At 66.7% G+C, this 57,671-nt stretch carries 41 protein-coding genes and 1 riboswitch (2 of these 42 running past the window's edge); of the genes, 19 read left to right on the forward strand and 22 right to left on the reverse strand.

Annotated elements, in window-relative coordinates:
• The 5 genes from ACZLIB_RS18980 to thiC form a co-directional block, all read right to left on the reverse strand.
• Positions 1–2,308, reverse strand: partial view of a TonB-dependent receptor gene (locus tag ACZLIB_RS18980; RefSeq protein ID WP_478468416.1) — the 5' portion only. Its footprint begins 551 nt before the window's first position; the window shows 2,308 of its 2,859 coding nt (coding positions 1–2,308); it begins with the start codon at positions 2,306–2,308; its stop codon lies off the left edge, out of view.
• A 49-nt stretch (positions 2,309–2,357) separates the two neighbouring features.
• Positions 2,358–3,257, reverse strand: coding sequence for a helix-turn-helix transcriptional regulator (locus tag ACZLIB_RS18985; RefSeq protein WP_032128400.1), 900 nt, complete (start codon positions 3,255–3,257; stop codon positions 2,358–2,360).
• A 115-nt stretch (positions 3,258–3,372) separates the two neighbouring features.
• Positions 3,373–5,697, reverse strand: coding sequence for a winged helix-turn-helix domain-containing protein (locus tag ACZLIB_RS18990; RefSeq protein ID WP_478468418.1), 2,325 nt, complete (start codon positions 5,695–5,697; stop codon positions 3,373–3,375).
• Between the two features lie 260 nt (positions 5,698–5,957).
• Positions 5,958–6,629 carry an ion channel gene (locus ACZLIB_RS18995; RefSeq protein WP_032128402.1) on the reverse strand — a complete coding sequence of 224 codons (672 nt, stop codon included), beginning with the start codon at positions 6,627–6,629 and terminating at the stop codon, positions 5,958–5,960.
• Positions 6,630–6,767: 138 nt separating this feature from the next.
• The gene (gene thiC, locus ACZLIB_RS19000; protein ID WP_032128403.1) at positions 6,768–8,612 is read right to left on the reverse strand and encodes a phosphomethylpyrimidine synthase ThiC; all 1,845 of its coding nucleotides are present in this window, start codon (positions 8,610–8,612) and stop codon (positions 6,768–6,770) included.
• Between the two features lie 82 nt (positions 8,613–8,694).
• A riboswitch (TPP riboswitch) is annotated at positions 8,695–8,796 on the reverse strand.
• A gap of 245 nt (positions 8,797–9,041) precedes the next feature.
• Here thiC and ACZLIB_RS19005 point away from each other — a divergent pair.
• Positions 9,042–10,619 carry a BCCT family transporter gene (locus ACZLIB_RS19005; protein WP_049400562.1) on the forward strand — a complete coding sequence of 526 codons (1,578 nt, stop codon included), beginning with the start codon at positions 9,042–9,044 and terminating at the stop codon, positions 10,617–10,619.
• A 558-nt stretch (positions 10,620–11,177) separates the two neighbouring features.
• Here ACZLIB_RS19005 and ggt read toward each other — a convergent pair.
• A complete protein-coding gene (gene ggt, locus ACZLIB_RS19010; RefSeq protein WP_458075254.1) occupies positions 11,178–12,971 on the reverse strand; it encodes a gamma-glutamyltransferase in 1,794 nt (597 codons plus the stop codon).
• A 613-nt stretch (positions 12,972–13,584) separates the two neighbouring features.
• Here ggt and ilvC point away from each other — a divergent pair.
• The 9 genes from ilvC (at position 13,585) to leuB (ending at position 23,239) form a co-directional block, all read left to right on the forward strand.
• Positions 13,585–14,559 carry a ketol-acid reductoisomerase gene (gene ilvC / locus ACZLIB_RS19015; protein ID WP_032130453.1) on the forward strand — a complete coding sequence of 325 codons (975 nt, stop codon included), beginning with the start codon at positions 13,585–13,587 and terminating at the stop codon, positions 14,557–14,559.
• A 39-nt stretch (positions 14,560–14,598) separates the two neighbouring features.
• The gene (ilvG, locus tag ACZLIB_RS19020; protein ID WP_478468420.1) at positions 14,599–16,335 is read left to right on the forward strand and encodes an acetolactate synthase 2 catalytic subunit; all 1,737 of its coding nucleotides are present in this window, start codon (positions 14,599–14,601) and stop codon (positions 16,333–16,335) included.
• Positions 16,319–16,570, forward strand: a complete 252-nt coding sequence (locus ACZLIB_RS19025; RefSeq protein WP_014038403.1) for an ACT domain-containing protein — start codon at positions 16,319–16,321, stop codon at positions 16,568–16,570. The genes ilvG and ACZLIB_RS19025 overlap by 17 nt, the downstream gene beginning before the upstream one ends.
• 96 nt (positions 16,571–16,666) lie before the next feature.
• On the forward strand, positions 16,667–17,758 hold the full coding sequence (locus ACZLIB_RS19030) for a threonine dehydratase (protein WP_478468422.1): 1,092 nt from the start codon (positions 16,667–16,669) through the stop codon (positions 17,756–17,758).
• Positions 17,755–19,341, forward strand: a complete 1,587-nt coding sequence (locus tag ACZLIB_RS19035) for a 2-isopropylmalate synthase (RefSeq protein ID WP_032130450.1) — start codon at positions 17,755–17,757, stop codon at positions 19,339–19,341. The genes ACZLIB_RS19030 and ACZLIB_RS19035 overlap by 4 nt, the downstream gene beginning before the upstream one ends.
• A gap of 10 nt (positions 19,342–19,351) precedes the next feature.
• On the forward strand, positions 19,352–20,131 hold the full coding sequence (locus tag ACZLIB_RS19040; RefSeq protein WP_478468423.1) for a class I SAM-dependent methyltransferase: 780 nt from the start codon (positions 19,352–19,354) through the stop codon (positions 20,129–20,131).
• 60 nt (positions 20,132–20,191) lie between these two features.
• Positions 20,192–21,610 (forward strand): 3-isopropylmalate dehydratase large subunit, encoded by a 1,419-nt coding sequence (gene leuC / locus ACZLIB_RS19045; protein ID WP_478468424.1) that lies wholly within the window; start codon positions 20,192–20,194, stop codon positions 21,608–21,610.
• Positions 21,610–22,188, forward strand: a complete 579-nt coding sequence (gene leuD / locus ACZLIB_RS19050) for a 3-isopropylmalate dehydratase small subunit (protein WP_006390726.1) — start codon at positions 21,610–21,612, stop codon at positions 22,186–22,188. Before leuC ends, leuD begins: the two co-directional genes overlap by 1 nt.
• On the forward strand, positions 22,178–23,239 hold the full coding sequence (gene leuB / locus ACZLIB_RS19055; protein WP_478468425.1) for a 3-isopropylmalate dehydrogenase: 1,062 nt from the start codon (positions 22,178–22,180) through the stop codon (positions 23,237–23,239). The genes leuD and leuB overlap by 11 nt, the downstream gene beginning before the upstream one ends.
• 48 nt (positions 23,240–23,287) lie before the next feature.
• Here leuB and ACZLIB_RS19060 read toward each other — a convergent pair whose 3' ends face one another.
• Positions 23,288–24,289, reverse strand: a complete 1,002-nt coding sequence (locus ACZLIB_RS19060) for a hypothetical protein (protein ID WP_478468426.1) — start codon at positions 24,287–24,289, stop codon at positions 23,288–23,290.
• 147 nt (positions 24,290–24,436) lie between these two features.
• Positions 24,437–25,210, reverse strand: coding sequence for an SDR family oxidoreductase (locus ACZLIB_RS19065; RefSeq protein ID WP_478468428.1), 774 nt, complete (start codon positions 25,208–25,210; stop codon positions 24,437–24,439).
• A 117-nt stretch (positions 25,211–25,327) separates the two neighbouring features.
• On the opposite strand from ACZLIB_RS19065, the gene ACZLIB_RS19070 reads away from it, so the two are divergent.
• Positions 25,328–26,233 (forward strand): LysR family transcriptional regulator, encoded by a 906-nt coding sequence (locus ACZLIB_RS19070; protein WP_478468430.1) that lies wholly within the window; start codon positions 25,328–25,330, stop codon positions 26,231–26,233.
• Positions 26,234–26,739: 506 nt separating this feature from the next.
• Here ACZLIB_RS19070 and ACZLIB_RS19075 read toward each other — a convergent pair.
• Positions 26,740–29,901, reverse strand: coding sequence for an efflux RND transporter permease subunit (locus ACZLIB_RS19075; protein ID WP_478468431.1), 3,162 nt, complete (start codon positions 29,899–29,901; stop codon positions 26,740–26,742).
• 4 nt (positions 29,902–29,905) lie between these two features.
• Positions 29,906–31,036, reverse strand: coding sequence for an efflux RND transporter periplasmic adaptor subunit (locus ACZLIB_RS19080; protein ID WP_032129094.1), 1,131 nt, complete (start codon positions 31,034–31,036; stop codon positions 29,906–29,908).
• A 119-nt stretch (positions 31,037–31,155) separates the two neighbouring features.
• On the opposite strand from ACZLIB_RS19080, the gene ACZLIB_RS19085 reads away from it, so the two are divergent.
• From ACZLIB_RS19085 to ACZLIB_RS19095, 3 genes are all read left to right on the forward strand, one after another.
• Positions 31,156–31,836: a TetR/AcrR family transcriptional regulator gene (locus tag ACZLIB_RS19085; RefSeq protein ID WP_049398377.1), complete on the forward strand. Its 681-nt coding sequence runs from the start codon at positions 31,156–31,158 to the stop codon at positions 31,834–31,836.
• Positions 31,837–31,972: 136 nt separating this feature from the next.
• On the forward strand, positions 31,973–32,620 hold the full coding sequence (locus ACZLIB_RS19090; RefSeq protein ID WP_049398378.1) for a protein-L-isoaspartate O-methyltransferase family protein: 648 nt from the start codon (positions 31,973–31,975) through the stop codon (positions 32,618–32,620).
• 16 nt (positions 32,621–32,636) lie between these two features.
• Positions 32,637–33,995: a TolC family outer membrane protein gene (locus ACZLIB_RS19095; RefSeq protein ID WP_049398379.1), complete on the forward strand. Its 1,359-nt coding sequence runs from the start codon at positions 32,637–32,639 to the stop codon at positions 33,993–33,995.
• Between the two features lie 100 nt (positions 33,996–34,095).
• Here the strand turns inward: ACZLIB_RS19095 and ACZLIB_RS19100 are convergent, their stop codons facing one another.
• Both ACZLIB_RS19100 and waaA read right to left on the reverse strand, forming a co-directional pair.
• A complete protein-coding gene (locus ACZLIB_RS19100) occupies positions 34,096–35,310 on the reverse strand; it encodes an APC family permease (RefSeq protein WP_478468432.1) in 1,215 nt (404 codons plus the stop codon).
• 229 nt (positions 35,311–35,539) lie between these two features.
• Entirely contained in the window at positions 35,540–36,838 is a 1,299-nt protein-coding gene (gene waaA / locus ACZLIB_RS19105) for a lipid IV(A) 3-deoxy-D-manno-octulosonic acid transferase (RefSeq protein ID WP_049398381.1), read from the reverse strand.
• A gap of 60 nt (positions 36,839–36,898) precedes the next feature.
• Between waaA and ACZLIB_RS19110 the strand changes: the two genes are divergently transcribed.
• Entirely contained in the window at positions 36,899–37,816 is a 918-nt protein-coding gene (locus ACZLIB_RS19110; protein ID WP_049398382.1) for an LpxL/LpxP family Kdo(2)-lipid IV(A) lauroyl/palmitoleoyl acyltransferase, read from the forward strand.
• 77 nt (positions 37,817–37,893) lie between these two features.
• On the opposite strand, the gene ACZLIB_RS19115 is transcribed toward ACZLIB_RS19110, so the two are convergent.
• The 4 genes from ACZLIB_RS19115 to ACZLIB_RS19130 form a co-directional block, all read right to left on the reverse strand.
• Positions 37,894–38,412 (reverse strand): REP-associated tyrosine transposase, encoded by a 519-nt coding sequence (locus ACZLIB_RS19115; RefSeq protein WP_478468433.1) that lies wholly within the window; start codon positions 38,410–38,412, stop codon positions 37,894–37,896.
• Positions 38,413–38,615: 203 nt separating this feature from the next.
• The gene (locus tag ACZLIB_RS19120) at positions 38,616–39,947 is read right to left on the reverse strand and encodes an O-antigen ligase family protein (protein WP_049460789.1); all 1,332 of its coding nucleotides are present in this window, start codon (positions 39,945–39,947) and stop codon (positions 38,616–38,618) included.
• A complete protein-coding gene (locus tag ACZLIB_RS19125; RefSeq protein ID WP_049398385.1) occupies positions 39,928–41,043 on the reverse strand; it encodes a glycosyltransferase in 1,116 nt (371 codons plus the stop codon). The genes ACZLIB_RS19120 and ACZLIB_RS19125 overlap by 20 nt, the downstream gene beginning before the upstream one ends.
• Before the next feature lie 15 nt (positions 41,044–41,058).
• Positions 41,059–41,256: a zinc-finger domain-containing protein gene (locus ACZLIB_RS19130; protein ID WP_005410967.1), complete on the reverse strand. Its 198-nt coding sequence runs from the start codon at positions 41,254–41,256 to the stop codon at positions 41,059–41,061.
• 421 nt (positions 41,257–41,677) lie between these two features.
• Between ACZLIB_RS19130 and ACZLIB_RS19135 the strand changes: the two genes are divergently transcribed.
• Positions 41,678–45,022: a GH92 family glycosyl hydrolase gene (locus tag ACZLIB_RS19135; protein ID WP_478468434.1), complete on the forward strand. Its 3,345-nt coding sequence runs from the start codon at positions 41,678–41,680 to the stop codon at positions 45,020–45,022.
• Positions 45,019–45,762 (forward strand): basic secretory protein-like protein, encoded by a 744-nt coding sequence (locus ACZLIB_RS19140; RefSeq protein WP_478468435.1) that lies wholly within the window; start codon positions 45,019–45,021, stop codon positions 45,760–45,762. Before ACZLIB_RS19135 ends, ACZLIB_RS19140 begins: the two co-directional genes overlap by 4 nt.
• 59 nt (positions 45,763–45,821) lie before the next feature.
• Here the strand turns inward: ACZLIB_RS19140 and ACZLIB_RS19145 are convergent, their stop codons facing one another.
• The 3 genes from ACZLIB_RS19145 to ACZLIB_RS19155 form a co-directional block, all read right to left on the reverse strand.
• Entirely contained in the window at positions 45,822–46,766 is a 945-nt protein-coding gene (locus tag ACZLIB_RS19145; protein WP_478469944.1) for an IS481 family transposase, read from the reverse strand.
• Positions 46,767–47,314: 548 nt separating this feature from the next.
• A complete protein-coding gene (locus ACZLIB_RS19150) occupies positions 47,315–49,606 on the reverse strand; it encodes an NADP-dependent malic enzyme (RefSeq protein WP_032129106.1) in 2,292 nt (763 codons plus the stop codon).
• Between the two features lie 230 nt (positions 49,607–49,836).
• Complete coding sequence (locus ACZLIB_RS19155; protein WP_032129107.1) at positions 49,837–51,180, reverse strand: dicarboxylate/amino acid:cation symporter; 1,344 nt, start codon at positions 51,178–51,180, stop codon at positions 49,837–49,839.
• Between the two features lie 332 nt (positions 51,181–51,512).
• On the opposite strand from ACZLIB_RS19155, the gene ACZLIB_RS19160 reads away from it, so the two are divergent.
• Positions 51,513–52,682 carry an OprO/OprP family phosphate-selective porin gene (locus tag ACZLIB_RS19160; RefSeq protein ID WP_071228137.1) on the forward strand — a complete coding sequence of 390 codons (1,170 nt, stop codon included), beginning with the start codon at positions 51,513–51,515 and terminating at the stop codon, positions 52,680–52,682.
• A 66-nt stretch (positions 52,683–52,748) separates the two neighbouring features.
• Complete coding sequence (locus ACZLIB_RS19165; RefSeq protein WP_458075264.1) at positions 52,749–55,391, forward strand: hybrid sensor histidine kinase/response regulator; 2,643 nt, start codon at positions 52,749–52,751, stop codon at positions 55,389–55,391.
• A gap of 519 nt (positions 55,392–55,910) precedes the next feature.
• On the opposite strand, the gene ACZLIB_RS19170 is transcribed toward ACZLIB_RS19165, so the two are convergent.
• The 3 genes in view from ACZLIB_RS19170 to ACZLIB_RS19180 are tightly spaced (at most 28 nt apart) and all read right to left on the reverse strand, a layout consistent with a single transcriptional unit that may run on beyond the window.
• On the reverse strand, positions 55,911–56,561 hold the full coding sequence (locus tag ACZLIB_RS19170; protein ID WP_061479578.1) for a response regulator: 651 nt from the start codon (positions 56,559–56,561) through the stop codon (positions 55,911–55,913).
• A 28-nt stretch (positions 56,562–56,589) separates the two neighbouring features.
• The gene (locus ACZLIB_RS19175; protein WP_478468436.1) at positions 56,590–57,645 is read right to left on the reverse strand and encodes an ABC transporter substrate-binding protein; all 1,056 of its coding nucleotides are present in this window, start codon (positions 57,643–57,645) and stop codon (positions 56,590–56,592) included.
• On the reverse strand, positions 57,642–57,671 hold the end of the coding sequence (locus ACZLIB_RS19180) for a sensor histidine kinase N-terminal domain-containing protein (RefSeq protein ID WP_478468438.1). 1,362 nt of this gene lie beyond the right edge of the window; the window shows 30 of its 1,392 coding nt (coding positions 1,363–1,392); its start codon lies off the right edge, out of view — the gene reads right to left on this strand; its stop codon occupies positions 57,642–57,644. Before ACZLIB_RS19180 ends, ACZLIB_RS19175 begins: the two co-directional genes overlap by 4 nt.

Here is a 57,671-nt window from a genome sequence, read left to right on the forward strand (position 1 = left end):
TCAGCGCCTCGATATGGCCATCGGCGGCACGGGTGACGCCTTCGCAGCGAGCTGCGTTGCCCAGCACGTAGCAGTCACGCAGGATGCGATCAACGCTGTCAGCGATGATCATGTTCTTCAGCTCGTAGCGGTACCAGTCGAGCGAGATGTCCAGGCCCTGCACCCAACGCGGGCTCCAGACCAGGCCAACCGTCTTGCTCTTGGAGGTTTCCGGCTTCAGAGCCGAATTCGAACCGCTGACGAACTGGTCCGGGGTCGCGCACGGGAAGGTGCTGCAAGGCGCGAAGCCCTGGCCGACCTGCACGTAGTTGGCCGGCACGCCAGCCCCGGCGCAGGCGGCATTGCCAGCGACGTTGCCCGGCGAGGTCGAACCGCACGGATCGGTGTAACGCTCGAAGCTCGAGTTGGTGCCGCCGTACAGATCGTCGACGGTCGGCGCGCGGAAGCCTTCTGCGTAGGTACCGCGGACCAGCAGCTCTTCGATCGGGCGCCACACCAGGCCGAACTTCGAGTTGATCGTGTCACCGAAGTTGCTGTAGTCGGAGTAGCGGCTGGCGACGTTGAAGGTCAGTTCCTTGGCAAACGGCAGGTCCGACAGGATCGGCACGTTCAGTTCCAGGTAGAACTCATCCAGCGAGTAGTTGCCCGAGGTGGTGGTCGACGCCAGGCCGGTCGACTGGCCCGACTGACGGAAGGCGTCCGGCACGAAGCGGCCTTCTTCCTTGCGGTGCTCGTAGCCCATGGCCACGCCCAGGTCACCGGCCGGCAGCTCGAACAGCGAACCGGACAGGTTGGCGGTGTAGCTGGTGGTCTTGGTCACACCGGTGTCGGTGTAGGTCGGGAACAGGAAGTTCTGCAGATCACGGTCGGCAAGCGAGCCCTGGCCGTTGACGCCATACGGCAGCAGCGGGTTCCACGGACGGCACTGGCTCAGCGGAATCGGCTTGGCAGAAGTACCGCACTGGGCAACACCCTGGCCATTGATGAACGACTGGCCAAGTGCCTGCTCGGATGCGATCAGGCTCATGTCGCCGTAGCCGGTCTTGGTCAGCTCGTTGCGGTTCCACAGCGCACCGACGTCCCAATCCCAGGTCTTGCCGGCGAATTCGAAGAAGCCGCTCAGGCTCGGCGCAAAGCGCAGGGTCTTGAGGTCGCTCTTGGTGGTACGCGGCACTTCCCACAGGCGGCGACGGAACTCGACGTCCTGACCGATCGGGTTGAACGCGCTGTCCTTCGACAGCGGGGTACCGAACGACAGCGACTGGTACGGGTAACCCGCGATCTGCTGGTCGGTGGTGCGCTGGTTGTACAGCACGTCAGCATTGAAGGTGATCGAGTCGGCCAGATCATAGCTGCCGTTGACGTACACGGACTTACGCTCGATGCCGGTCTGCACCATCATCTGCTGGTTGGCATTGGAGTACTCGGCCGGGGTCAGCTGGTGGTAGTCGGCCGCATTCTTCGGGTCACCGCCCGGATTCAGGGTCATCCACTCCGGCTGCGGCTGGCCTGCAGCGCGCGGCTTGCAGTCGCCCCACACGCGCGGGTCGCACCAGGTGCTGTTCTGGCTCAGCGGGCTCCAATCACCGGAGGTGGTGTTCGGGCCCAGGCCGCCGTCGCGGCTGAACCAACGATCCTTCGCCCACACCGGATCCTGCTTGGAGTATTCGGCCGACAGGGTCACGCCGCCACGCTCGCCTTCGGAGCCGAGGGTGAACGAGTAGGTGTTGGTGTCGCCGTCGCCGCGGCCGTACTGGCCGACGTAGACGCTGGCTTCAGCACCGTCGAAGCGCTTGCGGGTGATCACATTGACCACGCCAGCGATGGCGTCCGAACCGTAGATGGCGGAGGCGCCATCCTTCAGCACTTCGATGCGCTCGACGGCGGCCATCGGAATCTGGCTCAGATCCTGGTAGCCGGCAGTGGTCGCGCCCAGGCGCTTGCCGTTCATCAGCACCAGGGTGCGCTGCGCGCCCAGGTTGCGCAGGTCGACGTAGTAGCCGCCAACGTTTTCGCCGGAGGACAGCGAGTCCGCACGGGAAATGGCCGGCGAACCTGCCGAGGTCAGGTTCTGCAGGACATCGGCGACGGTGGTGTAGCCCTGCTTTTCCAGGTTCTCACGGCTCAGGGTGAGGACCGGCTGCTGGGTCTCCATCGAGGCGCCGCGGATGCGCGAGCCCGTGATTTCGATGCGATCCAGGGTGGTCGCATCCTTTGCTTCCTGTGCAGAAGCAAAGGCGGGCGTCAGCGCCAACGCAATGCCAGCCGGCAGAAGGCCCAGCCGCACTGCGGGATTACGAACGTTCATCTATCTCTCCAAGGTACGTGTTAGCAGCGTGTTAAAACACCCCAGCACGTTACGATTGCGTTGCAGCGCTGTATTTGCGCGAACCAACCGGAGACTTTGCAGATTGTGGCGGCAGCAAGCCGCCGTTCTCCCTGAAGCGCGATGCGGACTGGCCGTAGCGGGCGCGGAACGCACGCGCGAAGCTGCAGCAGTTGTCGAAGCCACTGGCTGCAGCAACTTCGCCGACCATCATGTCGGTGTCACGCAGCAGGTCGGCAGCGCGCTCAAGGCGCAGCCGCGCCGAAAGCGACTGCGGGCTTTCCTCGTACAGGCTCTGGAAGGTCTTGGAGAGATACCAGCTGGAGAAGTTGGTCAGCTCGGCCAGTTCACCGATGCGCACCACGCGGTGGCTGTTGCCTTCCAGGTACAGGCGGGCGCGCTGCATGCGGCCGAACACCTGGCGCTTGCGGCTGCGCGAGCGCCCCGGGCAACGCTGCACGTTGTCGGCCAGCCCACGCTGCAGGCCCGCCAGGTGCAGCAGCAGCGGGCGCAGTGCCTGTGCCGGCTGGCCACTGGCCAGCGCATCGCGCCACAGGCGCAGCGCAACGCGGGCATCGCCACGGTTCATGCGGCCACGCCCGGCATACAGACCGCAATCGGCCATCTCGGCCAGCACGCGCAGCGCTTCGACCGTCAGGTTCAGGCCAACGCACAAGCCGTTGCGACCGGCCTGCACCAGCGGCCGCGACTCCTTCTCGAAGGCGATCCACTCGCCCTGGCGCAAGCGGAAGCGTCCTTCCTTGGCTTCCACCCAGGAGCTGCCGCGCACCTGCATCCACACAGTGAAGCTGCTGCCTGCGGTCTGCAGGCTGCCGAGCCGGGCCACGCCCAGGCAGGTCGGCGCAGCATCGTCGAGCGACCGGTCCAGAGAGACGGTTTGGCCGCGATCGGCCAGCGAGAGTTGACGCATGGGGGCACCACGGATTTGCCTAGTACAGGCCTCCGTTTTGCCAAATCAGGCGGCACCACGTCAGGAAAGTCAGACGAGATCGCCACGAATTCGCGGCGAGGTCGCCACGAAGAAATTACGAAGGCCCATTTCCGTTGAACAACAACAACTTGGAGAACGCCGGAAGCAGCGTCGGCGAGCGCTCGGGCAAACGCATCACACCGATGTCGGCACCGTCGCTGACCGCCATTGCCACGAACAGGGTGCGCCCATCGGCGCCGGCACTCAGCCCGTTGCCGGCACTGAGGCGTTCCGCATCCAGGCAGCGTTCCGGTTCCTCGCGCCCGGCCTGGATCAGCACCAGTGTCGTACCGCAGCGGGTGGACGTACCGAGATAGCCGATCGCACTGTTGCCGGCCACGGTCCAGGCCCGGTACCGCCACCGGCTGGGCTGGTCATCGCTGATCTGCTGCACGCTGCCTGGCGCCAGCGCCGCATCCACCGACCACAGGCCACCTGCCGCCAGGCGGGTGAACAGCACACGCCCGCTGCTGCGATCGAACCGCGCCTGAGACACGCCCTCGATGCTGGCAAGGCGGCGCCAAGGCTGCACGCTTCGATCAAACAGGCTCAGCCGGGTCTGTTGCTGGTCATCGCGCTCGACTACCAGCAGCTGGTCCGGGTTTGCGCCGTACAGTGCCTGCAGCGGCTGCTCCGACGGTACCGGCAACGGCTGGACGCGTTCGTCACGTGGGGCGATCTCATAGACCACCGTGCGTCCGTGTTCGTCGCGCCCGACCACCAGCAACCGCCGGCTGTCGGCCGACCAGTCCGGTGCCTGACGTGCCTCAGGCCGCAATCCTTCGATAGGCCGCAGCGAATCGGGGCGCTCCATGTCCGCCCACCACAGCGCGAAGCTGCCTGAACGATCGGACGTGAACACCAGTTGGCGTCCATCCGGCGCCGCCATCGGCTGCCCATCCCGACCACTGGATGCAAACAAGCGCTGCGGGGGTGAACCGCCCTCCATCGGCACCTTGAAGATGCCGAACTGCGCGCGGCGGTGAACGAAGGCCAGCATCCCCGCGCGGCGCGCCGTCGCCGGCCATTGTGCGTCGTCGAGCCCGGCGTCGCGCAGCGTGCGGCTCTCGACGTCCAGGTAATACAGGCGCACCTCACTGTCGACACGGCGTCCAAACACGATCGTCCGGCCATCACGCAACCAGGCCCAGCCACGCAGTTCAGCGGCCTCGTTGGTCAGCTGCTCGGGCGTGCCACCTGCGGCCGGCATGCGCCACAGGTCGCCCAGCTGCGGATTACGCACGAATACCAGCCACTTGCCATCAGGCGAGTAGCGCGGCGCATAGTCGAAGTCATCCTCGGCGACACCGTAGTCCAGCGCCTCCCATTGGCCACTGGCCAGATCAAGCTTGCGGATGCCGCGATGGGCATAGCGCCCCACCATGCTGCCGAACACCAGACCACGGCCGTCCGGCGTCCAGTCGAAACTGAGCAGCTCGGTGCCATCGCACCGTGTGGCCTGGCGCAGGGCACCACCGGTCGCGCTGGCGATCAGCACCTGGCAACCGCCGTTGTTGCTGAACCGCGCGAAGGCGATCTCGCGTCCATCCGGCGACCAGCTCGGGAAGCGATCGACCGAGCCGGCCGGCGGAGCCAGCAGCTGCCGCGCAGGCGCGTTGCCGGAGGTCTGCACCTTGATCGCGCCACCGCCCTGCCCGTCTTCGTTGGCGCCCTCATAGGCCACCAATGAACCATCGGGTGAAAGCGTGGGATAGGTTTCAAAGCCGCTGGTCGCGGTGATCAACCGATAGGGACGCTGCGGGCTGCCGATCACGCGCGTGCCGTTCTCCACGGCCGCGTCCACAGCTGAACTGCTGGCCGGTGCCCGCCGCAGCAGCAGCGCGGTCAGCACCACCACCGTGGCCAGCATCAGCACGCCCAGCACCAGCAGTACGCGCCGGCGGACGTGGCGCCAGCGGCGGCGCGATGCCTGCACGTGTGGCGGCATCACCTCGGCGATGGTCATCGCCGGTTGCATGTCCACGATTTCGTCATCGGCTCCTGCGGGCGGCGCCGGCTCGACATCGTCCAGTATCTGCACCGGCACCAGCAGGCGATAGCCGGTCTTGGCGATGGTCTCGATATAGGCCTGGCCGTTGTCGTCGTCGTTGCTGAACGCCTTGCGCAGCTGGGTGACGGCCTGGGTAAGCACATCATTGGTCGGCAGCGTGTCCGGCCAGACTTCCGCGAACAGTTCATCGCGGGTGACAACACGCCCCGGCTGGCGCAGCAGCACACGCAGCACGCCCAGCGCCTTCGGCGTCAGCCGACGCGGGCGACGCGCACCCACGACCTCGACTTCGCGCGAGGACAGAGTGACAGTGCACTCTCCTATCCGGATCCGATCGAATCCGGGGGGCTGGTTTTCACTGCTGTTCATTTTCCGCTACACAGTAGAGACAGGTCCGGGGCAGCGTTTGCCTTCGATACCCTCCCGTCCTGGGAACAGCAAAAAGCCAGACTCCGCACAAAGCATCGGCGCATACCGCAAAAACAATGAAGCGGGCGAATACTAGCCTATGCGGGTTACCTCGCCTATCGCGTGGTCGACATCCAGGCTCTCTCTCGCCGACGAATTCACATAATCTGCAGCACCATTCGCGCCCTTCGGGGCGCGAAATTTTTATCTGGCGTTCATTTTCACATGCGCCGCAGCATGGTCAATCCAACCAGTCGCGAAACCACCAAAGCTACGTACATCACGCCTGAAAACTGCTCCAGCATGACCAAGGCGCGCGCCTGCGGATGCAGTGGCACAACGTCGCTCAAGCCAACACCCGAGAGCAAACTGAAGCTCAGATAAAGAAGCTCCATCCAGGTGCGCTGCGCGCCACCACCGGTGCCCTGGAAACTGCCCGGATACCATTGCTGGCACACGGCGAAAGCAAACGCGAAGGCCCACGCCAGCAACGTGAATGTCGCACCTGCTGCGAACAGTTCATCGCGGGTGACTTTATGGTCCTGGAGCATGTAGGCGATGAGCGCACCGGCCGTATAGAAGTACAGCAGGCTTTCCAGCAGTTGCGCGGTGGTCAGCAGCGCACTGCGATCCAGCAGTGCGCCGGCCAGCGAGAACACCACCGAAGGAATGGCCAGCAGCAGTGCCAGCCAGGTGCCCAGCGGACTGCGCTGGACCACCCACAGCGCCAGGCCGAGTACCGCCATGCCGAACATGCCCAGCGCCGCACGGCCGCCGGCGGTGTCATCAAGTGCGGGATACAGCAGCACCGCGATCAACTGGGCACCCAGCAGCCAGGCCGAAGGATGGCGGCGGGCAATGGCCAGCCAGCGGGTGGTGATGGCAACGGGCATGGCGTCCTTCCCCAGGGTGATGGGCGGAGGATAGCCGGGAGCGACGTGATGAGCGGTAGTGCCGGCCACTGGCCGGCACTCTCCCCGGTCCCACGCACGACGGAATGCCGGCCAGCGGCCGGCACTACCCGTTACACGTCAGCCCTGGTGATAGACCTCGGCGCCGGCCGCGCGGAACTCTTCCGACTTCTCCTTCATGCCGGCCTCGGCGTAGTCGCGCACGTCCTGGGTGATCTTCATCGAACAGAAGTGCGGGCCGCACATCGAGCAGAAATGCGCCAGCTTGTGCGCATCCTTCGGCAGGGTCTCATCATGGAATTCCTTGGCCTTCTCCGGATCCAGCCCGAGATGGAACTGGTCTTCCCAGCGGAACTCGAAGCGTGCCTTGCTCAGCGCGTTGTCGCGCACCTGTGCGCCGGGGTGTCCCTTGGCCAGGTCGGCCGCATGCGCGGCGATGCGGTAGGCCATGATGCCGTCGCGTACGTCCTGGCGGTTGGGCAGGCCGAGGTGTTCCTTCGGCGTCACGTAGCAGAGCATGGCCGTACCAAACCAGCCGATCATTGCCGCACCGATCGCGCTGGTGATGTGGTCGTAGCCCGGTGCGATGTCGGTGGTCAGGGGGCCCAACGTATAGAACGGCGCTTCGCCACACTCGCGCAGCTGCTTGTCCATGTTCTCCTTGATCAGCTGCATCGGCACGTGGCCGGGGCCTTCGATCATGGTCTGCACGTCATGCTTCCAGGCGATCTTCGTCAACTCACCCAGCGTCTCCAGCTCACCGAACTGCGCGGCATCGTTGGCATCGGCGATGCAGCCCGGGCGCAGGCCATCGCCCAGCGAGAAGGTCACGTCATAGGCCTTCATGATCTCGCAGATCTCTTCGAAATGCGTGTAGAGGAAATTCTCCTTGTGGTGCGCCAGGCACCACTTGGCCATGATCGAGCCACCACGGCTGACGATGCCGGTGACCCGCTTGGCGGTGAGCGGCACATAGCGCAGCAGCACGCCGGCGTGGATGGTGAAGTAGTCCACGCCCTGCTCGGCCTGCTCGATCAGTGTGTCGCGGAAGATCTCCCAGGTGAGTGCTTCGGCGCGGCCATCGACCTTCTCAAGCGCCTGGTAGATCGGCACGGTACCGATCGCCACCGGCGAGTTGCGGATGATCCACTCGCGGGTCTCATGGATGTGCTTGCCGGTGGACAGGTCCATCACCGTGTCACCGCCCCAGCGGATCGCCCACACCAGCTTCTCCACCTCCTCGGCAATGCCCGAGGACACGGCGCTGTTGCCGATGTTGGCGTTGATCTTGGTCAGGAAATTGCGGCCGATGATCATCGGCTCGCTTTCCGGATGGTTGATGTTGTTGGGCAGCACCGCACGGCCGCGGGCGATTTCGTCGCGCACGAACTCCGGGGTGATGATCTTCTGGATCGACGCGCCGAACGCCTCGCCCGGGTGCTGCTGCAGCAGGCCGGCATCGCGGATCGCGTCCAGCCGCTGGTTCTCGCGGATGGCGACGAATTCCATTTCCGGCGTGATGATGCCGCGGCGCGCGTAGTGCATCTGGGTGACGTTGGCACCTGCACGCGCACGGCGTGGCAGGCTGCGCGCGGGGAAGCGCACCGCATCGAGCTTCGGGTCATGCTCGCGATCGCGACCGAACGAAGAGCTCAGTCCTTCCAGCCGCTCGGTATCACCGCGTTCTTCCACCCAGCCGCGACGCAGTGCCGGCAAACCAGCGGACAGATCGATGCGCACCTCCGGATCGGTGTACGGGCCCGACGTGTCGTAAACGGTCACCGGTGCATTCTCTTCGCCGCCGAACAAGGTCGGCGTGCGGGTCAGCGCGATCTCGCGCATCGGCACCTGCAGATCCGGGCGTGAACCGGGCACGTGGATCTTGCGCGAGCCGGGAATGGGCCGGGTCACGGATTCGGAGAGTTGCTGGGCCTGTTGCTGCAGGGCGGAGAGCTGTGCGTTCATCGGGCATCGTCCAGGAAGGTCAGGGACGAAGCGGCGGCGCACTGCTGCCGCGCCCGGACGGTCCTTGGGCGGAGTCCGGGCATGGCTGCACTGCAAAGCTTCCCTACGCCGGTATGAGCCGGATCAGGTTCCAAGGGACTGTCTCAACCGTGGCCACATGGCCGCGGTACCCCCGCTTCTTGGTGTGCATTAGAGCATAGAACGCACTGCAGCTCCTGGTGGTTCCATCCACGCACGGCGTGGATCTGCTGTTTCTGTATTAACAGAACCGTGACATCGCATTCAGTAACGTGCACGCGCATCGTGCCGCTGCGGCCGGTGTTTCCCCGCCGCCTCCGCGGCCCCTGCCCGGTCTGTGCTGCATGTCGCCGGCCCCTCGCAGCAAGCTCTGCTCGCTCCCCTCAATCCCTTGATCGGAGAAGCTCCTTCATGGTGTTTCGCGTTTCCATCGCACTGGTTCTGCTTCTGGTGCTGCTTGCCGGTGTTGCACCCGGCCCCTTCAATACCGTGGTGCAGTCGGTACTGGCCGATGTCATCCGCAGTGTCGGCTGGCTCTATCTTCTGGTCGTGTTCCTGGCGCTGACTTTCCTGATGTACCTGGCATTCGGTCGCTTCGGCAACCTGCGCATCGGCGGTGAAGATGCCGAGCCGGAGTTCTCGCGCGCCAGCTGGATGTCGATGCTGTTCGCCGCCGGCATGGGCATCGGCCTGGTGTTCTGGGGCGCCGCCGAGCCGATTTCCCACTTCACCAAGCCTCCAGAAGGCCTCGCACCGCAGAGCATGGACGCGGCGCGGGCTTCGATGCGCTATGCATTCTTCCACTGGGGCCTGCATCCGTGGGCGATCTACGCGCTGATCGGCCTGGCCATGGCCTGGTTCCAGTTCAACCGCAATGGCCGTGGACTGGTCAGTGACATGCTGCAACCGATCATCGGCCGGCACCATCGCGGCTGGATCGGACGCGTGGTCAACATCGCCGCGGTTGTTGCCACTGCCATTGGCGTGGCCACCACGCTGGGGTTCGGTACCATCCAGATCGCTGCCGGCATGGAACGCGTGTTCGGCCTGCACGCGGGTGTGCCACTGCAGCTGACCATCATCGCCATCGCGTTCGTGCTGTACATGGCCTCCACCGCCAGCGGTGTCGAGCGCGGGGTGAAGTGGCTGTCCAACTTCAACCTTGCGCTGGCCGCGCTTCTTGCGGCCACCGTACTGGTGCTGGGCCCGACCGGATTCATCTTCGATACGTTCACCACCACACTGGGGTCGTACCTCAACCAGCTGGTGACGATGAGCCTGCGCATGTCGCCGTTCTCGGGCAGCACATGGGTAGCGGACTGGACCATCTTCTACTGGGCGTGGTGGATTTCCTGGGCCCCGTTCGTCGGCTCGTTCATCGCGCGCATCTCGCGTGGGCGCAGCGTCCGCGAGTTCGTCATCGGCGTCGTGCTGGCCCCCACGGTGCTGGGCTTCTTCTGGTTCGCGGTGTTTGGTGGCACTGCGCTGTGGGCGCAGATCTTCGGCCACGCCGACCTGGTGCAGGCGCTGGGCAACGGCTATGAAACGGTGCTGTTCACCCTGTTTGACAGCATGCCGCTGCCCTTGCTGCTTTCCTGCATCGCACTGGTGCTGCTGATGATCTTCTTCGTGACATCAGCCGATTCGGCGGTGCTGGTGCTGGCCAGCATGTCCACTGACGAGGCAGGCGATCCGCCGTTGAAGCGCAAGCTGGCCTGGGGCATCGCGGTGGCGCTGATCGCAGCGGCGTTGCTGCTGGCCGGTGGCCTGGATGCACTGCAGGGCATGATCACGATTGCGGCGTTGCCATTCGCGCTGCTGATGGTGCTGGTGATGGTGTCGCTGTACCGGGTGCTGGACCAGGAGTACACGCGGGAGCGGCGGCAGGCGCAGCGCCAGCGGCACATGATCGATGCGTGGATCGCACGGGAGATGGCGGCGCAGGAGGAGACCCAGGCGGAGGCGGCGCGCGCGCACGATCAGGATTGAGTGGGTTTTGCAGCCTGCGGCTGCACCGCTTTTTCAAGCAAGTGCAAATTCAAAAGCCAGGGCAGCTCTGGGTTTCTGCTGGTTGGGCGGGGCGGTGTGGGTAGGCAGGACACGCCGTAAACCCGTCCCTGGGGGCTCGATGGCGCCATCCATGGCGCCAACGGTCCTGCCCACCCACACCGCCCCACCCCCGACAGGTTACGTGTGACGGTTGGTCCATCCACGCCATGCGTGGATGAGGTGTATCGGAAAACAGGAAGGGGTCGGATTCGTTTTCCTGTGGAAAACGGATCCGACCCCAACCCACAGCACGCGGCTGTTGCCGTTGCCTTTGCTCTTGATCTTCTTTTTTCTTTTCCTGCGGTGATGGACACGGAAACTATCCGTGGCCGGGCGGGTGGGCTGGGCGGGGGTGTCCGCGGCATGGATGCCGCGGCCAAGCCTCAAGGGACGGATTCACGGCGTCCCCCGACCAGCCCACCCGCCCGGCCCAATCACATGATCCCGCTTCCACGAACCATCACCGCGGAGGGGGCTGCGCCCGGTGGCCGGGAAACCTCAATACCCCGCCGCCTGCCCATCCTTTCGACTCTCAGACGCACCGTAGTAAACGCCGGATTCCGGATCACGCATGATCGCCTGATACCCGCCATACGGACCATCGGCGAACACGATGCGATGCCCCTTGCGCATCAACGCACGCACCGTTTCATACGGGAAGCCGGTTTCCAGATTCACCTCACCACCGTCGGTCATCGCCGTGGCCTGACCTGTCGGTTCAGTCGAGCCCTCGTGCTGGATGCGCGGCGCATCACCGGCTTCCTGCAGGTTCATGCCGAAGTCCACCAGGTTCATCACGATCTGCGCGTGGCCCTGCGGCTGCATCGCGCCGCCCATCACGCCGAAGCTGGCATACGGCTTGCCGCCCTTGGTGATGAACCCCGGGATGATGGTCTGGAACGGGCGCTTGCCCGGTGCATAGCCGTTGGGATGATTCTTCTGCAGCACGAACATCTCGCCACGATCCTGCAGGATGAAGCCCAGCCCTGGCGGTGCCATGCCGCTGCCCATGCCACGGTAGTTGGACTGGATCAGCGACACCATCATGCCGTCGGCGTCAGCCACGGTCATGTAGATGGTGTCGCCCTCCTCCAGCTGCTTCGGCGTGCCCGGTTGCACTTCCTTCAGCGCCTTGTCCATCGAGATCAGCGCGCGGCGCTGTGCGGCGTACTCCTTGGAGATCAGCTTCTGCACCGGCGCCGGCTGGAACGCCATGTCGGCATAGAAGCGCGCGCGGTCGGCGAAGGCCAGCTTCTTCGCTTCCACGAACAGGTGCACATGCTCCGGTGAACCGAACGGGATCTTCGAGAAGTCGTAGCCTTCCAGCACGTTGAGGATCTGCAGCGCGGCGATGCCCTGGCTGTTCGGCGGCAGCTCCCACACGTCGTAGCCACGGTAGTTGCTGCTGACCGGTTCGACCCACTCACCGTGGTGGTCGGCCATGTCCTGGTAGCTCAGGAAGCCGCCGTTGGCCTTGAAGTAGTCGCCGATGGTGCGGGCGATATCGCCCTTGTAGAAGGCATCACGGCCGCCGTCGGCGATCTTCTGCAGCGTACTGGCCAGATTCGGGTTCTTCCACATCTCACCCTTGCGCGGGGCGTGGCCGTTGATCGTGAACTGTTCCTTGAACCCCGGATACTGCGACAGCTTGGGCACCGAGCGGTCCCAGTAGTAGGCGATCACCTCAGCCACCGGGTGACCCTCGCGGGCGTAACGGATGGCCGGTGCCAGGTTGTCCGCCATCGGCTTGCGGCCGAAGCGGTCGTGCAGTGCGAACCAGCCGTCGACAGCGCCCGGTACCGACACCGGCAGTGGACCGGTGGCCGGGATGTCCTTCAGGCCACGGCGCTGGAACTCGGCCAGGGTGAGCGACTTCGGCGAGCGGCCCGAGCCGTTGTAGCCGTAGAGCTTCTGCGTCTTCGGGTCCCACACGATGGCGAACAGGTCGCCCCCGATGCCGTTGCCGGTGGGCTCCATCAGGCCGAGCGCGGCGTTGGCGGCAATCGCCGCGTCCACCGCCGAGCCACCGCCCTTCATCACGTCCAGCGCGATCTGGGTGGCCAGCGGCTGCGAGGTGGCGGCCATCGCATGCGGGGCGATCACCTCCGAACGCGTGGCAAAGGTGTGGCCGGTGATGCGGTCGGCGGCAGAAGACAGTGCGGGCACAGCGGCCAGTAGAGCAGCGGCCAGCAGGGAACGGGCAAGGCGTCGGGACACGGTCGGGTTCCGATGGAAGGGTGGTCCCTCGATCTTCGCCGCTGCGGCCTGCATGCGGTATCGGGCAGAGGTCATGGACGTTGATCCTGGGATGGGGTGCGGAAGCTCCGCACCCGCCAAGGCGAAAATCCGCCGGATTCCGCGCAAAAGCCGGCCTGAAAGGAGTGAATTGGGGTTCACCGAAACACTTTCAGCGGCAACCATCCTTGTGCCGCAAGCGATTGCGCTGGATGCAGCGGAAACCTATAAAAATTCCGTCGCGAGGGTTGACATCACCAAAACGGCTGTGTTTCTCTCGATCACATGTTGCATCACAACACGCCACCGCGAACCCATATCGAAGCCGCCGACACCGGCGCCGCCTCGCTGCGTTCGATTCTTGTGCTCGTACTTATTACCCAACCAACAGGTGCGGGACGAGCCAGCGTGTAAGCAACAAACACACCGGAACTCTTCAAAAACCCGCACCCGCCCCGGTGCGGGTTTTTTCATTTCAGGACCTGGTTTCAGACGCAACCACCATGCACATCGCCCAACGCAAAACCCGGACCCACACCACCACGACGCCTCGTGGTGGCTGTGCCTGTGCAACGCGCGGCGCCTCCTCCACCGCTTTCCCCTGACCGGCCGGCACGTCACCTCGACGACCGGCCGTTCTTTTTTCTTCCCACCGCAAGGAACCTCCCCCATGAGCACCAACGACCTGCCCCAGACCAAGATCGCCGTCATCGGCTACGGCAGCCAGGGCCGCGCCCACGCGCTGAACCTGCGTGAATCCGGCTTCGATGTGGTGGTAGGCCTGCGTCCGGGCGGCCCGACCGAAGCCAAGGCGCAGGCCGATGGCTTCACCGTGATCGCGCCCGCTGAAGCGGTGAAAGACGCCGACCTGGTCGCCGTGCTGACCCCGGACATGGTGCAGAAGAAGCTCTACAACGACGTGCTGGCGCCGAACATGAAGCAGGGCGCCTGCCTGCTGTTCGCGCATGGCCTGAACGTGCACTACGGCATGATCGAGCCGCGCGCCGACCTGGACGTGGTGCTGGTTGCGCCGAAGGGCCCGGGTGCGCTGGTGCGTCGTGAGTATGAGATCGGGCGCGGCGTACCGTGCATCTGGGCGGTCTACCAGGATGTCAGCGGCAAGGCTGCGCAGCACGCGCAGGCCTATGCGGCCGGCCTCGGCGGCGCTCGCGCCAACCTGATCCAGACCACCTTCAAGGAAGAGACCGAGACCGATCTGTTCGGCGAGCAGGCGGTGCTGTGCGGCGGTGCCTCGGCACTGGTGCAGGCCGGTTTCGAAACCCTGGTCGAAGCCGGTTACCAGCCGGAGATCGCCTATTACGAAGTGCTGCACGAACTGAAGCTGATCGTGGACCTGTTCTACGAAGGCGGCATCTCGCGCATGCTGGAGTTCATCTCCGAGACCGCGCAGTACGGCGACTACGTCAGCGGCCCGCGCGTGATCGACGCCGGCACCAAGGCACGCATGAAGGAAGTGCTGAAGGACATCCAGGACGGCACCTTCACCAAGAACTGGGTGGCCGAGTACGAAGCGGGCCTGCCGAACTACAACAGGTTCAAGCAGGCCGACCTGGAGCACCCGATCGAGAAGGTAGGCAAGGAACTGCGCGCCAAGATGGTCTGGTTGCAAGGACAGGCCGCGTAACCGCGCGGCCCTCCCCCACCCGCTTTGCAAGGTTCCCCCATGAACTCTTCGACACATCGCAGCGCGCCGCCCAACGGCGCGCGCTGGCTGACCCAGGCGCTGGAGGCCGAAGGCGTCCGCACGCTGTTCGGCTATCCCGGTGGCACCATCATGCCGTTCTACGACGCGCTGGTGGATTCGTCGCTGAAGCACATCCTGGTACGCCATGAGCAGGGCGCGGCGCTGGCCGCCAACGGTTTTGCCCGCGCCAGCAACCAGGTGGGTGTCTGCGTGGCCACCTCCGGCCCGGGCGCCTCCAACCTGGTCACCGGCATTGCCGATGCGATGCTGGATTCGGTACCGATGGTCTGCATCACCGGTCAGGTCGGCACGCCGCTGCTGGGCACCGACGCCTTCCAGGAACTGGATGTGTTCGGCCTGACGATGCCGATCGTCAAGCACAGCTGGCTGGTGCGCAGCGTCGATGACCTGCCGCGCGTGGTCGCCGATGCGTTCCGCATCGCCCGCGAAGGCCGGCCCGGCCCGGTGCTGATCGACCTGCCCAAGGACGTGCAGCTGGCCGATGCCAGTCATCTGCCAGCGCACGTGCCGAGCAGCATCGAGCCGCCGCCTGCGCCGGCCGAAGCGGCCATCGCCGAGGCCATCGCCGCACTGGCAGCCGCCGAAAAGCCGGTGGTCTACGCCGGTGGTGGCATCGCGCTGGGCGACGCGGTGCAGGACCTGCGCGACTTCGTCGAAGCCAGTGCCATCCCCACGGTGATGACCCTGCGTGGGCTGGGCGCACTGCCGGCCAACCACCCGCAGTCGCTGGGCATGCTGGGCATGCACGGTACCCGCGCGGCCAACATGGCGGTGCAGGAAAGCGACCTGCTGCTGGTGCTGGGTGCACGTTTCGATGACCGCGCCACGGGCAAGCTGGCCGAGTTCGCACCGTTCGCCCGCGTCGTCCACATCGACGCCGACGCCTACGAGATCTCCAAGCTGCGCAGCGCCGACGTCGCCGTGCCCGGCAACGTCGGCCATGCCATCCGCGCCCTGCGTGCGGCCTTCCCCTCCCCCAAGGCCCACCAGGACGCATGGCGCAAGCGCTGTGCACAGCATCGTGATCGTTTCGCTGCGCGTTACGACGCCCCCGGCCAGCATATCTACGCACCGGCCCTGCTGAAGCGCCTGAGCGAGCTGGCACCGGCCGATGCGGTGATCGCCTGCGATGTCGGCCAGCACCAGATGTGGGTGGCGCAGCACTGCCGTTTCAACCACCCGCGCAATCATCTGACTAGTGGCGCGCTGGGCACCATGGGCTTCGGCCTGCCGGCCGCGATGGGTGCGCAGTTCGCCTGCCCCGATCGCACCGTGGTGCTGGTGTCCGGCGACGGCAGCTTCATGATGAACGTGCAGGAGCTGGCGACCATCGCGCGTTGCCGCCTGCCGGTGAAGATCGTGCTGCTGGACAACAGTTCGCTGGGCATGGTGCGGCAGTGGCAGGAGCTGTTCTTCGCCGAGCGTTACAGCGAGATCGACCTGTCCGACAACCCGGACTTCGTGGCACTGGCGCAGGTGTTCGGCATCGCCGCCACCCGCATCGATGCACGCGATGACGTCGAAGGTGGGCTGGCCGCGCTGCTGGCCGAACCGGGCCCGGCGCTGCTGCACGTGGCCATCGATGCACGCGCCAACGTGTGGCCGCTGGTGCCGCCGAACACCGCCAACAGCACGATGCTGGAAAGCAACCCCGCCCACGCCCGCCAGGAGACCCCCAATGCAATACCGGCTTGACCTGGTGCTGCACCCGGCCGAAGGCGCGCTGCTGCGCGTGATCGGCATGGCCGAACGCCGTGGCTTCGCGCCGCGTGCGATCAGCGGTGCGCCGGTGGCCGCCGACGATGGCCGCTGGCACCTGCAGCTGGTGGTGGATGGCCAGCGTCCGGCGGAAACGCTGTGCCGGCAGATCGAGAAGATCTACGACTGCGTGTCCGTGCAGGTCACCGCCGTGGAAGGAGCATCCGTATGAACACCCGTACCGTAGCGACCACGGTGCCCGTACGGAGGCGTCTTCTTCGCCGCCCGTGCCCGCATGCGGCGGTCTTCTGCACTGCGCTGGTGGCCCATGCCGGCCGCTGACACCAGCCAGGAAAGCGATGTCGGCGACGTAAGCGTCGCCGACGTACTGGCGGCGCAGGCTCGTCTGCGCCGCTTCCTGCCGCCCACCCCGCTGCACCATGCCGAACGCTTCGGTACCTGGCTGAAGCTGGAGAACCTGCAGCGCACCGGTTCCTACAAGGTACGCGGCGCATTGAATGCGCTGCTGGCCGGCCGCGAGCGCGGCGATACCCGGCCAGTGATCTGCGCCTCGGCCGGCAACCATGCCCAGGGCGTGGCGTGGGCGGCCTACCGCCTGGACGTGCCGGCCATCACCGTGATGCCGCATGGCGCGCCCGCCACCAAGATCGCCGGCGTCGCCCACTGGGGCGCGACCGTGCGCCAGCACGGCACCAGCTATGACGAGGCCTACGCCTTCGCGGTCGAACTGGCACAACGCCACGGCTACCGCTTCCTGTCCGCGTTCGACGATGCCGACGTGATCGCCGGCCAGGGCACGGTCGGCATTGAGCTGGCCGCGCACGCGCCGGACGTGGTGATCGTGCCGATCGGCGGCGGCGGGCTGGCCTCCGGCGTTGCGTTGGCACTGAAATCGCAGGGCGTCCGCGTCGTTGGCGCGCAGGTGGAAGGCGTCGATTCGATGGCCCGCGCGATCCGCGGTGATGTGCGCGAGATCGCCCCCGTTGCTTCGCTGGCCGACGGCGTGCGGGTGAAGATTCCCGGCTTCCTGACCCGCCGCCTGTGCGCCTCGCTGCTGGACGATGTGGTGATCGTGCGCGAGGCCGAACTGCGCGAAACCCTGGTGCGGCTGGCACTGGAAGAACACATCATCGCCGAGGGCGCTGGTGCGCTGGCGCTGGCGGCCGGCCGCCGCGTCGCCGGCCGCCGCAAGTGCGCGGTGGTCTCCGGCGGCAACATCGATGCCGGTGTCCTGGCCGGCCTGCTCACCGACATCCGCCCGCGCCCGCCACGCAAACCACGGCGACGGCGCAGCGAAACACCGCGCTCGCCCGCCAAGGCCAGCGCCATCGCTTCCCCCACCTCTTCCCCTTCCCCCCTGCAAGCCGTCGCACCCGCTGTCGAGGAGATTTCCCTGTGACCACCATCGAACGAATTACCACCCCGCGCATCCGCATCTTCGACACCACCCTGCGTGACGGCGAGCAGTCCCCCGGCTGCAGCATGAGCCCGCCGCAGAAGCTGGTGATGGCGCGTGCGCTGGACGAACTGGGCGTGGACATCATCGAGACCGGCTTCCCGGCCAGCTCGCAGTCCGACCGTGAGGCGATGGCACTGATCGGCCGCGAACTGCGCCGCCCGAGCCTGACCCTGGCGGTGCTGTCGCGCTGCCTGCAGGCCGACATCGAAACCTCGGCACGTGCGCTGGAGGCCGCTGCCAACCCGCGCCTGCACGTGTTCCTGTCGACCAGCCCGCTGCACCGCGAGCACAAGCTGCGGATGACCCGCGAGCAGGTACTGGAGTCGGTACGCAAGCACGTATCGCTGGCCCGGTCCTATATCGACGATGTCGAATTCTCGGCCGAGGATGCCACCCGCACCGAGCTGGACTACCTGATCGAAGTCGCGCGCGTGGCCATCGCTGCCGGCGCCACCACCATCAACCTGCCCGACACCGTCGGCTTCACCACGCCGGAAGAGATCCGCGCGATGTTCCAGCAGGTCATCGCCGGCGTCGCCGACGTGCCGAATGCCGCCAATGTGATCTTCAGCGCGCACTGCCACAACGACCTGGGCCTGGCCGTGGCCAACTCGCTGGCCGCCATCGAAGGCGGCGCGCGCCAGGTCGAGTGCACCATCAACGGCATCGGCGAGCGCGCCGGCAACTGCTCGCTGGAAGAGATCGCGATGGTGCTGAAGGTGCGCCAGGCCTTCTACGAACAGGACAGTTCGATCAACACCCCGCGCATCGTCGGCACCTCGCAGCTGCTGCAGCGCCTGGTCGGCATGCCGGTACAGCGCAACAAGGCCATCGTCGGTGCCAATGCCTTCGCCCACGAATCGGGCATCCACCAGCACGGCATGCTGCGCCACCGCGGCACCTACGAAATCATGCGTCCGGAAGACGTGGGCTGGGAAGATTCGCAGATGGTGCTGGGCCGCCACAGTGGTCGCGCCGCCGTCGAAGCGCGCCTGCGTGCGCTGGGCTTCTGGCTGGACGAAGACGAACTGAAGCTGGTATTCGAGCAGTTCAAGGGCCTGTGCGAACAGCAGCGCGTGGTCACCGATGCCGACCTGCAGACGCTGATGCAGGGTGGCTCGAACGCGCAGGGTTATCGCCTGGCGTCGATGACCATCAGCGACGTCGGCAGCCGCGCCAATGCACTGGTCGAACTGTCCGACCCGGACGGCAACCGCGTGGCCGAGACCGCGCAGGGCGACGGCCCGGTCGATGCGCTGTTCGGCGCGCTGTCGGCTGCCACCGGCGTGCAGCTGATGCTGGACAGCTACCACGTGCACAGCGTCGGCATCGGCGCAGATGCGCGCGGCGAAGCCAATCTGAGCGTACGCCACGAGGGCGTGGAGTACGACGGCACCGGCACCAGCAAGGACATCATCGAAGCCTCCGCGCTGGCCTGGCTGGATGTGGCCAACCGCCTGCTTCGCCAGCGCCAGGCTGCCGCCCACAGCAACACCGACGTTGCCACCCCCGCCACCGCCTGAGGACCCCGCCATGAGCGCCTTCGACACCCCCACCCCGGCCAGCGCCGCTGGCCAGCAGTGGAACGCCCAGGATTATGCGATCGACGCCGGCTTCGTGCCGCTGCTCGGCGGCGCGGTATCGCGCCTGCTCGACCCGCGCGCCGGTGAACGCATCCTCGACCTGGGCTGTGGCGATGGCGTGCTCAGCACCGAGCTGGCGCTCAGCGGCGCGCACATCCACGGTGCGGATGCCTCACCGGAACTGGTGATCGCCGCGCGTGCGCGCGGCGTCGATGCGCAGGTGATGGATGGCCACGCGCTGTCGTTCGACAGCGAGTTCGATGCGGTGTTCAGCAATGCGGCACTGCATTGGATGGGTAACCCCGACCAGGTGCTGGAAGGTGTGCGCCGCGCCCTGCGCCCCGGTGGCCGCTTCGTCGCCGAATTCGGCGGCCATGGCAACGTGGCCACGATCATCGCGGCAGTGCAGGCTGCACGCGCGGCCCATGGCCACGGCGCCAGCGCATTCCAGTGGTACTTCCCCACTGCCGATGCCTACGCCGACCGCCTGCGCCAGCATGGCTTCCAGGTGCAACTGATCGAGTGCACGCCGCGACCGACCGCGCTGCCCGCCGGCGTGGCCGGCTGGCTGCGTGTGTTCGCCGCACCGCTGCTGGACGATCTGCCGGCCGAGGCACGCGCCACCGTACGCGAGGCAGCCGCCGCACTGCTGGCCGAGCTGCCGCGCAACGCCGCCGGTCAGCCGCTGGCCGATTACGTGCGGCTGCGGGTACTTGCCCGTCGCCGCTGACATGATCCATTCGTTATCTTTCCTGATGTCCGCACCTTCGTACTTCTGCCAGGCACACGCATGACCTCCGCACCCCGCACCCTGTACGACAAACTGTGGGACGCCCACGTGGTTGTCCCTGAATCCGACAGCGCGCCCGCCGTGCTGTACATCGACCTGCACCTGATCCACGAGGTGACCTCGCCGCAGGCGTTCACCGAGCTGCGCGAACGCGGCCTGTCACCGCGCAGACCGGACCGCACCAAGGCGACGATGGACCACTCCACGCCGACCCTGCCGGCCGCTGCCGACGGCACGCTGCCCTACGCCAGCGCCGCCTCCGAAGCGCAGGTCGCCACGCTGGCGCGCAACTGCGCAGAGCACGGCATCGAGCTGTTCGATATGGCCTCGGACAATCGCGGCATCGTCCACGTGATCGCGCCGGAACAGGGTTTCACCCAGCCGGGCATGACCATCGTCTGCGGCGACAGCCACACATCCACACACGGGGCGTTCGGTTCGCTGGCCTTCGGCATCGGCACCAGCGAGGTCGGCCACGTGCTGGCCACGCAGTGCCTGCTGCAGCGCAAGGCGAAGACCTTCGCGATCACCGTTGATGGGCCGCTGGCACCCGGCGTTGGCGCCAAGGACGTGGTCCTGCACATCATCGGCGTGATCGGCGTCAACGGTGGCACCGGCCACGTGATCGAATTCCGTGGCAGCACCATCGAAGCGATGGACATGGAACAGCGCATGACCCTGTGCAACATGTCGATCGAGGCCGGTGCACGTGCCGGCATGGTGGCCCCGGACCAGGTCACCTTCGACTTCGTCGCCGCGACCCCGCGCGGACCCAAGGGCGCCGACTTCGACGCTGCCGTGGCGCGCTGGCAGCAGCTGCGCAGCGATGAGGGCGCGCGTTTCGACAGTGAAGTGCACATCGACGCTGCCGATATCCGCCCGACCCTGACCTGGGGCACCCATCCGGGCACCGCCATCGCGGTGGATGCGCCGATTCCGGCGGCCAACAATGCTGCCGCACAGAAAGGCCTGGACTACATGCATTTCCAGGCCGGCAAGGCGCTGGCCGGTACACCCGTGGACGTGGTGTTCGTCGGCTCATGCACCAACGGCCGGTTGAGCGACATGCGCGAGGTGGCGCAGGTGCTGCGCGGCCGCCGGGTTGCCGAGCGGGTGCGCATGCTGGTGGTGCCGGGCTCGGAGATCGTCAAGCGCGAGGCCGAGGCCGAAGGCATCCATGAGATCGTGCGCGCGGCCGGTGCCGAATGGCGTGAGCCGGGCTGTTCGATGTGCATCGCCATGAACGGCGATCTGGTCGCGCCCGGCCAGCTGGCCGTGAGCACCAGCAACCGCAACTTCGAAGGCCGCCAGGGTCCCGGTTCACGCACGCTGCTGGCCTCGCCGATGAGCGCGGCGTGGGCCGCGGTGAACGGGCACGTCGCCGATACCCGCGAACTGTTCGCGCAGGAGGTTGCGTGATGGCCGGTTTCCGTACCCTGACCTCGTCCAGCGTGGTGCTGGCGCAGACCAACATCGACACCGACCAGATCATTCCGGCGCGGTTCCTGTCCACCACCGAACGTGCCGGCCTCGGCCGCAACGCGTTCAATGACTGGCGCTGGCAGGCCGACGGTTCCCCGGTGGCCGACTTCGCCTTCAACCAGCCACACAACGCCGGCCGCAGCATCCTGCTGGCGGGCCGCAACTTCGGCTGCGGTTCCTCGCGCGAGCATGCACCATGGGCGCTGACCGACCTCGGCCTGCGTGCCATCGTCAGCAGCGAGATCGCCGACATCTTCCGCGGCAACTCGCTGAAGAACGGCCTGCTGCCGATCGTGCTGGACGAGGCCGATGTGCAGGCGCTGATGCAGCGCCCGGACGACGAGCTGACCATCGACGTGGCCGCGCGCGAACTGCGCACGCCAGATGGCCGCGTCTATTCCTTCCCGCTGGATGGCTTCTCGCAGACCTGCCTGCTGGAAGGTGTCGACCAGTTGGGGTATCTGTTGGGCCGTGTCCCTGAAATCGAACGCTACGAGAGTGAGCATGCACGCTGAAATTGTTGTCCTGCCCGGTGATGGCATTGGCCCGGAAGTGGCCGCCGCGGCAGTCGCCGTCCTGAAGGCCGTCGCCGAACGCTTCAACCACACCTTCACCTTCAGCGAGCACGACATCGGTGGCGTCGCCATCGATCGCCATGGCGAGCCACTGCCCGCCTCTACGTTGACCGCCTGCCAGGCCGCCAACGCCGTACTGCTGGGTGCAGTCGGCGGCCCGAAGTGGTCCGACCCGAATGCCAAGGTGCGCCCGGAGCAGGGCCTGCTGGCGATCCGCAAGGCGCTGGGCCTGTATGCCAACCTGCGCCCGGTGCGTACCCATGAAGCCGCCCTGCACGCCTCGCCGATCAAGGCCGAGCTGCTGCAGGGGGTGGACTTCGTGGTGGTGCGCGAGCTGACCGGTGGCATCTATTTCGGCGACAAGACCCGCGACGCCGACAGCGCCAGCGATCTGTGCCGCTACACCGTGGCCGAGATCGAGCGCGTACTGCGCAGTGCGTTCCGTCTGGCGCAGCAGCGTCGCGGCAAGGTCACCTCGGTGGACAAGGCCAATGTGCTGGAAACCTCGCGCCTGTGGCGTGACGTGGCCGCGCGCATCGGCCGCGAGGAGTTCCCGGATGTAGCGCTGGAGCACCAGCTGGTTGATTCGATGGCGATGCACCTGCTGGCCAAGCCGCGCGAGTACGACGTGATCGTCACCGAGAACATGTTCGGCGACATCCTCACCGACGAGGCGTCGATGCTGGCCGGCTCGCTCGGCCTGCTGCCGTCGGCCTCGCTGGGCGAGCCGGGTGCGGTCGGCATCTACGAACCGATCCACGGTTCGGCCCCGGACATTGCCGGCAAGGGCATCGCCAATCCCTACGCAACGATCTTCAGCGCGGCGATGCTGCTGCGCCATTCGCTGGGGCTGGAAGCGGAAGCCGCTGCGGTTGAAGCGGCGGTGCACGCCGTGCTGGATGATGGTGTGTTCACTGCCGACCTGGCCGCCAAGGGCCAGGCGGTGAGTACCGCCACCGCGACAGATGCGGTGCTGGCGAAGCTGGGCTGATGCATGACGGTGCCGGGCATTGCCCGGCACCGGCGCGCACGCATAGGGCTACCGTCCTCTGTGGACCGCCTTGGACGTCGCACACCCCATCAGTGTGCGCCCATCGGCGGTGCGCACCACGAAGCGCTCGCGCGGCCGCTCCTGCAGAGGTGATGCCGGCAAGGTCCAGATGATTTCCCCGGCCGCCTTAGCACCTGGAATCGCCGCCTGAAGTGCATCGTCGACGGGCACCATGCCCAGGTCCGCTGCAACATGGCCTGACGCGTAGCTGGGCTCGATCATCACCGAAGACACGGTCAGGCCATGCACGGTGATCGGCGCATCGAGCGTTATCCGCTCACAACGGGAGCCGCCTTCGCGAGCCATGCATGCAGGTGCGTCCAGCGCGCGTACCTGCGCCGGCCACCCAAGCGGGCTGTGCGCGCTGACACGCGTCCAGAATTCGCCAAAGCGCTGCCAGGCCGCCGCGTCCGCGCGGCACTCCAGAACCGCTACCAGGTCCTCGCGCAGGCGGTCGGCCGCCTGCTGGTCGTCCAGTTTCTGATATCGCTCCCGGTAATCACACGACAGGCGGTTGCCTGCGCCCTCGCTTCGTATCACCCGCCAGGCCTGTGCCGCCGCAGCAACATCCGACGCTGGTCGCCACCAGGCCCGGAACGGCTCGTGCAGCGTGCTGGTCCGCATCCGCAGGCCGTCCTCAGCCACAATCCGCTCACGCTGCACCGCATCGAGGAACATGCCCAGACCGAGGTCGTCAGCCAGCAGCTCGCGGGTGGTGATGCCGTTGGCGGTGATGGGCGCAGGCAGTTCGATGCGCGTGACCGCGCTCTCGATCTCGGGGTGATCGGCTGCGATGAAGCGCCAGCCACGCAGGTGCGCCGGTCGTTCCGTTGCAGAGCCATAGCGGACGACCCGCAGCTGGCTGCCCAGTGCCTGCCGCACCGCAGGTGTCGCGCGGCATTCCAGCACTGCGATCAGGTTCTGCTGGAACTGCTGGGCATCGGTTCCTGCGGGCGTTGCATCGGCAACGCCGCTGGAGGCAATCAACATCAACGTGAAAGCTTGGAACGTGCGAGGGAACATGCTGGCACTCCGGGCCCAGAACAGCCGGCTATTGTGCCCGTGGACGGCCTACAGGATGAAGCGTCGAGCATGGCGCGACGCTTCAGGTCCGCCGCAATCGCGGGTGATTCGTCTCTACTTGGTGGTGTAACCGCCATTGACCAGGATGGTCTGGCCAGTCATCCACCAGCCGTCGGTGACCAGGAAGCGGATCCACGGCACGATGTCGGCGATGTCGGTCAGGCCGGTGCGGGTGAAAGGCGACAGTGCCGCCGCGGTCTTGTGGTACGCCTGCGCATCGGCACTCTCGGCCGGATAGAAGAACGGCGTGTCCATCGGACCGGGGCCGATCGCGGTCACCGAGATGCCACGCTCACCGAACTCCTTGGACGCCGCGCGGGTGAAATGCTCGACCGGTGCCTTGGTGCCGGCATAGCTGGAATAGAACGGCGTGAACGCACCCAGCAACGAGGTGACCAGAGTGCAGATGCGGCCGCCGTCGTTGACGTGGCGGCCGGCCTCCCTCAGGAAGAAGAAGGCAGCCTTGGCGTTGACCGCGCTCATCTCGTCATACTCCGCTTCGCTGATCTCCAGCAGCGGCTTCTTCAGCACCTTGCCGACCGTATTGATGGCGATGTCGGGACGGCCGACCGCGGCCACGGCATCGGCGAACAAGCGCTCCATCGCTGCCGCCGACGTCAGGTCGCCCTGCAGGGCCACCGCCTTGCTGCCGGCCGCCTGCACGGCGGCAACGGTTGCTTCCGCATCAGCCTGGGTGGCGGCACTGTTGTAGTGGATGACGATGGCTTTGGCGCCCTGGCTGGCGAAGTCGCGGGCGATCAGTCCGCCCAGGTTCTTGGCGCCACCGGCGATCAGCACGGTCTTGCCCTTGAGGGAATGGTCGGTCATGGCGTTTGTCTCAGGAGGGGGCTGCCCGGGGTGGCAACCCTGCCCTGACGACGATATCGTGCAGAAAATGCGGATAAAGCCCGCCACATTGACTTAACTTTCCAGAGTAGGCGAACAATGGACCGGATCGATCGCTTCCGCATCTTCACCCGGGTGGTGGAATGCGCCAGCTTCACCCGCGCCGCCGACCAGCTCGGCCTGCCCCGCTCCACCGTTTCCGCGGCGGTGGCCGAGCTGGAGCAGCGGCTCGGTACCCGCCTGCTGCAGCGCTCGACCCGGCGGGTCTCCACCACCCACGACGGCGACGTGTTCCATGCCCGCTGCCTGCGCCTGATCGCCGAAGTTGAAGACGCCGAATCGCTGTTCCGGCAAGACGATGCGCAGCCGGTGGGCCTGCTGAAGATCGATGTGCCCAGCCGGATCGGCCGCCGCATCCTCGCCCCGGCCCTGCCCGACTTCTTCGCGCGCCATCCGCAGGTTGAAGTGGACCTGGGCATGACCGACCGCGCGGTGAACCTGATCGAAGACGGCTGTGATGCGGTGCTGCGGGTCGGCCAGCTGGGTGACTCCAGCCTGGTGGCCCGCATGCTGGGACAGCTCGACTTCGTCAACGTCGCCGCGCCGGCCTACCTGCGCGAACACGGCGTACCGCAGCATCCTGCCGACCTGCAGCAGCACCGCGCGGTGAACTACGCATCGCCGACCACGGCGCGGGTGGAACCGTGGGAATGGCAGGACGGTGGCCAGCTGCGCACGCTGCCAATGCCTGGCTGGGTACGGGTAAACAGCGCCGAGGCCTCGATCGCGTGCTGCGTGGCGGGGCTCGGCCTGCTGCAGATTCCGCGCTACGACGTGCAGGCCGAACTGCAATCCGGTGCGCTGGTGGAAGTGATGCCACAGCACGTGGCGCAACCGCTGCCGGTGACCCTGTTGCAACCGCATCGGCAGCACCGCGCGCAACGCGTGCAGGTGTTCATCGAATGGCTGCTGCCGGTGCTGCGGAACGGCCTGCAGCTGCAGTAGATCCACGCCATGCGTGGATGCACGCCACGCAGATCAGTAGATCCACGCCATGCGTGGATGCGTGCATCAGTGCCAACCAAGGTTGGCACCTACCAGGGCGAAGACCCGCTGCAGTAAATCCATGCCATGCGTGGATGCGTGCATCAGTGCCAACCAAGGTTGGCACCTACCAGGGCGAAGACCCGCTGCGGTAAATCCATGCCATGCGTGGATGCGTGCATCAGTGCCAACCAAGGTTGGCACCTACCAGGGCCAAGACCCGCTGCGGTAGATCCACGCCATGCGTGGATGCACGCATCAGTGCCAACCAAGGTTGGCACCTACCAGGGTGAAGACCCGCTGCGGTAAATCCGCGCCATGCGTGGATGCGTGCAACAGTGCCAACCAAGGTTGGCACCTACCAGGGCCAAGACCCGCTGCGGTAGATCCACGCCATGCGTGGATGCACGCATCAGTGCCAACCAAGGTTGGCACCTACCAGGGCAGTGGCCGCAGAACCCGGGGCGTTACGTCCCGGATTCGTCCGGCTTGACCCGGAACCACGCGGCGTACAGCGCCGGCAGGAACACCAGGGTCAGCACGGTGCCCACGATCAGGCCACCCATGATCGAGATCGCCATCGAGCCATAGAACGCACTGCGCGAGAGCGGAATCATCGCCAGCACGGCCGCCAGCGCGGTCAGCACGATCGGGCGGAAACGGCGCACCGTGGCATCGATGATCGAATGCCAGCGGTCATGCCCGGCATCGATGTCCTGCTGGATCTGGTCGATCAGGATCACCGAGTTGCGCATGATCATGCCGGCCAGTGCAATCGTGCCCAGCAGCGCCACGAAGCCGAACGGGGCGCGGAACAGCAGCAGGAACAGGGTCGCACCGATGATGCCCAGCGGCGCGGTCACCAGCACCATCGCCGCGCGCGAGAAGCTGCGCAGCTGCAGCATCAGCAGCGTGGCCACCACCACCAGGAACAGCGGCATGCCGGCCTTGATCGAGTTCTGGCCACGTGCCGAATCCTCCACGGTACCGCCGGTTTCCAGCAGGTAGCCATTCGGCAGCTCGGCACGGATGCCATCCAGCGTCGGCAGGATCTGATGCACCACGTCCAGTGGCTGCATGCCATCACTGATGTCGGCGCGCACGGTCACCGTCGGCAGACGGTTACGGTGCCAGATGATGCCATCCTCGAAGCCGTACTCCATCGTCGCCACCTGCGACAGCGTGATGCTGCCGCCGTTGGCGGTCGGCATCGACAGGCTGGACAGCAGCTCCAGCTGGTTGCGTTCATCGGCCGGCCCGCGCAGCAGCATCTCGATCTGGCGGTTGCCTTCGCGATAAACGCTCACCGACTGCCCGGCCAGCGAGCTGGACAGGAACTGGCTGACCTGGGCACTGCTCACACCCAGCGCGCGCGCACGCTCCTGGTCGATCACCAACCGCACCACCTTGCTCGGCTCGCTCCAGTCCAGGTTGACGTTCATCACGTGCGGGTTCCCGCGCACCTTGGCCTCGACCTGGCGTGCGATCGCCTGCACCTTCTCGATGTGCTCGCCGGAGATGCGCATCTGCACCGGGTAACCGACCGGCGGACCATTCTCCAGGCGGGTCACACGCATCTGCACGTCCGGGAACTTCGGGATCACCTCATGCAGCAGCCAGTCACGGGTGCTTTCGCGCGACTTGATGTCCTTGGCCAGCACCACGAACTGGGCGAAGTTGGTGGCCGGCAACTGCTGGTCCAGCGGCAGGTAGAAGCGCGGCGAACCGGTGCCCACGTAGGACACATAGTTGGCGATGCCCTCGCGGTTGGACAGCAGCTTCTCCAGCTTCTCGGCCTGGGCCTGGGTCGAGCGCAGCGACGCGCCCTCGGCCAGCTCGATGTCCACCATCAGTTCCGGCCGGGTCGAATCCGGGAAGAACTGCTGCGGCACGAAGCGGAACATCATCAGCGAGAACACGAACAGGCCGATGGTCGCGGCGATCACCCACCAGCGATGACGCAGGCAGGCATCCAGGAAGCGGCGGAAGCTGCGGTAGAACGGGCGCTGGTACGGATCATGGTCGTGCCCGTGCTGCGGCGGCGCGATCAGGTTGGCCAGCGCCGGATAGCGGTCGGCCCACTGCTGGCGCTTGGCCAGCCAGCGCGCGGACAGGCTGCCAGGCTTCGGCGGCTGCGGATTGAACAGGTCCGGCAGCATCTTGTCGCCCAGGTACGGGATGAACAGCACCGCGGCAATCCACGACACCACCAGTGCGATAGTCACCACCTGGAACAGCGAGCGGGTGTACTCACCCGTGCTCGATGCCGCCGTGGCGATCGGCAGGAAGCCGGCCGCCGTGATCAGCGTACCGGTCAGCATCGGGAACGCGGTCGACTCCCAGGCGAAACTGGCCGCACGCAGGCGGTCGTAGCCCTGCTCCATCTTGGTGGCCATCATCTCCACCGCGATGATCGCATCGTCCACCAGCAGGCCCAGCGCCAGCACCAGCGCGCCCAGCGAGATCTTGTGCAGGCCGATGTCGAAGTAGTGCATGACGAAGAAGGTCATCGCCAGCACCAGCGGGATGGTCACACCTACCACCAGGCCGGTGCGCAGGCCCAGCGAGAAGAAGCTGACCAGCAACACGATCACTACGGCTTCGGTCAGCACCTGCACGAACTCGCCGACCGACTCCTCCACCGACTGCGGCTGATCGGACACCTTGCGCAGCTGCATGCCGGCCGGCAGGGTCTTCTGCAGGCGTTCGAACTCTGCATCGAGGTTGGCGCCGAGCTTGAGGATGTCACCGCCATCCTTCATCGCCACCGCCAGGCCGATGGCCTCTTCGCCCATGAAGCGCATCTTCGGCGACGCCGGGTCGGCGAAGCCGCGCTTGACCTCGGCGATGTCGCCCAGATGCACGGTGCGGTCACCAGCGCGGATCGGGAACTGGCGGATGGCGTCGATGTCGTTGAACTGGCCGGTCACGCGCAGCTGCACGCGATCGGTGGCGGTCTCGAAGAAGCTGGTACCGGTGACCGCGTTCTGGTCGGCCAGTGCCTGCTGCACCTGCTGCATCGACACGCCCAGCGTGGCCAGGCGGGTGTTGGACAGCTCGATCCACACCTTCTCGTCCTGCAGGCCGACCAGGTCGATCTTGCCGACGTCGGGCACGCGCTGCAGCTCCAGCTGGATGCGGTCGGCGTAATCACGCATCACCGCGTAGTCGAAGCCCTTGCCGGTCAACGCATAGATGTTGCCGTAGGTATCGCCGAACTCATCGTTGAAGAACGGACCGACGATTTCACGCGGCAGTGTCGGGCGGATGTCCCCCACACGCTTGCGCACCTGGTACCAGAGGTCGGGGATCTGCTTGGACCGCAGGCTATCGCGCGCCATGAAGATGATCTGCGACTCGCCCGGCCGAGAATACGAGCGGATGAACTCGTACTCGCCGGTATTCATCAGCGCCTTCTCGAGCGGCTCGGTCACCTGCCGCGAGACCTGTTCGGCGGTAGCGCCCGGCCACAGCGTGCGCACCACCATCGCCTTGAAGGTGAACGGCGGATCCTCGGACTGGCCCAGATGCTTGTACGACCACGCGCCGATCAGCGCGAACGCCAGCATCGCGAACAGCACCAGGGGTCGGTTGGCCAGCGCCCACTCGGAGAGATTGAAGCGGCGCACCGGCTTACTCCTTGGCCTTGGCGGCAGCGGCCGGCGCGGCCGGCTTCAGCACCGGACGGTTCTGCCGGTCCACGGCGATCACCGGCTGACCGGCACGCAGCAGATGGCCACCAGCAGCAACCACCCAGTCACCTGCGCTCACGCCGGACAGCACCGGCACGGTCTCACTGCCAAACGCACCGGTGGTGACCGCTGCAGCCTTCAGCGTGCTGTTGGCCGGGTCGACCAGCCACACGCTGGCGGTACCGTTGGCACCGCGCTGCAGCGCGCCCAGCGGCAGCTGCAGGGTGCCGTGGCGGCCGGCGCTGCTGTAGACGCGTGCGCTCTGGCCCAGTTCGACATCGGCCAGCGCATCGGCGGCCAGGCTGACCCGGGTCGCGTAGGTACGTGCCTGCGGATCGGCGGCGGCGGCGATCTCGCGGATCGTGCCCGGCAGGCGCTGGCCAGGACGGTTCCACAGCTCCACCTCGACCGGCTGGCCCACCGCATAGTCGCGGATGGTGGCCTCGGGCAGGTCGATCAGCACTTCGCGCCCGCCATCGGCGGCCAGGTTGAAGATGGTCTGGCCGGCCGACACCACCTGCCCGGCCTCGGCCTCGCGGCTGGCGATCACGCCGTCGGCCGGTGCGCGCAGCTGTGCGTAGTCGGCCTGGTTGCGCAGCACATCGAGGTTGGCGCGGGCGGCGTTGGCCTGGCCCTGCGCGGCCTTGAACGCCGCGGACTGCTGGTCCAGCTGCGAGCGGCTGACCAGTTGCTGGTCGGCCAGCACCTGGTAACGCTTGAGGTCATCGCGCGCACGCACCAGATCAGCTTCCGCCGCAGCCAGCTGCGCCTGCGAGGCGCGGGCCTGCAGCGCGAAGTCGGCCACGTCCAGCTCGGCCAGCACGTCGCCCTTCTTGACCCGCTGGCCGGCATCGACGTGACGCTTGACCAGGTTGCCGCCAACGCGGAACGACAACGGGCTTTCCTGCCGGGCACGCACCGTGCCCGGGAACGCCGCCGGGGCCTGCCCGGCCTGTTCGCCGGGGTGAACCACCAGCACCGGTACGGCCGCCTGTGGCGCCTGTTCCTGTCCCGAACAGGCTGCCAGCGCAGCCACCCACACCATACCGCCCATCCAGCGCACGATCTTCATCGGTCAACGTCCTGAAAACGCAGGGTTGCAACTAAGGGGGGAGCCGCGACTGCCGGCCCAATTTAATAAACCGGCCGGTATAGTATAAATATCGAACCGCTTGGTCTAGTATTGTCGCGATGAGTTCTCCCACTTCCCGCAAGCCGTCGGCCAAGCCCGCTGCCAAGGCCGCCGGACCCGGGCGTCCCAAGGACCTCGGCAAGCGCGCGGCGATCCTTGAAGCAGCCAAGGCACTGTTCATCGAACAGGGCTATACCGGCGTGAGCATGGACACCATCGCCGCTCAGGCCGGCGTCTCGAAGCTGACTGTGTACAGCCACTTCGGCGACAAGGAAACCCTGTTCTCCGAGGCCGTGCAGTCAAAATGCATTGAAATGCTGCCTGACGCGCTGTTCGTGGCCGACGCGGACGGCCCCCTGCGCGACCAGCTGATCGGCATCGGCCTGGCCTTCTTCGAGCTGATCACCTCCGACGCAGCGATCTCGATCCAGCGCATGATGATGGCGCCGGAGACCGACGAACGCCTGCGCGAGCTGTTCTGGCAGGCTGGCCCGGAGCGTACCTGCGAGGCCCTGGCCGATTTCCTGCGCGCGCGCGGCGAACGCGGCGAGCTGGACATCCCCGACTATTACCTGGCCGGCCAGCAGTTCCTGACCCTGGTCAAGGGCGAAGTGCACATGCATATGATGTGCGGCATGCCACTGTCACCGGTGGAGTGCGACCCTCTTGCCCATGTGACCGCCAGCATCGACTTCTTCCTGCGCGCCTATGCGCCGCGAGGGGCCGGGACGGCCGGATAACCAAAACTGAACGAACCGGAGGTCGCGATGACTTCCGGCACTGCGACCCCGGCCACCCGGCAGCTGATGCTCTGGGCGCGCCGCCGGCCTCCGGCACCGGTAAAATGGCCGGCCCACTGCGCTGGATTTGAACCTCATGACGATTGATTACGCCCACGCCCGCGAACTGATGGTGGAACAGCAGATCCGTCCCTGGGACGTGCTGGACATCAAGGTGCTCGACGTCCTGGCCCGCCTGCCGCGCGAGGCCTTTGTCGCCGATGCACACCGGGCACTGGCCTATGCCGATGTTGAACTCCCGATCGGCCATGGCCAGAAGATGATGAAGCCGGTCATCGAGGGCCGTACCCTGCAGGCACTGGATCTGCAGCCGGGTGACGAAGTGCTGGAAATCGGCACCGGCAGCGGCTTCCTGGCAGCCTGCATCGGCGCGCTGGCGCGCGACGTGCTGAGCCTGGAGATCGACCCGGAACTGGCCGCCGCCGCGCGTGCCCGCCTGGACGCTTCCGGCCTGGGCACCAACGTCCGCGTGGAAGTGGCCGACGCCCTGTCCTGGCAGACCGAACGCCGCTTTGACGTGATCTGTGTCACTGGTGCGGTCGACGTGGTGCCGTCACAGTTCGCCTCGTGGCTGCGTCCGGGTGGTCGCCTGTTCGTGATCCATGGCCGTTCGCCGGCGATGGAGGCCCTGCTGGTCAAGGCCGACGGCAGCACCGAGTCCCTGTTCGAGACCGATATTGATTACCTGCGTGGTGCCGCCCCGGCCCCCCAGTTCCACCTCTGAGTCCAAGGAAGCCGCAATGATCCGCCGATCCCTCGCTGTTGCGCTGGCCACTGCCCTGCTGCCGTTGTCCGCCCATGCCGCCGACCTGCTGCAGGTCTACGAAATGGCGCGCAATGGCGATCCGCAGCTGTCCGCCGCCGAATCCACCCGGCTGTACGACAAGGAAGGCGCCGTGCAGGCCCGCGCTGCCCTGCTGCCGCAGATCAACGGCCAGGCCACGCTGAACCGCTCGCGCAGCGAGGCGGACCATGACGCCAACTCCGGCACCGTGACCAGCAAGCGCCGCAACTACACGATCGAAGGGAGCCAGACGCTGTTCAACTGGACCCAGATCAACAACCTGCGTTCGCAGCGCGAGCTGAGCAAGGCGGCGGACTTCACCCTCGATTCGGCCAACGACAGCCTGATCGTGCGCACCTCGGCGGCCTACTTCAACGTGCTGGTGGCGATCGAATCGCTGAACGCCGCACAGACCAATGAAGCGGCCGCGAAGAAGCAGTTCGACTTCGCCGACAAGCGCCTGGAAGTGGGCCTGGCGCCGATCACCGACGTGCACGAAGCACGCGCCCAGTACGACCAGGCGCGTGCCAACACCATCGTTGCGCAGAACACCCTGGCCGATAACTACCAGGCCCTGACCGAACTGACCGGCCAGCCGGTGGTCAACCTGCGCGGCCTGCCGGCGGACTTCCGCCCGGAAGTGCCGGCCAACCGTGGCAACATCGATGAGCTGGTGCACCAGGCCACCAACCAGAATCCGGCGCTGAAGGCCCAGGAACTGAAGGTCAGCGCCGCCGAGGCTGGCGTGCAGGCCGCTCGTGGCGGCCATTACCCGACCCTGTCGCTGGGCGGCAGCTGGGGCAAGAGCGCAACCTGGGGTGACAGCACCGGTGCCGGCTCGTTGTCGCCGGATGCACGCACCAACAGCATCGGGCTGACCCTGAGCGTGCCGATCTTCGCCGGTGGCGCCACCCAGTCCGGCGTGCGCCAGGCACTGGCCCAGCGTGACATCGCCCAGGATGGCTACGAGCAGCAGAAGCGTGCCCTGGACCGCAACACCCGCAATGCCTACCAGACTCTGGTGCAGGGCATCAGCGAAGTGGAAGCCCGCCGCCTGGCGGTGGTCTCGGCGCAGAGCGCGTATGACGCGTCGCAGGTTGGCCTGGAAGTCGGTACCCGTACCGTGCTGGACGTGATCCAGAACCAGCGCATCCTGTTCTCGGCACAGCTGGACTACGCCCAGGCCCGCTACACCTTCCTGCAGAACCGCTTGCTGCTGAGCCAGTCGCTGGGCGCGCTGGACGTGGCCGAGCTGCAGGACGTCAACCGTCTGCTGACCCAGGACGCAGGCAACCCGGCAACGACCACGCACTGAGTCGTCGTCCTGCCGGCAACGAAGAAGCCACCCGCGAGGGTGGCTTTTTTGTGGGCAGCGCGTACGGCCCCACCCAGACATGGCGCAGATCCGCCGGCCGTCAGCCCGGCCACGCGCCTGCCCGCTCCACTGCGGCCAGCACGCACAGCGCCGCGGCCAGGGGCGCAAGCACCATCGCAGCACCCGGCATCGGCGCGCGCACACGCAGTACTGCCAGGCACAAAGCCGCCATCACCAGCAGGGTTGCCGGACCTGGCAGCACCGGCAATGCATCGACGGGCGTTCCCAACGCCAGCAGCGCCGCCAGCACCACCGTGACCGGTATCAGCCGTGTCCGGAACCCGGGCGCTTCATCCACGGCCACAGGCCAGAGCTGCGCTGCCAGCTGTGTGGCCAACGACAACAGCACCAGCAGCAGTGCTGCCAGCCCAGCCATGCCCGCCAGCGGCAGCAACGGCAGCAGCCACTGCAACTGCGGATGGCCCTGCAATGCCACCGACAACGGCCGCGTACTGGCCAATGCCGGGAACTCGACCAGGCCGGCCTGCAACGCCGCCAGCACGATCAGCAGCAGCATTGCCAGCAGCAGCGCGGCCGCCAGCAGCCCTGGTGACCGCGCACGCACCTGCGGGCCACGCCCAGGAAACCCCAATACCAGACCCACACTGGCAAACACCGCCAGCAAGGGCACGCTTGCCGCCAGCACCCCGCCGGGTCCGAACCGATAGGGCGCGGTGGCGTCCGGCAGCCACGGAATCCAGTTCGCGTAGTGCACATGGCGGACCGCCAGCGCCAGCAGCAACAGCCCTACACCGATCTTCGCCGTCAACAGCACGCAGACCATCAGCGCGATGCGACGCGGAGGCAGCAACACGAACGCACCCAGCACCAGCAGGCTGGTGACGGCCATCACCGGATCCGGCAATGCGCTGCCGGTTTCAATACCGCGACTGGCAAACACCGCACGCGCGTGGCCCGCCATGGACTGCGCCACGCCGGCGCTGGTCACCACCAGCTCCAGCAGCACAGCACCCAGCAGGCGCGCGACTGCCGGGCCCCAAGCGGCCCGCAGCGGGCCGTACAGGCCATCGGCTTCCGGCTGCTGCTGGGTCAGCACGTGCAGGCAATACAGCATCGGCGCTGTGCCCAGTGCGGCCAGCAGCAGACTCAGTACGATGGCCGGGCCGGCCTGGGCGGCGGTGTACTGGCCGACCAGGGCGATCACGCTGCCCCCCAGCAACAGGGTCAACGCCACCAACGCGAAGTGATCCATTCCCAGCAGCGCGTGCCGGCCACGGCGGTTGTCGCTGTCCATCGCAAGCCCTCTTGATTCCGCCCATGCGCGGTCGACAGCAGGCTGGCAGCCTGCGCCAAAGGGCGGTATCAGAATCCGTACCGTGCGCATCGCAATGTGACCACAAACACGTTCGCAGCCACGCATCCGGTCCTGCTGCGACAGGAATCCGGCTGCTAAGCAGAATTGATGCAGTCGATCACGTCAGTCGGTCCACGTAGTGTCCGCCCTGGCGGTGTTGCTGCCCGGCTCAGCTGCGCGGCGGCGGCAGATGTGGCGCGACCAGCGCCAACGTGCGCTGCAGGGCACCGCGGCCATTGCTGACCAGCGTGCATCCAGCACGGGCCATGTCCTCACGCGCCGCAGCGTCGCCCAGCAGGTGCTGCAGCAGGTCACCTACCGCCTGCACGTCCTCGCCGATCAGCAAGGCACCGGCCTCACGCATGCGCCGTGAGATCTCGGCGAAGTTGTGCAGGTGCGGGCCGGTCACAGCGGCAGTGCCCATCGCCGCCGGTTCCAGCAGATTGTGGCCACCAATCGGCTGCAGGCTGCCGCCGACGAAGGCGACCTGCGCGCAGGCATAGAACGGCATCAGCTCGCCCAGGGTGTCGATGACGAATACATCCGTGCCGGCCTCCGGCCATTGCTTCGCGCGACGGGTCGTCACGTTCCAGCCCTGCTCGCGCGCCAGCGCCTCCACCTTCGGGAAGCGCTCGGGGTGCCGCGGCGCCCACAGCAACAACAGGTCGGGGTGCTGCTGGCGCAGGCGCCGATGCAGGTCGATCACCGCCTGCTCCTCACCATCGTGGGTACTGGCCGCGATCCACACCGGGCGCCCGGCGGGCACGCAGGCGTGGAACTGCTCGACGAAGCCCTGCACATCCGGCGTGGCGATATCGAACTTGAGGTTGCCCAGCGCCTGCACCTGTTCACGCGCAGCACCCAGCTGCACGAAGCGCTCGGCGTCGTCCTGCGACTGCGCGGCCACGCAGGTGACCGTGCGCAGCGCACGGCGGATCAGCGCCGCCAGCACCCGGTAACCGCGCAGCGAACGCGCGGACAGGCGGGCGTTGAGGATGTAGACCGGGATGCGACGGTCGCGGCAGCCGAACAGCATGTTCGGCCACAGCTCGGTTTCCAGGATCAGTGCCAGGCTGGGCTGGAAATGGCCGAGGAAGCGGTTGACGCTGCCCGGTACGTCGTACGGCAGATAGACGTGATCCAGCGCGTCTCCCCACAGCGCGCGCACGCGCTCCGAGCCGGTCGGGGTGATGGTGGTGATGACCCAGCGGATGTCCGGACGCTGCTGGCGCAGGGCATTCACCAGCGGCGCGGCGGCATTGACCTCGCCCACCGAGACCGCGTGCAGCCAGACCCGCGGCTGGCCGGTCGGCTGCGGATACGAGGCATAACGCTCGTCCCAGCGCCGGAAGTATTCACGGACCCGGAAACCGCGCCAGACCAGGTGGTACACGGTGATCGGCAGCAGGATGTAGAGCACGGCCGAGTACAGGCCGCGCAGGATCCATTCGACAGGGTCTTTACGCATGCGGCAAGGATACGGGAGCCCCCCGGGAAAGACACGCAGCCGGGTTGGTAGAATGGCGCCATGTCAGATGCCACCACCGCCGTCCGCCCGTCGCTGCGCGATCCCCGCAACTGGCCGATGTTCGCCGCCATGCTCGGCGCCTTCGCCATCGCCCGCCTGCCGTGGATGCTGCAGCGTGCGCTCGGCCGGGGCGTCGGCTGGATCAGCTGGCGCCTGCTCGGCAGCCGCCGTCGCGCCGCCGAGGTCAACCTGCAGCTGTGCTTCCCGGAGAAGGACGAAGCCTGGCGCCAGCGCCTGGTGCGCGACAGCTTCGACGCGCTGGGCGTGGGCGTGCTCGAGTGCATCCGCGCCTGGTGGGGCAGCATCGACCGCATCCGCCCGCAGGTGAAGATCGAAGGCCTCGAGCATCTGCGGCAGATGCAGGCCGAAGGCCGCGGCGTGCTGCTGGTGTCCGGCCACTTCATGACCCTGGAGATGTGCGGCCGCCTGCTGTGCGACTACGTCGATCTTTCAGGCATGTACCGCAAGCACAAGAACCCGGTGTACGAATGGGCGGTGAAGTTCGGCCGCCTGCGTTATGCCAAGGCGATGTTCGCCAACGAGGACATCCGCGCGACCGTGCGCCACCTGAAGAAGGGCGGCTTCCTCTGGTATGCGCCGGATCAGGACATGCGTGGCAAGGACACCGTGTTCGTGCCGTTCTTCGGCCATACCGCATCCACCATTACCGCCACCCACCAGCTGGCGCGGATGACCGGCTGCGCGGTGATTCCGTACTTCCACCGCCGCGAGGGCGGAAAGTACTTCCTGAAGATCGGCGCACCGCTGGAGAATTTCCCCAGCGAGGATGTGGAAGCCGATACCACGCGGGTCAACCAGGCCATCGAAGAGATGGTGCGCGAAGCCCCGGACCAGTACCTGTGGATCCATCGGCGGTTCAAGCGCCAGCCCGGCGGCCGGAGCGATTTCTACAAGTAGCGGTTGGAGGGATGGCTTCATCCACGCATGGCGTGGATCTACTGCCTTGTGCGGCTTCATCCGCGTATGGCGTGGATTCAATGACGTGGGGCATTCTGAAGTAGATCCACGCCATGCGTGGATGCTCTTCGATTCCGTGCCGGGATTCGCAACGGCCAGCGGCACCAGGCGTACGGGTACTCCCCCATCACGCACGCCAAGCCCGCACGGACCGGATTGGCCAGGATGTACATCGCCTTCTCGTGAAGGGATTCATCGCTGCGTACGGCGTGATCGTGGTAACCGTGCTGCCACAGCGACCCTCGCCGCTCCAATCGCCGATTCAGCAGCCGGCTGCTGCGTGATTTGAGCAGGGCCATGCACTCGGCCAGGGTTCCCCCGCGCAATTCCATCAACCAGTGCAGATGGTCGGGCATCACCACCCAGGTGAAGCTGTGGCTCACGCCCTTGCGCTCTACGAAGCGCAGTGCTTCAACCAGAATCGCTACGTTGGAAGCATCGGCAAAGAAGGGTTCACGATCGAGGGTTACCGTAGTCAGTGAATAGACGTTACCGGTGCAGGAGTAACGACCGTAGCGGAGTCTTGGGCTGGCCATGGCCTCAGCGTGCGATACACACGGAGGCACGGCTAGTGGAGGTTGGCGCGTGTTTGCGTCGGTAAAGCCCCATCCACGCATGGCGTGGATCTACTACGGCGACGTTCGTTCGGTGACCGCCCCATGCACGCCATGGCGTGGATCCACCATGGGGACGTTTGTTCGGTACGTGGAGTAGAGCCACGCCATGCGTGGATGGACGATCACACCACCGTCGGCGTGTCATCCGTTTCGCGGGCCAACAGGCTGCCGGCGAACAACGCGGCCAACAGCACGGTCAGGCCACCCCAGAACGCGGAATAGAACGCCAGGTGGGTGTTGAGCGGGAACACGGTGACCGCCAGCGCCAGCATCGCAGGGCGCGCGCGGTCACGGGCCGCGGGCGGTGCGAAACGCCAGGCGCGCCACGCCTGGGCGACGGCGGCCAGCCACAACAGCAGGCCCAGCACGCCGGTTTCGGCAAGGATTTCCAGCACGATCTGATGGGCATGCAACGCCGGGGCATCGCCCCACACCGCCGGTTCGTCGCCAGACACGCAGGCCGGATAGGCATCGCGGAAACCGCGCGCGCCGACCCCGTTGATCGGGTGCTCTTCAATCATGCAGGCCGCAGCGTCCCAGATCCGCGCGCGCCCCGACAACGCCTCGTCGACACCGCGTTCGCTCCCCTCCCAGGCCATCGCCGTACGTGCGAAGCGCTCACGCAGCTGCGGCACGCTGGCGGTCAGCACACCCGCTCCGAGCACAGCGACCAGCCCCAGCAGCACCAACCGCTTCCAGCCGAACTGGCGAACGCCGCTGTAGGCCAGCACCAGCGCGAAGGTGATCCACGACGCGCGCGAGCCGGCCAGCAGCAGCACGCAGCCCAGCGCCGCCGCAGCCAGGACCCACCCTGGATTGCCGAAGCGGCGCGCAAGCGGCAGCAACAGGAACGGTGAAAGGCTGGCCAGCACCTGGCCGAACTTCAGGTTGCACGGCCCCAGCGCGCCACTGAGGCGATCGACCCATGCTGCCTCGCTGGCCGGGCACAACGCGTGACCGCTTACTGCAAACTTCAGCTGCTCAAGTGACCAGAACCACGGACTGGTACCCACGACCGCCTGCACCAGTGCATCCAGCGTCCACGCAGCGGTAATCAATGCGAGGCCACCGAAGGTCAGCCGCCGGCGTTCCGGCGTGGCCACCGCGATCGCCACCAGCCACATGAAGGGCAGATAGCGCAGGCCGGCGGCCGCCTTGGTCCACGACGCCGCCGGATCGATCGCATCGAAGGCGGAGAACGCCTGCGGCAGCCAGTAACCGAGGAACAGGATCGAGGTCAGCGCCCACGCGGCGGGTGTCAGCAGGTGCGGGCGGCGCTGCAGGCGGCGCATGATCATGCGCACCGCGGCATACAGCGCACCAAGACCCAGCACGGTTTCAGCGATGCCCGGCAACGGCCACAGCGCCACGTAGGCCAGCACCCACCACGGCGCCCAGCGTCCGGCGCGGTCCTCGCGCACGAGGGTTGCGGGGTCAGCCGGCGAGGTCGGCATAGAGGCGGAGGGTGTCGCGCTGCATGGCCTGCAGGGTAAACGGGATGCGGCTCGGCAAGGACGGCGGCTGCGCCAGCAGGGCCAGCGCACGTTCACCCAGCGCCCGTGCATCGCCCAGCGGCACGGCGCCGGCCGGCTGCAGCTGCTGCAGCAGTTCGCCGACGCCGCCATGGTCCCAGCCCAGTACCGGGCGACCGACCGACAACGCTTCGACCACGGTGCGGCCGAACGCTTCGGGCTTGTCCGAAAGCTGCAGCACCAGATCGCTGGCCGCATAGGCCTGGGCGATACGCGCGGTCGGCGTGCTGATCTGCACGGCGTCGGTCACGCCCAAAGCAGCCGCCTGCCGGCGCAGGTCGGCCACGTAGGCTTCACGGCCGGGTTCATCGGTGCCCAGCATCCACAGCTGTGCCGGCACACCGGCCGCGCGCACATCCGCCAGCAACTGCAGCGCATGAGCATGCCCCTTCAGCCGGGTACCCCGCCCCGGCAGCAGCAGCAGCGGGCCCTCAACCTGCGCCAGCCACGGGTAATCGGCTGCCAGCGCCAGTCGTGGCCGACGGTCGGCGCGGGCCACGCGGGGAAACTGTGCGACATCGACGCCGCGCGGAATCACCTGCAGCCTCGCTTCGGGAACCGTGGGGTAGTGCCGCTGCACATAGTCGCGCACGGTATTGGACACGCAGATCACGCGTTCACCGCTGGTCATCACCGCGCTGTAGCGGCTGGGCGAGTTCAACCCGTGCACGGTGGTCACCCAATGCGGGCGCTGTGCGGCAGGCATCGCGCGGATCGCGTACAGGCCCAGCCAGGCCGGCAGCCGCGAACGGGCATGCACGATGTCGGCGCCAACTTCAGCGAACAGGCGGCGCAGGGTCGGCAGGTGGCGCAGGGTCAGCAGCGATTTGCGGCCGATATCAAGGGTGAGGTGCTCGGCACCGCTATCGAGCAGCGGCTGCACCAGGCGGCCACCGGCGGAGACCACCAGCGCACGATGGCCGGCAGCGACCAGGGCCGCAGCAATTTCCAGGGTCGAGCGCTCGACACCGCCGGAGTGCAGCGCCGGCAGCAACTGCACCACGGTCAATCGGCGCATCGAAGGGGCGGCCGCTTAGTCGGCCAGCACGAACACGGAACCGCAGTACGGGCACTGCGCTTCGCCATTGGGTTCGTCTTCGATCGGCAGGTACACGCGCGGATGCGAGTTCCACAGCGCCATTTCCGGGGTCGGGCAGCTCAGCGGCAGATCGCTGCGGTGCACGGTGTAGCGCTTCTCGGCGTTGGCGGGCGCAGTGGCGGTATGGCTCATGGCGGATGTCGATGAACGGGTTGCGAGGCCTGTGATTCTAGCATCTGGGCCACGCCGACATTGCGCCGCAACGGGTCTTTGCGCGTACCGGGCCGATTCCCTGCGGCCTTGCATGCCACCTCGGGACGGGGTGCCGGCGGAAATTCCCGATCGATCCTGCAGGTTCACGCCGAAAATCCGCCGACAACGATATTTCCTGCATTTGGATCGAACTAAATGGCACTTGTCAGGTTGCCACGGCTGTTGCAGGATCGGGCCAGGTCGTAAACCGGCCCACTCCAATCCAACCCGATCGCATGGCCCGCCCCCACCGGACCGGTATCGCTTCTTCCACTGCCATCCCGGCGGGCGGAGCGATGCTGTCCGTGGTGTCCGCCGATGCGGGTTCTGCCCGCCGCCTGCCCTTCCGGGAGACCCTTGCATGACCCTGTCCGATCCACGCCGCGCCCTGCTTCCGCTCGCCCTGGCCCTGGCCTGTGCGACTACCGCGATGCCGGTGCTGGCACAGGGACTGCAGACCTCGTTCGAACCGGGCCAGCCGGCTCCGGCACCGGCCGCAGGCGCACTGCAGGTCACGATCGGCAACGGCCCTGCTGCGCCTTACGCCGCCAAGCGCAATGCGGGCTACAGCGGCCTGCATGCACTGCGCTACAGCAGCGAAGGCGGCAGCGCGCGACGCGAGCTGTTCAAGACCGACCTGCCGATCGAGGCCGATACCACCCTGTCGTGGCTGGTGCTGCCGGAGATCGTCGGCAAGGACACCGTGGCCTCGACCTATGTGTCACTGGACCTGCTGCTGGACGATGGCAGCCGCGTTTCGGCCAGCGCTGCACGCGACCAGCATGGCGTGGCCATCGGTGCGCGCGCGCAGGGCGATTCGAAGACGCTGTATCCGCAGCAGTGGGCGCGCAAGGCGGTGCGGCTGGGCGACGTGCCCGCGCTGAAGGGCCGCCGCGTGCTGGCGATCGAACTGGAGGTGGCCAGTGCCGACGGTGCACCGGTCTCGGGCTGGATCGATGACGTGCGCCTGGACACAGTGCCACGTCAGCAGCCAGCGCGCGTCTCCGACTGGGTGCTGACCACCCGTGGCACCCAGGCCAACGGCACCTTCTCGCGCGGCAACAATTTCCCGGCCACCGCGGTACCGCACGGATTCAACTTCTGGACCCCGGTGACCGATGCTGGCGCACTGAACTGGCTGTACCGCTGGAACGAACAGAACGACGCACAGAACCGCCCGCAGCTGCAGGCGCTTGCGCTGAGCCATCAGCCCAGCCCGTGGATGGGCGACCGCCAGACCTTCCAGGTGATGCCCTCGGCCAGCCGTGGCGTGCCGGAGGCCGACCGTCGCAAGCGCGCGCTGTCGTTCGAGCGCAGCCATGAAAGCGCGCGCCCGTATCGCTACGACGTGCGCTTCGACAACGGCATCGCGGCCGCCATCGCGCCGACCGATCATGCCGCGCTGTTCCGCTTCGAGTTCCCCGAGGGCGGCGACGCCAACCTGCTGTTCGACAATGTCGATGCACGCGGTGGCCTGACTCTGGACGCTGCCACGCAGACACTGTCCGGCTACACCGATACGCGCAGCGGGCTGTCCAACGGCGCCAGTCGCATGTACGTGGTGGCCAGCTTCGACAGGCCGTGGCGCAGCAGTGGGCGTCTCAACACCGGCCGACCGACCGGTTACATCAAATTCGATGCCGGCAGCGACCGGCGGGTGACCATGCGCATCGCCACCTCGCTGATCTCGGTGGAGCAGGCACGGCACAACCTGGCCCTGGAAATGGCCGCCGCCGATACACTGGAAAGCGTGGCCGGCCGCGCGCAGGATGCATGGGATGCGCGCCTGGCCCGTTTCGACATCGGCGATGCCAGCGACGACCAGAAGACCACGCTGTACTCCAGCCTGTACCGGCTGTTCCTGTACCCCAATTCCGGCCATGAGAACGTGGGCAGCGCCGCCGCACCGGAATGGCGCTACGCCAACCAGGCCAGCGCCAGCGATGACAACACCGAGGGCAGCGCGACCCGCAGCTATGCCGCCGTGCGCGACGGCAAGGTATTCGTCAACAACGGCTTCTGGGACACCTTCCGCACCACCTGGCCGGCCTATGCGCTGTTCACGCCCGACGATGCCGGGCAGCTGGTGCAGGGCTTCATCGAGCAGTACCGCGCCGGCGGCTGGATCGCACGCTGGTCGTCGCCGGGCTACGCCGATCTCATGGTCGGCACCAGCTCCGATGTGGCCTTCGCCGATGCATGGCTGAAGGGCGTCGGCGGTTTCGATCCGGCCGAGGCCTATGCCGCCGCGCTGAAGAACGCGACCGTGGTGCCGCCGGACCGCCATGTCGGCCGCAAGGGCATGAACCGTTCGACCTTCCGCGGCTATGCCAGTGCCGACGTGCACGAAGGCATGTCGTGGACGATGGAAGGCGCACTCAATGACTTTGGCATCGCCAACATGGCCGATGCCCTGGCCAAGCGCGCGACCGCGCCCGCCGCACGCGAGCGCTACAGCACCGAGGCCGACTACTTCCGCCATCGCGCCGCCAGTTACGCGACGATGTTCGATCCGGCGGCAGGCTTCTTCCAGGGCCGCAGGGCCGATGGTCGCTGGCGCGTGGACGCAAAGGCCTACGATCCGCGCGTGTGGGGCCACGACTACACCGAATCCAATGGCTGGACCTTCGCCTTCACCGCCGCCCACGATGGCGAAGGCCTGGCCGCGTTGTATGGCGGCCGCGAAAAGCTGGCGGCGAAGCTGGATACCTTCTTCGCCACACCTGAAACCGCGGACCCGGCACTGGCCGGCTCGTACGGCGGCACCATCCACGAGATGACCGAAGCGCGCGACGTGCGCATGGGCATGTATGCGCACAGCAACCAGCCGGCGCACCACATCCCGTGGATGTACCTGTACGCCGGGCAGCCGTGGAAGACCCAGCAGCACGTGCGCGAGATCCTGTCGCGGCTGTATGTGGGCAGTGAGATCGGCCAGGGCTACCCGGGCGACGAGGACAATGGCGAGACCTCGGCATGGTACGTACTGGCCTCGCTGGGCCTGTACCCGCTGCGCATGGGCGCCCCGGAGTACGTGATCGGCTCGCCGGCATTCGAGCATGCACGGGTGGAGCTGCAGGGTGGCGCGGTGCTGACCGTGAACGCGGCCAACAACTCGCGTGAGAACGTCTACGTGCAGTCGCTGAAGATCAACGGTACGCCGTGGACGAAGACCTGGGTGCCGCACGACCTGATCGCCAAGGGCGCGACCCTCGACTTCGTGATGGGACCCCGCCCCTCGCGCTGGGGCAGCGGCGTGGACGATGTGCCGCGCTCGTTGACCGCGCGCGGCCAGCACCCGCAGCTGCTGCACGACCTGCTCGGCAGCGGCGCGAAGGCGACGCTGGCCGATGGCCGTGCCCTGCCCGCGCTGGTCGATGACGATGCCGGCACCACGGTGGGTCTGGGCGCCGGTGCAACCATCTCGCTGACCGGCCTGGCCGAGGGCACCCCGACGATGTACACGCTGACCAGCGGTGACGGCCGCATCCAGGGCGGTGAGTGGACGCTGGAGGCGCGCAACGGCGGCGGCAGCTGGGCCGTGCTCGACCAGCGCAGCGGCGAAGACTTCGAATCCGCCCGCCAGACCCGTCCGTTCCGCATCGCCAAACCCGGTCGTTACAGCGAGTACCGCCTGCGCCTGGCGGCACCGGCACGGCTGCCGCTGGCGGAGATCGAACTGCTGGCGGCCGGCACCGTACAATGAGCTGCATGCGCTTCCGTCTACTGCCTCTGGCCCTTGTTGCCCTGTCCTTCTCAAGCTTCGGCCAGACCCAGGCGTTCGATACGCAGCTGACCCGCGACGGCGTGACGCTGAACTACCAGGACGCCCGTGGCGCCCTGGCCGCACCGCAGCGCAAGCGGGTGATCGATACGTTCTTCTTCGCGTACCTGCGCGAACGTGCGGACTTCCATCCCGCTGCGCCGTCAATGGTGCGCATCGTGATCGATCCGGCCTACACCGGCATCGCCTTCGTCGGCGACAAGGACCAGGCAGCGACGATCACCATCAATCCGGGTTGGCTGGCGCAACACCCGAACGACGTCGACCTGGTCACCCATGAGGCGATGCACATCGTGCAGGGGTATCCCGGCTACGGCGATGCACGGGTACCGGGCTGGCTGGTGGAAGGCATCGCCGACTACGCGCGCGACCGCTACGGCATGGACAACGCCGCCGCTGGCTGGGCATTGCCGGTGAAGGTCGAGAAGGGCCAGAACGTCGACAGCGGCTACCGGGTGACCGGTGCGTTCCTGAAGTGGGCGGAGGCGGAACATCCCGGCCTGGTGCTGGCACTGGACAAGGCCCTGCGCGACGGCCGCTATGCACCGGCGCTGTGGCAGAAGCATACCGGCAAGGCACTGCCGGCGCTGTGGGCGCAGTACGCCAAGCCGCGTTCGGACGCACCGCCGCCGGCGCCGGCACGGCGCGGCAAGCGGCACTGACTGGGTGGTCGACTGGATATCGGGGCGACTGGGTAGAGTCGAATGGGTAGAGTCGACTGTTAGTTGTGTAAACCCACTACGTTGTTCAGCGGCACTCTGGAGATAGGTGGCTGGCCGCCGATCGCCATATGGGGACGATGCCAGTTGTAGTGGTGCAGCCATTGGTTCAGAACGGAATTGCGCTGGTCCGAGGATGCGTACTCGCAGGCGTAGGCCCACTCGCGCAGGCTGGTCTGGATGAAGCGCTCGGCTTTGCCATTGGTCCGCGGCGTGTAGGGCTTGGTTCTGATGTGCTTGATTCCAAGGGATTTGAGCAGCTTGGCAAAGGCGGTGGAGCGATAGCAGGCACCGTTGTCGGTCAGGATCCGCTTGAAGGTGATTCCCAGGCTGGCGTAGTACTCCAGAGCGCCCAGCAACGCCTGGCAGGCGGTTTCGCCCTGTTCGTTGGGGTGGACGCTGCTGAAGGCCACTCGGGAGTGATCGTCGATGGCCACGTGGACGTAGCCCCAGCCACCGCCCGCGGCGTTTCCCCGGCGTTTGGCATCGGTTCTGTGCCCTGGCCGCTGGAAGTTGCCCAGCTTCTTGATGTCCAGGTGCAGCAGCCCTCCTGGCTGATCATATTCGTATCGGATGACCTCCTTGGGCGAATCAAGCTGACACAGCCGATTGAGGCCGTGGGCGCGCATCAGCCTTGAAATCGTACTGTGGCCGACCCCCAGTGCCTTGGAGATGGTCAGGTAGGTCTGCCGCTTACGGCGGCGTTCCTTGATCTGCTCGACCACCAGCTCCGGCGTGGCGTGCGGCGTCTGGTGAGGCTTTGAGCTGCGGTTCTCCAAGCCCGATGGCCCCAACTCCCGGAATCGGCCGAGCCATTTGTAAGCCGTACGCACGCTGACGCCACACGCCTGAGCTGCTTCTTCCGGGCGCAGGCCCTCGTGAAGGATGCGGTGAACAAGAAGTGCTCGACTATGGACGGTCAAACGGGCATTTTTATGGTGGTTCATCCGGGCTCTTTGGGGTCTGGAAAGGTGTGGTAACCGCCATTTTCCAAAGATGTCCCGGATGAACAACCTACAGAGAGATCACAGTTAGTCGACTGCCCTTGATTCAACCACCGAAAACCCCGCGCTTCGCGCGATAGTCGACCAACGGTCGACTCTACCTCGCTGCCTTCTACGCCTCAGCGCGACCGCACGAAGCCAGCGTAGAGCGCGAACAGCTGCTGGAAGTACCGCCGCGTCACTCGATTACGCATGACACCCTCGCCCATGAAAAGTTGGTCGGGCCCAGGGTGGGAAGGCCGGTCCGGTCCCTTCCCACGGCCGGGCCGCGTGGGCGTATTGGGCCGCAACGGCGTTGCAGGGACATGACCGGGCGGCGTAGCGCGTGTGGCACAGGCCGGCGGGCGGTAGAGCCGGCCGCTGGCCGGCTGCGGTGGTGGTGGACATGATTGCGGTTGCCGGCCAGCGGCCGGCACTACCCGTTTCCGCTTTGCGGAAACAGAAACGCGCCCCGGAGGGCGCGCTTCTGCAGCTGACGCTGGAAAGAAGGCTTACGCCTTCTTTTCCGCTTCCAGCTGCTTGCGGATCTGCGCATCCACCGCCGCAATGGCGGTCATGTTCAGGATCCTGCGCGAGGTCGCGCTGGTGGTCAGGATATGCACCGGCTTGTTCACGCCCATCAGGATCGGGCCGATCGCCACGCCGTCGGTGAACACACGCACCAGGTTGTAGGCGATGTTGGCCGCTTCCAGGTTCGGCAGCACGAACAGGTTGGCACGGCCCTGCAGGGTCGAGCCCGGCAGCAGCTTCTGGCGCAGCGCTTCGTCCCATGCGGTGTCACCCTGCATTTCGCCATCCACGTTCAGACGCGGGTTGCGCTTGAGCAGCAGCTCGCGCACCTGGCGCATCTTCAGCGCGTCCTTCGAATCGTGGCTGCCGAAGTTGGAGTGCGACAGCAGCGCCACCTTCGGCTCGATGCCGAACAGCTTCATGCGGTAGGCCGCCTGCAGGGTCGCTTCGCACAGCTGCTCGGCGGTCGGGTCTTCCTGCACGTGGGTATCGACGAAGAAGAACACGCCCTGCTGGTTGATCACGCCGGTCATCGCCGAGGTCGAGGTGACCTTCGGCTCCAGCGGCAGCACGCTGCGCACGTAGCCCAGCTTCTTGTGGAAACGGCCGACGATGCCGGTCAGCATCGCATCGGCTTCGCCACGGGCCACCATCACTGCAGCGATCAGGGTCGGGCGCGAACGCATCAGGTTCTTCGCCGCGGCCACGGTCACGCCACGACGGCCGGTCAGGCCGTGGTAGTACTGCCAGTATTCGTTGAAGCGCGGGTCGTCGTTGATGTTGGTGACTTCAACGTTCTCGCCGATCTTCAGGCGCAGGCCGAGGCGCTCGATGCGCGACTCGATCACTTCCGGGCGGCCGATCAGGATCGGGTGCGCCAGGCCGTCATCGACCACGTTCTGCACCGCCTGCAGCACCACTTCCTCTTCGCCCTCGGCATACACAACGCGCTGCTTGTCGCTGCGCGCGCGGTCGTAGACCGGCTTCATCATCAGGCTGGTGCGGTAGACGAACTGGGCCAGCTTGTCGCGGTAAGCGCCCATGTCGTCGATCGGGCGCGAGGCCACGCCCGAGTCCATCGCGGCCTGGGCCACGGCGGCCGACAGCTCCACCAGCAGGCGGCGGTCGAACGGGCGCGGGATCAGGTATTCACGACCGAAGCTCGGCGTCTCGCCACCGTAGGCCGAGCCCATGTCGGTGGCCGCACGACGCGCCAGCGCCGCAATGGCGCGCACGCAGGCGATCTTCATTTCCTCGTTGATCGCGGTCGCGCCCACGTCCAGCGCACCACGGAACAGGTACGGGAAGCACAGCACGTTGTTGACCTGGTTCGGGTAGTCCGAACGGCCGGTGCCGATGATCGCATCCGGACGGGCGGCGCGCGCCAGTTCCGGCATGATTTCCGGAGTCGGGTTGGCCAGCGCGAAGATCACCGGATCCGGCGCCATGGTCTTGACCATGTCGGCAGTCAGGATGCCCGGCGCCGACAGGCCCAGGAAGATGTCCGCGCCGTCGACGATCTCGGCCAGGGTGCGCTTGTCGGTGTCGCGCGCATAGCGCTGCTTTTCCGGGTCCAGGTCGGTACGACCGGTGTGGATCACGCCCTCGCGGTCGAAGGCCAGGATGTTCTCCGGCTTCAGGCCCAGCTGCACCAGCATGTTCACGCAGGAAATGCCGGCCGCGCCCATGCCCGTGGTCGCCAGCTTCACTTCCTCGATCTTCTTGCCGGTGATCGCCATGGCGTTGAGCACCGCTGCGCCGACGATGATCGCCGTGCCGTGCTGGTCGTCATGGAACACCGGGATCTTCATGCGCTCGCGCAGCTTGCGCTCGACCACGAAGCATTCCGGCGCCTTGATGTCTTCCAGGTTGATGCCGCCGAAGGTCGGCTCCAGCGAGGCGATGATGTCGACCAGCTTGTCCGGGTCGGTTTCATCCACTTCGATGTCGAACACATCGATGCCGGCGAACTTCTGGAACAGCACCCCCTTGCCTTCCATCACCGGCTTGCCGGCCAGTGCGCCGATGTTGCCCAGGCCCAGCACCGCGGTGCCGTTGGAGATCACCGCCACCAGGTTGCCGCGCGCGGTCAGCTCGCTGGCCTGCTGCGGGTCGGCCTTGATCGCTTCACAGGCGTACGCCACGCCCGGCGAATACGCCAGCGACAGGTCGCGCTGGGTCAGCATGGGCTTGGTAGCGGAAACCTTGATCTTTCCCGGCGGGGACATCCGGTGGTAATCGAGGGCGGCCTGTTTGAAATCTTCGTTGGACATCGATGTGGGTTACATGAATGGGCAGAAGGGACAGGGGATGATACCCCCGTTGGAGCGTCTGGACCTGTCGCTATCCTGTCGCAGGCATGCTGCGACCGCACAATTCCGTGCCGTATGCGACGGTACCGCGACACCAGCTTCGGTGCGTCCCATGACAGCCATGGGACGCCTTGAAACGCCGCGGGGCCGTACCACTGTCGTGATCGGCCCCGCGGTACCACACACCTGGATCAGCCCCTGGCCGGCAGCGCCTCGGGCACGGCATCGACCAGCGGCGGCAGTTCGCTTTCGCGGCCATCCAGCGCCAGCTTCAGGCGGTTGCGGTCCAGCGCCCCCTCCCAGCGCGAGACCACCACGGTGGCCACGGCATTGCCGATGAAGTTGGTCAGCGAGCGGCATTCGCTCATGAAGCGGTCCACGCCCAGGATCAGCGCCATGCCGGCCACCGGCACCTCCGGCACCACGGCCAGGGTGGCGGCCAGGGTGATGAAGCCGGCGCCGGTGACGCCGGCCGCGCCCTTGGAGCTGAGCATGGCGACCAGCAGCAGGGCAATCTGATGGCCCAGGGTCAGTTCGGTGTTGGTGGCCTGGGCGATGAACAGCGCCGCCAGGGTCATGTAGATGTTGGTGCCGTCCAGGTTGAACGAGTAGCCGGTCGGGACCACCAGGCCCACCACCGACTTGCTGCAGCCGGCGCGTTCCATCTTCTCCATCAGCGACGGCAGCGCCGACTCCGACGAGGAGGTGCCCAGCACCAGCAGCAGTTCGGCCTTCAGGTAGCGCGCCAGCTTGAACACCGAGAAGCCGCACAGGCGGCAGACCAGGCCCAGGATGACCGCCACGAACAGGAAGGCGGTGAGGTAGAACGAACCCACCAGCCAGGCCAGGTTGATCAGCGAGCCAACACCGTACTTGCCGATGGTGAAGGCGATTGCGCCGAAGGCACCGATCGGCGCGGCCTTCATCAGGATGTGGACCAGCTTGAACACCGGGGCGACCAGCGCCTCCAGGAAGTTCACGATCGGCTTGCCCTTCTCGCCCACCGATGCCAGCGCGATGCCGAACAGCACGGCCACGAACAGCACCTGCAGGATGTTGCCATCGACGAACGCGCTGAGCAGCGTCTTCGGGATGATGTCCATCAGGAAGCCGACCAGGGTCAGGTCATGCGACTTCTCGACGTAGCTGTGCACCGCGGTCTGGTCCAGCTCGGCCGGGTTGATGTTCATGCCGGCGCCGGGCTGCACCACGTGCGCCACGATCATGCCGACGATCAGCGCCAGCGTGGAGAAGAACAGGAAGTACGCCATCGCCTTGGCGAATACGCGGCCCACCGTGCGCAGGTGGGTCATGCCGGCGATGCCGGTGACGATGGTCAGGAAGATCACCGGTGCGATGATCATCTTCACCAGGTTGATGAAGGCATCGCCGAGTGGCTTCATCTTCTCGCCGATCAACGGTTCGTAGTGGCCGAGGATGGCGCCCAGGACGATCGCCACGATCACCTGGAAGTACAGCTGGCGATAGATCGGCAACGGCTTTGCAGGCACCGGTGCTGCGGTCGGGATGTGCATGGCGGACTCCGGAAGGGGCGTTTTCAGGCACGTACGGCCCCGGGACTGCACGGGAACCGTTACCGTGGAAACTGACCGCAGGCCCTGTGCAGCACGCGCAGGGGGTGCGACCAATGGACGCCTTTGTACGCGCCGGGCACGCTGGCGCAGATAACCTATTGGTACTAGCCCCCCGGTTCAGGTGGCCGCGGTGCCTACACTGGCGCCGCACCGCCCGATCACGGGGAGGCCGGTGGCCCGAGCTGAACGGCCGGGCGCGTCATTGCGAAAGTTCCGGCCCTTGCGGCCGTTGTTGTCCTGTCCACATGCAATCTGAGAGAGCCGCACCCAACATGCGCCCGATTCCCACCTTGCTGGCCCTGTCGCTGGCCGCGCTTCCCGCCTTCGCTTCGGCTGCCGATTTCGACAACTGGCCGACCAAGTACGCCTTCGGCGACGGCACCGAGCTGGCCGCTACCGCCAACATCGCCTACGACTACAACGATTTCTCCTCGGGCAGCGGCCTTGAGGACGACGACGCCGTGCGCCGCAAGGAGTTCGGTGCGACGCTGAAGAAGAAGGGCGTCTACGACGCGATGGTCTATTACGACTTCCAGTCCGATACCTGGCTGGACGTGTTCGTGCGCTTCGAAAGCAAGGCCTTCTTCGGCCGCGACATCGGCCGCTTCCGCTTCGGCTACATGAAGACCCCGGTCGGTCTGGACGCGAACACGTCCTCGCGCGCCGGCAGCTTCCTGGAAACCGCGCTGCCCGTGCAGGCCTTCTACGCAGGCCGCCGCACCGGCGTGGAATGGGTGCTGGAGCGCCCGCAGTACCTGCTGCAGGCCGGCGCCTATGGCGGCAAGGACCTGCAGGGTGACAACCCGGGCACCACCCAGGCCGTGCGTGCGGTGTGGACCCCGGTGAAGGCGCCGGGTGACGTGATCCACCTGGGCCTGGCCTACTCGCAGGAAAATCCGCGCGGTTACAGCGATGGCCGCGACGTGCACCACGAGGCCAGCGCGCGCCTGCGCGCACGTCCGGAAGCCGGCCTGACCGACATCCGCTATGTCGATTCCGGCGCGCTGGTCACCGCCGACCAGATCCGCCGCACCGGCCTGGAAGGCATCTGGATCCGCGGCCCGTTCTCGGTGCAGGCCGAAGCCCTGCGCGCCACGGTCACCCGTCATGACGGCAAGCCCGACTACACCGGCAGCGGCCAGTACGCGATGGCCAGCTGGGTGCTGACCGGCGAATCGCGCCCGTACAACGCCGGTGCCGTGGCCAACATCAAGCCGGCGCACGACTACGGCGCGGTGGAACTGGTGGCCCGTTACAGCCGCATGGACCTGGACGATGGCAGCATCCTCGGCGGCCGCCAGCACGACCTCACTCTGGGTGCGAACTGGTACCTGACCAGCCACTTCAAGTTCCAGGCCAACTACGTCAAGGTCGACGCCAGCCGTCGCGGCGTGCACAGCACGCCGGAGATCTTCGAACTGCGCGCGCAGATGCACTTCTGACCCCTTCCACGTCAGATCCCGGCGGGCGTGTACGCCACGCCCGCCGGCCCTGCGTAGACTGCCGCCATGTACTGGCTCAGCCGCCACCGGATGCTGTTGCTGACCATCGCGGTGATGGTCGGCGGCACCGTGCTGTGTGCGGTCGCCGCCGGCCACTACGCCTGGCGGCGCGCCCTCGGTGAGGAAAGCAGCCAGGTACAACGCCAGCTGCAGTTGTATGGCCAGGGCCTGCAGCAGCGCATCGACCGCTTCGGCACCTTGCCGCAGGTACTGGCACTGGATCCGGATCTGCTGCACGCGCTGCGCGTACCGCCCTCGCCCACCGAACGGCAGCGGCTGAACCTCAAGCTGCAACGCGCCAATGAAGTCACCCGTGCCTCGACCCTGACCCTGGTCGGCCACGATGGCGTGGCGGTGGCGGCGAGCAACTGGGACCAGCCGACCACCAACGTCGGTGAGAACTACAGCTATCGTCCCTATTACCGCCAGGCGCTGGCCCAGGGCCGCGGCCGCTTCTACGGCATCGGCATGACCACCGGCGTGCCCGGCTACTACCTGTCGCAGGCCATCGAGGAAGACGGCAAGCGGCTCGGCGTGGTTGTGATCAAGGTCGAGCTGTCGGCACTGGAGCAGGAGTGGCTGAGCAGCCCTGACGTGGTGCTCGCCAGTGACGACCACGACGTGGTGTTCCTGGCCAACCGTGACAGCTGGCGCTACCGCCTGCTGCGCCCACTGGGCGCCGATGAGCGCCGCGAGATGCTGGACGCCCGCCAGTACGCCGATCGCACCCTGCAGCCACTGCGCGCACGTACCGAGGATGTACTGGCCGATGGCGGCCGCATGGTGCGCCTGCTGGATCCGGCATTGCCGCAGCCGATGCTGTGGCAGAGCCTTGCGCTGCCGGCCGAAGACTGGAACCTGCACCTGCTGCACGACGCCAGTGCCGCCACCGCCGCCGGCCGTGCGGCCGCGCTTACCGGAGGTGCTGCGTGGCTGGCGCTGGGCTTCCTGGTGCTGTTCGTGCAGCAGCGCCGGCGCCTGGCCAAGCATCGCCTGCGCAGCCGCCGCGAGCTGGAAACCCTGCTCAAGCAGCATGCACAGGAACTGCGCACCGCACAGGATGGCCTGCTGCAGGCCGCCACCGATGCCGACAGCGGCCTCAGCCGCAGCCTTGAACACCTGCCGCAGGGCGTGGTGGTGATCGACCGGGACCTGCGTCTGGTCGCATGGAATTCGCGCTACCTGGAACTGTTCCGTTTCCCGCTGGACCTGGTGCGCGTGGGGCGGCCCATCGAGGAACTGTTCCGCTTCAACGCACGCCGTGGCCTGCTCGGTCCCGGCCCGGTCGACGAGGCCATCGAGCGTCGCCTCAACCACCTGCGCAGCGGCCGTCCGCACATGCGCGAAAGTGAGAAGGACGACGGTACGGTGCTGGAAATCCGCGGCAACCCGCTGCCCGACGGCGGTTTCGTCACCAGCTACGCCGACATCACCAGCTACAAGAATGCTGCACGCGAACTGCGCTCGCTGGCCGATGCACTGGAACACCGCATCGCCGAACGTACCCACGACCTGGACGAAGCACGCCGCGAGGCCGAACAGGCCAACCGCTACAAGACCCGCTTCGTCGCCTCGGCCGTGCACGACCTGCTGCAACCGCTCAACGCAGCACGCATGTTCGTCTCGGTGCTGCGCGGCAAGCTGAGCGATCCGGCGCAGCAGCAGACCAGCGATCACATCGACGCTGCATTGGCCGCGCAGGATGCGATCCTCAACAGCCTGCTGGATATCGCGCGGTTGGAATCGGGCAGCCTGCCGACCCGTGTGCAGGCGTTCCGGCTCGGGCCGCTGCTGCAGACACTGGCGCGCGAATTCGGCATCGCCGCGCAGTCACGTGGCCTGGTGGTGGACTGGGTCGATACCGATGCGGTGGTGGTCAGCGATGAAGCGCTGCTGCGCCGCATCCTGCAGAATTTCCTGTCCAACGCACTGCGCTACAGCGAACGTGGCCGCGTGCTGCTCGGCTGCCGCCGCCGCGAGGGCCTGCTGTGGATCGAAGTGCACGACCAGGGCCCCGGCATTCCCGATGCGCTGCAGGGCGAGATCTTCGAGGAATTCCGCCGCCTGCACGACGGCCAGCAGCGCGGTGCCGGCCTTGGCCTGGCCATCGTCGACCGCATCGGCCGCCTGCTCGGACATCCGATCCGGCTGCGCTCGCAGCTGGGCCAGGGCAGCGTGTTCGCCGTGGGCGTGCCGTTCGGCGACGCCAGCGCGATTCCCGCCACCGCGCCCGCGCCGGTGCTGGCGCAGGAACCGGCGGCGGACAACCCGCTGCGAGGGCGCCGGGTGTGGGTGATCGATGACGATCCGCACGTGTGCGCGGCCAGCCGCGCGCTGCTGGAGCGGTGGGGCTGCGAGGTGCTGCTGGCCGATGGCCCGCAGGCAGCGCTGCAGTTGGCCACGACGGCAACCGTGCCGGAGCTGGTGCTGCTGGATGTGCGCATGGGTGACCACCACGGCCCGGTGCTGTACGAGACATTGGCAGAGCTGTGGCAGGCCCGCCCGCCGGTGGTGCTGGTCACTGCCGAGCGCGATGCGGGATTGCGTGAGATGGCTGCCGAGCGTGGCTGGGGAATGATGGCCAAGCCGGTGAAGCCGCCGGCGCTGCGGGCGCTGATGAGTCAGTTGTTGATCCGGCATCGCGGGTAGTTTCCAGCCAACGGCGCAGCCCCTCGTGGGTGGTGGCGTAACGCGGTTCATGGGTGAGGCCGGGTAGATGGGCTGCGCAGGGGTCGCTGCAAGTACGTCCCTGTAAGCTCGGTCGCCGCATCCATGCGGCTCACGCCCCTGCGCAGCCCATCTACCCGACCACGGACACGTTCCGTGCGCGTCCACCCACGGAGAAGAAAAAGAAGATCAAAAGCGGATCGCGCGCTGCGCTTGCTCGTGTAAAGCCGAGCCCATGCTCGGCTCTACAAAAGGCGGCCTGACAGCCTGCTTTTGCTTTTGATCTTTTTCCTTCTCCGTGGGTGGCAGGCCACCGAAATCTGTCAGAGGCCGGTCGGGTTGGGTGCGCGGGGGTGTCAGCCGCATGGATGCGGCTGCCAAGCCTCCAGGGACGGATTCACGGCGTCCCCCGCGCACCCGACCCGACCGGCCCACTCGCGGCTTCTGCTTTCAGCGACCAACCCAAACCCACCCACGAGGGGCTGCGCCGTTGGCTGGAAACTACAACCCGATGCCGGCGTCGCCCTCGGGCTCCAGCGCCTTCACCAGCACTGCGGCCTGCGTGCGGCTATGGCATTCGAGCTTCTTCAGGATCGCGGTGACATGCACCTTCACCGTGTTCTCGGCCAATCCCAGCGTATAGGCAATCTGCTTGTTGAGCAGGCCATCGGCCAGGCACAGCAGCACGCGGAACTGCTGCGGGGTCAGCTGGGCCAGGCGGCTGGCCAGCAGTGCGTCGGCCTCGGAGCGTTCGGCGGCCATCGCCGGGAACCACAGGCCACCATCGAGCACAGTCTGCACGGCCTCGCCGATGGTCTCCGCCGGGGCAGATTTCGGGATGAAACCGGCGGCACCGAACTGCTGGGCGCGGCGGATCACACGGGGGTGGTCGTTGGACGAGAGGATCACCACCGGAATGTCCGGATGCGAGCCGCGCACGTGCAGCAGCGCGGAGAAACCGTGTGCACCGGGCATGGTCAGGTCGAGCAGCACCAGGTCCACGTCCGGGTGCGCGTCGAGGGCTTCGGCCAATGCCTCGGCGCTGGCGACCTCGCGCACCTGCGCCAGCGGCAGGCTCTGCCGCAATGACTGCACCACCGCCGAACGCAGCAGCGGGTGGTCATCGGCGATCAGGATGGTGTATTCGCTCATGCCGCCATTGTACGGGCAGGCCGTCGCCTCAGCGCCCTGCCGGCTCCACGCTGCTGCGCCAGGCATCGAGGAACTGGCGGCGCTTGAGTGCATCCAGGTACACCAGCAGGCCCGGGCCCAGCTGGATCGGGCGACGGCTGCGGCCGGGCGCATCGTCGCCACGTGCGCTGCCGGTGACGATCGGCATCAGCCGTGCCTCGCGTGACAGCACCTGCTGGCCACGCGGCGACAACAGGTAGTCGAGGAAGCGCCGGGCTTCTTCCGGGTGTGGGCCGGTGCGTGGAATCACCGCGGTACGCAGTACCACCAGCGTGTAGTCCTCGGGCTCCACAATCGCCAGCGGAGCACCCGCGTCGATGCGCGCCTGCGCGTAAGAGCCGAGCACGTTGTAGACCAGCGACAGCTGTCCGCTGGCCACCTTGTCCAGCAGCACGCCGGTGCGCTCCTCGCGCACCACGTCGTTGTCGCCCAGCGCGCCCAGCAGCGCACCGGCGATGCTGCCACGCTGCGCATCCTGGGTAGACAACAGGTAGCCGACACTGCTGCGCTCGATGTCATAGGTACCGACCCTGCCGCGCAGCGGTGCTCCCTCCGCGCGCAACCGGTCCAGCAGTTGCCGACGCGTGTGCGGCACCTTCGCAGCCGGCAATGCGCGGGTGTTGTAGACCATCACCACCGGCTCGTAGCTGATGCCGAAGGCCTCGTTGCGCCACTGCGCCCAGGCCGGCAGCGCGGCGGTCTGCGCGGAGCGGTGCGGCAGTGCATGACCATCGTTGACCAGCTTGGTCTGCAGGTCCATGCCACTGGAGATCAGCAGGTCCGGCGATGCCGGTCCGCCGCGGTCGTGCAGGTACCGCGCGTACAGGTCCTGGGTGATGATGTCCTCGTACACCACTTCGGTGCCCGGGTGCAGCCGCTGGTAGTCGGCGATGACCACCGCGAACACTTCGATGTCGGTGGTGCCGTGGATGCGCAGCTGCGCCGTGGTCTTTGCCTGTGCGGGAAAACGGCGCACATCGCCGGGCGCGGCCAGCACCGGCAGGGCCAGCAGCAGGGCAACGGCGGTGGCGAACAGGCGGATCATGAACTGCTCCGGGGCAGGCGGATGGT

The sequence above is a fragment of the Stenotrophomonas sp. 220_Sma genome (assembly GCF_056487375.1).

Bases quoted from the DNA above. Each gene is read 5' to 3' on its own strand.
- ACZLIB_RS19110 (WP_049398382.1), top strand. From the start codon at position 36,899: ATGTCAGATGCCACCACCGCCGTCCGCCCGTCGCTGCGCGATCCCCGC.
- ACZLIB_RS19170 (WP_061479578.1), bottom strand. From the start codon at position 56,561: ATGAGCGAATACACCATCCTGATCGCCGATGACCACCCGCTGCTGCGT.
- ACZLIB_RS18985 (WP_032128400.1), bottom strand. From the start codon at position 3,257: ATGCGTCAACTCTCGCTGGCCGATCGCGGCCAAACCGTCTCTCTGGAC.
- leuB (WP_478468425.1), top strand. From the start codon at position 22,178: ATGCACGCTGAAATTGTTGTCCTGCCCGGTGATGGCATTGGCCCGGAA.
- ACZLIB_RS19095 (WP_049398379.1), top strand. From the start codon at position 32,637: ATGATCCGCCGATCCCTCGCTGTTGCGCTGGCCACTGCCCTGCTGCCG.
- ACZLIB_RS19025 (WP_014038403.1), top strand. From the start codon at position 16,319: ATGCAATACCGGCTTGACCTGGTGCTGCACCCGGCCGAAGGCGCGCTG.
- waaA (WP_049398381.1), bottom strand. From the start codon at position 36,838: ATGCGTAAAGACCCTGTCGAATGGATCCTGCGCGGCCTGTACTCGGCC.
- thiC (WP_032128403.1), bottom strand. From the start codon at position 8,612: ATGAACGCACAGCTCTCCGCCCTGCAGCAACAGGCCCAGCAACTCTCC.
- ggt (WP_458075254.1), bottom strand. From the start codon at position 12,971: ATGACCTCTGCCCGATACCGCATGCAGGCCGCAGCGGCGAAGATCGAG.
- ACZLIB_RS19135 (WP_478468434.1), top strand. From the start codon at position 41,678: ATGACCCTGTCCGATCCACGCCGCGCCCTGCTTCCGCTCGCCCTGGCC.
- ACZLIB_RS19155 (WP_032129107.1), bottom strand. From the start codon at position 51,180: ATGCACATCCCGACCGCAGCACCGGTGCCTGCAAAGCCGTTGCCGATC.
- ACZLIB_RS19165 (WP_458075264.1), top strand. From the start codon at position 52,749: ATGTACTGGCTCAGCCGCCACCGGATGCTGTTGCTGACCATCGCGGTG.
- ACZLIB_RS19125 (WP_049398385.1), bottom strand. From the start codon at position 41,043: ATGCGCCGATTGACCGTGGTGCAGTTGCTGCCGGCGCTGCACTCCGGC.
- ACZLIB_RS19120 (WP_049460789.1), bottom strand. From the start codon at position 39,947: ATGCCGACCTCGCCGGCTGACCCCGCAACCCTCGTGCGCGAGGACCGC.
- ACZLIB_RS19070 (WP_478468430.1), top strand. From the start codon at position 25,328: ATGGACCGGATCGATCGCTTCCGCATCTTCACCCGGGTGGTGGAATGC.
- leuD (WP_006390726.1), top strand. From the start codon at position 21,610: ATGGCCGGTTTCCGTACCCTGACCTCGTCCAGCGTGGTGCTGGCGCAG.
- ACZLIB_RS19085 (WP_049398377.1), top strand. From the start codon at position 31,156: ATGAGTTCTCCCACTTCCCGCAAGCCGTCGGCCAAGCCCGCTGCCAAG.
- ilvC (WP_032130453.1), top strand. From the start codon at position 13,585: ATGAGCACCAACGACCTGCCCCAGACCAAGATCGCCGTCATCGGCTAC.
- ACZLIB_RS19150 (WP_032129106.1), bottom strand. From the start codon at position 49,606: ATGTCCAACGAAGATTTCAAACAGGCCGCCCTCGATTACCACCGGATG.
- ACZLIB_RS19060 (WP_478468426.1), bottom strand. From the start codon at position 24,289: ATGTTGATTGCCTCCAGCGGCGTTGCCGATGCAACGCCCGCAGGAACC.
- ACZLIB_RS19090 (WP_049398378.1), top strand. From the start codon at position 31,973: ATGACGATTGATTACGCCCACGCCCGCGAACTGATGGTGGAACAGCAG.
- ACZLIB_RS18995 (WP_032128402.1), bottom strand. From the start codon at position 6,629: ATGCCCGTTGCCATCACCACCCGCTGGCTGGCCATTGCCCGCCGCCAT.
- ACZLIB_RS19115 (WP_478468433.1), bottom strand. From the start codon at position 38,412: ATGGCCAGCCCAAGACTCCGCTACGGTCGTTACTCCTGCACCGGTAAC.
- ACZLIB_RS19130 (WP_005410967.1), bottom strand. From the start codon at position 41,256: ATGAGCCATACCGCCACTGCGCCCGCCAACGCCGAGAAGCGCTACACC.
- ACZLIB_RS19160 (WP_071228137.1), top strand. From the start codon at position 51,513: ATGCGCCCGATTCCCACCTTGCTGGCCCTGTCGCTGGCCGCGCTTCCC.
- ilvG (WP_478468420.1), top strand. From the start codon at position 14,599: ATGAACTCTTCGACACATCGCAGCGCGCCGCCCAACGGCGCGCGCTGG.
- ACZLIB_RS19175 (WP_478468436.1), bottom strand. From the start codon at position 57,645: ATGATCCGCCTGTTCGCCACCGCCGTTGCCCTGCTGCTGGCCCTGCCG.
- ACZLIB_RS19140 (WP_478468435.1), top strand. From the start codon at position 45,019: ATGAGCTGCATGCGCTTCCGTCTACTGCCTCTGGCCCTTGTTGCCCTG.
- ACZLIB_RS19005 (WP_049400562.1), top strand. From the start codon at position 9,042: ATGGTGTTTCGCGTTTCCATCGCACTGGTTCTGCTTCTGGTGCTGCTT.
- ACZLIB_RS19040 (WP_478468423.1), top strand. From the start codon at position 19,352: ATGAGCGCCTTCGACACCCCCACCCCGGCCAGCGCCGCTGGCCAGCAG.
- ACZLIB_RS19030 (WP_478468422.1), top strand. From the start codon at position 16,667: ATGCCGGCCGCTGACACCAGCCAGGAAAGCGATGTCGGCGACGTAAGC.
- ACZLIB_RS19100 (WP_478468432.1), bottom strand. From the start codon at position 35,310: ATGGACAGCGACAACCGCCGTGGCCGGCACGCGCTGCTGGGAATGGAT.
- leuC (WP_478468424.1), top strand. From the start codon at position 20,192: ATGACCTCCGCACCCCGCACCCTGTACGACAAACTGTGGGACGCCCAC.
- ACZLIB_RS19145 (WP_478469944.1), bottom strand. From the start codon at position 46,766: ATGAACCACCATAAAAATGCCCGTTTGACCGTCCATAGTCGAGCACTT.
- ACZLIB_RS19065 (WP_478468428.1), bottom strand. From the start codon at position 25,210: ATGACCGACCATTCCCTCAAGGGCAAGACCGTGCTGATCGCCGGTGGC.
- ACZLIB_RS19080 (WP_032129094.1), bottom strand. From the start codon at position 31,036: ATGAAGATCGTGCGCTGGATGGGCGGTATGGTGTGGGTGGCTGCGCTG.
- ACZLIB_RS18990 (WP_478468418.1), bottom strand. From the start codon at position 5,697: ATGAACAGCAGTGAAAACCAGCCCCCCGGATTCGATCGGATCCGGATA.